Source organism: Chitinophaga sp. sic0106 (genome assembly GCF_019219075.1).
Taxonomy (GTDB): Bacteria; Bacteroidota; Bacteroidia; order Chitinophagales; family Chitinophagaceae; genus Chitinophaga.
The window spans coordinates 345,747-403,417 of record NZ_JAHUWJ010000002.1 but is presented as its reverse complement, the minus strand read 5'-3'; the positions used below and the strand labels follow the sequence as shown (position 1 = coordinate 403,417).

The 57,671-nt window shown below is 47.2% G+C and carries 47 protein-coding genes and 2 tRNA genes (2 of these 49 cut by a window edge); 21 read left to right on the top strand and 28 right to left on the bottom strand.

Annotation, left to right across the window (positions count from 1 at the left end):
• A protein-coding gene (secDF, locus tag KW844_RS04400; RefSeq protein WP_218375497.1) for a protein translocase subunit SecDF crosses the window boundary here: on the bottom strand, positions 1-1,659 show its 5' portion. The gene continues 1,503 nt to the left of window position 1, outside the view; 1,659 of the gene's 3,162 nt are visible here — the first part of the coding sequence; its start codon is at positions 1,657-1,659; the stop codon falls past the left edge of the window.
• A 217-nt stretch (positions 1,660-1,876) separates the two neighbouring features.
• Between secDF and KW844_RS04395 the strand changes: the two genes are divergently transcribed.
• The 4 genes from KW844_RS04395 (at position 1,877) to KW844_RS04380 (ending at position 5,841) form a co-directional block, all read left to right on the top strand.
• Positions 1,877-3,070 carry a serine hydrolase gene (locus tag KW844_RS04395; RefSeq protein WP_218375496.1) on the top strand — a complete coding sequence of 398 codons (1,194 nt, stop codon included), beginning with the start codon at positions 1,877-1,879 and terminating at the stop codon, positions 3,068-3,070.
• Positions 3,071-3,132: 62 nt separating this feature from the next.
• Positions 3,133-3,846, top strand: coding sequence for a DUF4397 domain-containing protein (locus KW844_RS04390; RefSeq protein ID WP_218375495.1), 714 nt, complete (start codon positions 3,133-3,135; stop codon positions 3,844-3,846).
• Between the two features lie 199 nt (positions 3,847-4,045).
• A complete protein-coding gene (locus KW844_RS04385; protein WP_255578210.1) occupies positions 4,046-5,185 on the top strand; it encodes a pyridoxal phosphate-dependent aminotransferase in 1,140 nt (379 codons plus the stop codon).
• A gap of 122 nt (positions 5,186-5,307) precedes the next feature.
• Positions 5,308-5,841 (top strand): hypothetical protein, encoded by a 534-nt coding sequence (locus KW844_RS04380; RefSeq protein ID WP_218375493.1) that lies wholly within the window; start codon positions 5,308-5,310, stop codon positions 5,839-5,841.
• A gap of 12 nt (positions 5,842-5,853) precedes the next feature.
• Here KW844_RS04380 and KW844_RS04375 read toward each other — a convergent pair whose 3' ends face one another.
• Positions 5,854-6,762 (bottom strand): M23 family metallopeptidase, encoded by a 909-nt coding sequence (locus KW844_RS04375; RefSeq protein WP_218375492.1) that lies wholly within the window; start codon positions 6,760-6,762, stop codon positions 5,854-5,856.
• Between the two features lie 96 nt (positions 6,763-6,858).
• On the opposite strand from KW844_RS04375, the gene KW844_RS04370 reads away from it, so the two are divergent.
• The gene (locus tag KW844_RS04370; RefSeq protein WP_218375491.1) at positions 6,859-8,406 is read left to right on the top strand and encodes a methylmalonyl-CoA mutase; all 1,548 of its coding nucleotides are present in this window, start codon (positions 6,859-6,861) and stop codon (positions 8,404-8,406) included.
• Positions 8,407-8,455: 49 nt separating this feature from the next.
• Entirely contained in the window at positions 8,456-9,343 is an 888-nt protein-coding gene (locus tag KW844_RS04365; protein WP_218375490.1) for a bifunctional 2-polyprenyl-6-hydroxyphenol methylase/3-demethylubiquinol 3-O-methyltransferase UbiG, read from the top strand.
• Positions 9,344-9,381: 38 nt separating this feature from the next.
• Here the strand turns inward: KW844_RS04365 and KW844_RS04360 are convergent, their stop codons facing one another.
• Together KW844_RS04360 and KW844_RS04355 are read right to left on the bottom strand one after the other, a co-directional pair.
• Entirely contained in the window at positions 9,382-9,837 is a 456-nt protein-coding gene (locus KW844_RS04360; protein ID WP_218375489.1) for a hypothetical protein, read from the bottom strand.
• 98 nt (positions 9,838-9,935) lie between these two features.
• Positions 9,936-12,107, bottom strand: a complete 2,172-nt coding sequence (locus tag KW844_RS04355) for a S46 family peptidase (protein ID WP_218375488.1) — start codon at positions 12,105-12,107, stop codon at positions 9,936-9,938.
• A gap of 131 nt (positions 12,108-12,238) precedes the next feature.
• Between KW844_RS04355 and KW844_RS04350 the strand changes: the two genes are divergently transcribed.
• Both KW844_RS04350 and KW844_RS04345 read left to right on the top strand, forming a co-directional pair.
• The gene (locus KW844_RS04350) at positions 12,239-13,321 is read left to right on the top strand and encodes a sensor histidine kinase (RefSeq protein WP_218375487.1); all 1,083 of its coding nucleotides are present in this window, start codon (positions 12,239-12,241) and stop codon (positions 13,319-13,321) included.
• Positions 13,293-13,985 (top strand): LytTR family DNA-binding domain-containing protein, encoded by a 693-nt coding sequence (locus tag KW844_RS04345; protein ID WP_218375486.1) that lies wholly within the window; start codon positions 13,293-13,295, stop codon positions 13,983-13,985. Before KW844_RS04350 ends, KW844_RS04345 begins: the two co-directional genes overlap by 29 nt.
• Positions 13,986-13,996: 11 nt before the next feature.
• On the opposite strand, the gene KW844_RS04340 is transcribed toward KW844_RS04345, so the two are convergent.
• On the bottom strand, positions 13,997-14,716 hold the full coding sequence (locus tag KW844_RS04340; RefSeq protein ID WP_218375485.1) for an intradiol ring-cleavage dioxygenase: 720 nt from the start codon (positions 14,714-14,716) through the stop codon (positions 13,997-13,999).
• A gap of 248 nt (positions 14,717-14,964) precedes the next feature.
• Complete coding sequence (locus tag KW844_RS04335) at positions 14,965-15,789, bottom strand: M57 family metalloprotease (protein ID WP_218375484.1); 825 nt, start codon at positions 15,787-15,789, stop codon at positions 14,965-14,967.
• A 593-nt stretch (positions 15,790-16,382) separates the two neighbouring features.
• Here KW844_RS04335 and KW844_RS04330 point away from each other — a divergent pair.
• On the top strand, positions 16,383-19,193 hold the full coding sequence (locus KW844_RS04330) for a S8 family peptidase (RefSeq protein ID WP_218375483.1): 2,811 nt from the start codon (positions 16,383-16,385) through the stop codon (positions 19,191-19,193).
• Positions 19,194-19,303: 110 nt separating this feature from the next.
• Here KW844_RS04330 and lpdA read toward each other — a convergent pair whose 3' ends face one another.
• The 7 genes from lpdA to KW844_RS04295 form a co-directional block, all read right to left on the bottom strand.
• Positions 19,304-20,710, bottom strand: coding sequence for a dihydrolipoyl dehydrogenase (gene lpdA / locus KW844_RS04325; protein WP_218375482.1), 1,407 nt, complete (start codon positions 20,708-20,710; stop codon positions 19,304-19,306).
• Positions 20,711-20,767: 57 nt separating this feature from the next.
• Positions 20,768-21,427: an outer membrane lipoprotein carrier protein LolA gene (locus KW844_RS04320; RefSeq protein ID WP_218375481.1), complete on the bottom strand. Its 660-nt coding sequence runs from the start codon at positions 21,425-21,427 to the stop codon at positions 20,768-20,770.
• A gap of 129 nt (positions 21,428-21,556) precedes the next feature.
• Positions 21,557-24,199: a DNA translocase FtsK gene (locus KW844_RS04315; protein ID WP_218375480.1), complete on the bottom strand. Its 2,643-nt coding sequence runs from the start codon at positions 24,197-24,199 to the stop codon at positions 21,557-21,559.
• Positions 24,200-24,220: 21 nt separating this feature from the next.
• A complete protein-coding gene (locus KW844_RS04310; protein ID WP_218375479.1) occupies positions 24,221-25,642 on the bottom strand; it encodes a S9 family peptidase in 1,422 nt (473 codons plus the stop codon).
• Positions 25,643-25,809: 167 nt separating this feature from the next.
• Positions 25,810-26,202, bottom strand: coding sequence for a DUF423 domain-containing protein (locus KW844_RS04305; protein WP_218375478.1), 393 nt, complete (start codon positions 26,200-26,202; stop codon positions 25,810-25,812).
• Positions 26,195-26,698, bottom strand: coding sequence for a shikimate kinase (locus tag KW844_RS04300; RefSeq protein WP_218375477.1), 504 nt, complete (start codon positions 26,696-26,698; stop codon positions 26,195-26,197). Before KW844_RS04300 ends, KW844_RS04305 begins: the two co-directional genes overlap by 8 nt.
• A gap of 12 nt (positions 26,699-26,710) precedes the next feature.
• Entirely contained in the window at positions 26,711-27,352 is a 642-nt protein-coding gene (locus KW844_RS04295) for a 4'-phosphopantetheinyl transferase superfamily protein (protein WP_218375476.1), read from the bottom strand.
• Positions 27,353-27,472: 120 nt separating this feature from the next.
• On the opposite strand from KW844_RS04295, the gene dcd reads away from it, so the two are divergent.
• Positions 27,473-28,009: a dCTP deaminase gene (dcd, locus tag KW844_RS04290; protein WP_218375475.1), complete on the top strand. Its 537-nt coding sequence runs from the start codon at positions 27,473-27,475 to the stop codon at positions 28,007-28,009.
• Between the two features lie 196 nt (positions 28,010-28,205).
• On the opposite strand, the gene KW844_RS04285 is transcribed toward dcd, so the two are convergent.
• Both KW844_RS04285 and KW844_RS04280 read right to left on the bottom strand, forming a co-directional pair.
• Entirely contained in the window at positions 28,206-29,309 is a 1,104-nt protein-coding gene (locus KW844_RS04285; protein ID WP_218375474.1) for an AAA family ATPase, read from the bottom strand.
• Positions 29,293-30,003 carry an RNA ligase family protein gene (locus KW844_RS04280; protein WP_218375473.1) on the bottom strand — a complete coding sequence of 237 codons (711 nt, stop codon included), beginning with the start codon at positions 30,001-30,003 and terminating at the stop codon, positions 29,293-29,295. The genes KW844_RS04285 and KW844_RS04280 overlap by 17 nt, the downstream gene beginning before the upstream one ends.
• Positions 30,004-30,221: 218 nt before the next feature.
• Here KW844_RS04280 and KW844_RS04275 point away from each other — a divergent pair, with 218 nt between their 5' ends.
• Entirely contained in the window at positions 30,222-31,973 is a 1,752-nt protein-coding gene (locus KW844_RS04275; protein WP_218375472.1) for a DUF885 domain-containing protein, read from the top strand.
• A gap of 109 nt (positions 31,974-32,082) precedes the next feature.
• Here the strand turns inward: KW844_RS04275 and KW844_RS04270 are convergent, their stop codons facing one another.
• Complete coding sequence (locus KW844_RS04270) at positions 32,083-32,934, bottom strand: DUF1080 domain-containing protein (RefSeq protein WP_218375471.1); 852 nt, start codon at positions 32,932-32,934, stop codon at positions 32,083-32,085.
• 178 nt (positions 32,935-33,112) lie between these two features.
• On the opposite strand from KW844_RS04270, the gene KW844_RS04265 reads away from it, so the two are divergent.
• The gene (locus tag KW844_RS04265; RefSeq protein WP_218375470.1) at positions 33,113-33,835 is read left to right on the top strand and encodes an SRPBCC family protein; all 723 of its coding nucleotides are present in this window, start codon (positions 33,113-33,115) and stop codon (positions 33,833-33,835) included.
• A 175-nt stretch (positions 33,836-34,010) separates the two neighbouring features.
• Here the strand turns inward: KW844_RS04265 and KW844_RS04260 are convergent, their stop codons facing one another.
• The 4 genes from KW844_RS04260 to KW844_RS04245 all read right to left on the bottom strand — a co-directional run bounded on the left by KW844_RS04260 (position 34,011) and on the right by KW844_RS04245 (position 38,064).
• Complete coding sequence (locus tag KW844_RS04260) at positions 34,011-34,313, bottom strand: YtxH domain-containing protein (RefSeq protein ID WP_218375469.1); 303 nt, start codon at positions 34,311-34,313, stop codon at positions 34,011-34,013.
• Between the two features lie 469 nt (positions 34,314-34,782).
• Positions 34,783-36,024 (bottom strand): TlpA disulfide reductase family protein, encoded by a 1,242-nt coding sequence (locus KW844_RS04255; protein ID WP_218375468.1) that lies wholly within the window; start codon positions 36,022-36,024, stop codon positions 34,783-34,785.
• An 18-nt stretch (positions 36,025-36,042) separates the two neighbouring features.
• Positions 36,043-36,729, bottom strand: coding sequence for a YggS family pyridoxal phosphate-dependent enzyme (locus tag KW844_RS04250; RefSeq protein WP_218375467.1), 687 nt, complete (start codon positions 36,727-36,729; stop codon positions 36,043-36,045).
• 195 nt (positions 36,730-36,924) lie between these two features.
• A complete protein-coding gene (locus tag KW844_RS04245) occupies positions 36,925-38,064 on the bottom strand; it encodes an acyl-CoA dehydrogenase (protein WP_073079227.1) in 1,140 nt (379 codons plus the stop codon).
• A 244-nt stretch (positions 38,065-38,308) separates the two neighbouring features.
• On the opposite strand from KW844_RS04245, the gene KW844_RS04240 reads away from it, so the two are divergent.
• On the top strand, positions 38,309-39,256 hold the full coding sequence (locus KW844_RS04240) for an arginase (protein ID WP_073079229.1): 948 nt from the start codon (positions 38,309-38,311) through the stop codon (positions 39,254-39,256).
• Between the two features lie 20 nt (positions 39,257-39,276).
• Here KW844_RS04240 and KW844_RS04235 read toward each other — a convergent pair whose 3' ends face one another.
• Positions 39,277-40,242 (bottom strand): DUF3810 domain-containing protein, encoded by a 966-nt coding sequence (locus KW844_RS04235; RefSeq protein WP_255578222.1) that lies wholly within the window; start codon positions 40,240-40,242, stop codon positions 39,277-39,279.
• Positions 40,243-40,374: 132 nt separating this feature from the next.
• Between KW844_RS04235 and KW844_RS04230 the strand changes: the two genes are divergently transcribed.
• On the top strand, positions 40,375-41,253 hold the full coding sequence (locus KW844_RS04230; RefSeq protein ID WP_218375465.1) for a fructosamine kinase family protein: 879 nt from the start codon (positions 40,375-40,377) through the stop codon (positions 41,251-41,253).
• A 3-nt stretch (positions 41,254-41,256) separates the two neighbouring features.
• Here KW844_RS04230 and KW844_RS04225 read toward each other — a convergent pair whose 3' ends face one another.
• A complete protein-coding gene (locus KW844_RS04225) occupies positions 41,257-43,677 on the bottom strand; it encodes a response regulator (RefSeq protein WP_218375464.1) in 2,421 nt (806 codons plus the stop codon).
• A gap of 242 nt (positions 43,678-43,919) precedes the next feature.
• Between KW844_RS04225 and KW844_RS04220 the strand changes: the two genes are divergently transcribed.
• The 3 genes from KW844_RS04220 to plsX are packed head-to-tail and all read left to right on the top strand — an operon-like array spanning position 43,920 to position 45,674.
• Positions 43,920-44,468 (top strand): DUF177 domain-containing protein, encoded by a 549-nt coding sequence (locus tag KW844_RS04220; RefSeq protein WP_255578209.1) that lies wholly within the window; start codon positions 43,920-43,922, stop codon positions 44,466-44,468.
• Positions 44,469-44,480: 12 nt separating this feature from the next.
• Positions 44,481-44,675 (top strand): 50S ribosomal protein L32, encoded by a 195-nt coding sequence (gene rpmF, locus KW844_RS04215; RefSeq protein WP_218375463.1) that lies wholly within the window; start codon positions 44,481-44,483, stop codon positions 44,673-44,675.
• A 48-nt stretch (positions 44,676-44,723) separates the two neighbouring features.
• Positions 44,724-45,674 carry a phosphate acyltransferase PlsX gene (plsX, locus tag KW844_RS04210; protein ID WP_218375462.1) on the top strand — a complete coding sequence of 317 codons (951 nt, stop codon included), beginning with the start codon at positions 44,724-44,726 and terminating at the stop codon, positions 45,672-45,674.
• 276 nt (positions 45,675-45,950) lie between these two features.
• Here plsX and KW844_RS04205 read toward each other — a convergent pair whose 3' ends face one another.
• Together KW844_RS04205 and mazG are read right to left on the bottom strand one after the other, a co-directional pair.
• Positions 45,951-49,760 carry a HAMP domain-containing sensor histidine kinase gene (locus tag KW844_RS04205; RefSeq protein ID WP_218375461.1) on the bottom strand — a complete coding sequence of 1,270 codons (3,810 nt, stop codon included), beginning with the start codon at positions 49,758-49,760 and terminating at the stop codon, positions 45,951-45,953.
• 18 nt (positions 49,761-49,778) lie between these two features.
• Positions 49,779-50,549 (bottom strand): nucleoside triphosphate pyrophosphohydrolase, encoded by a 771-nt coding sequence (gene mazG / locus KW844_RS04200; RefSeq protein ID WP_218375460.1) that lies wholly within the window; start codon positions 50,547-50,549, stop codon positions 49,779-49,781.
• Positions 50,550-50,747: 198 nt separating this feature from the next.
• Between mazG and KW844_RS04195 the strand changes: the two genes are divergently transcribed.
• Positions 50,748-53,018, top strand: a complete 2,271-nt coding sequence (locus tag KW844_RS04195; protein WP_218375459.1) for a Tex family protein — start codon at positions 50,748-50,750, stop codon at positions 53,016-53,018.
• Between the two features lie 71 nt (positions 53,019-53,089).
• Here KW844_RS04195 and KW844_RS04190 read toward each other — a convergent pair whose 3' ends face one another.
• From KW844_RS04190 to KW844_RS04180, 3 genes are all read right to left on the bottom strand, one after another.
• The gene (locus KW844_RS04190) at positions 53,090-53,644 is read right to left on the bottom strand and encodes a hypothetical protein (RefSeq protein ID WP_218375458.1); all 555 of its coding nucleotides are present in this window, start codon (positions 53,642-53,644) and stop codon (positions 53,090-53,092) included.
• A 97-nt stretch (positions 53,645-53,741) separates the two neighbouring features.
• Complete coding sequence (locus KW844_RS04185) at positions 53,742-54,518, bottom strand: enoyl-CoA hydratase-related protein (protein ID WP_218375457.1); 777 nt, start codon at positions 54,516-54,518, stop codon at positions 53,742-53,744.
• An 8-nt stretch (positions 54,519-54,526) separates the two neighbouring features.
• On the bottom strand, positions 54,527-55,696 hold the full coding sequence (locus tag KW844_RS04180; RefSeq protein ID WP_218375456.1) for a DUF3667 domain-containing protein: 1,170 nt from the start codon (positions 55,694-55,696) through the stop codon (positions 54,527-54,529).
• 140 nt (positions 55,697-55,836) lie between these two features.
• On the opposite strand from KW844_RS04180, the gene KW844_RS04175 reads away from it, so the two are divergent.
• The 3 genes from KW844_RS04175 to KW844_RS04165 all read left to right on the top strand — a co-directional run bounded on the left by KW844_RS04175 (position 55,837) and on the right by KW844_RS04165 (position 56,973).
• Entirely contained in the window at positions 55,837-56,670 is an 834-nt protein-coding gene (locus KW844_RS04175; RefSeq protein WP_218375455.1) for a hypothetical protein, read from the top strand.
• Between the two features lie 120 nt (positions 56,671-56,790).
• A tRNA-Gly gene (locus tag KW844_RS04170) sits at positions 56,791-56,863 on the top strand.
• 24 nt (positions 56,864-56,887) lie between these two features.
• Positions 56,888-56,973: transfer RNA gene (locus tag KW844_RS04165), tRNA-Leu, on the top strand.
• A 104-nt stretch (positions 56,974-57,077) separates the two neighbouring features.
• On the opposite strand, the gene KW844_RS04160 is transcribed toward KW844_RS04165, so the two are convergent.
• Positions 57,078-57,671 carry the 3' portion of a hypothetical protein gene (locus tag KW844_RS04160; RefSeq protein WP_218375454.1) on the bottom strand. 63 nt of this gene lie beyond the right edge of the window, so 594 of the gene's 657 nt are visible here — the last part of the coding sequence; its start codon lies off the right edge, out of view; the stop codon is at positions 57,078-57,080.

The following is a 57,671-nucleotide window of genomic DNA, read 5'->3' as shown; positions in this document are numbered from 1 at the left end:
GGATTCAGCACCGAGGGTAGGTCCTACGATCTGCTCCTGAACGATTTTAGCAGGGGCAGGCATTTTACCTGATTTCAGGATGTTTGCCAGGTCACCTGCTTCTTCCGGAGTGAAGCTACCGGTGATAGAAGAACGACCACCAGAGATTTCGCCCTGAATAGAAGGAGCGGAGTAAACGATGTTATCCAGTACTACTGCAACGTAGTTGAAGGTATAAGGATCTTTTGGATTGGCAGGAGCCAGTTCACCGGTGAGTTTTCTCCACTCGTGAGCACCCTGGTTATCCATAGTCATGCTGATTTCAGGCTGGTTGTTCTGGTCTACGTCCTGGTGAGCTTCGATTACTCGTTCGCCACCAACGCGTGGAGCAGGGTTAGCCGGATTTACTTTCAGGATGTAAACTTCCAGCGGGCCGTGTTTATCAGTTTTATTTTCCGGACCGAATGCGAAAACTGCATCTTTAGGCAGGATAGCCTGTACAGCAGGCATTGCCAGGTAACGACGGAAAGTAGCGGTATCTTTTGGCAGCATCATACCCACGGAAGGACCAGGGATGATAGAGCCGGATTGCTGATCGTAGCGAGGGAACAGTACAGCGAACAGTGGATTCTGTTTCTGTTGTTCACGCATCAGTTTTTCCTGAGAAGCCAGACCAGTGTCTGCTTTAGCTTTACCGCTGTCTTTTGCGAGGTAGTCGCTCAGGCTGCCGGTTTTAGCTGAATCAGCAGGGGCACTTGCCAGCGCAGCGGAATCTTTCACAGCTGCGGTGGTGTCTTTTGCTGCAGGAGTAGCTCCCTGTGCCAGTCTGATGGCATCGTTCATTGGGGAGAGGATGTTCTGGAGAACTTCAGGGCTGTTTTTGTAAACTTCTCTGAATTCCAGGTTGGCAGTAGCTTGCAGGTATCTGCGAACACGTTCAGCGTTGTCAACACCGGCCAGTTCTACGGAGATCAGACCTTTATTTTCGTCCAGGGAGATGTTTGGCTGGGCCACACCGAATTTATCGATACGTTTTTGCAGTACGATATAAGTGTTTTTGATAGCTGCCTTAGACTCTCTCCGGATCATATCCAGCACCTGCTGGTTAGAAGAGTTAAAGTTGATGTCTTTCTGGTATGCATTTGCGAAGATGTTCGCCAATTTGCCCTGGGGAGCAACTTCCGCATAAGTTTGTCCGAACAAAGTAACAAAGTCGGTCTGGCTGGTTTTCTTTCTTTCCTTAGCCATTTCCAGCGCTCTGTTGAAAGCCGGGTCTTTGGATTGACCGGATAAAGCGCGTACAACGTCTTCTACGCTTACTTCCAGTACTACGTTCATACCACCAACGAGGTCAAGACCGAGGTTCAGTTCTTTTTCTTTAGCCTTGTTGTAGGTTACGTTCCATGGAAACCCTGCAATCTCTTTATTGCTGGTGCTATCCACGATCTCTTGTCTTCTTTGTTTCACAAAGCCTTTCAGCGTATCGGCGTAGAAACCCTGCAATTGCGTGTTTCCAGGATACTTCGTCTCGGCGGAGGGATACTGTTTGGCGACGTCCTTTTCGGCCTGCTGCTCTATCTTCTTGTCGTAGTTCCGCACCAAAAACGTGAAGGACAATTGGTACAAAGAGATAAGGATCAGTGCGATGGCAAAAAATCTTACCAGTCCTTTAAGTTGCATACTATTTGTTTCGGGTTTATAATAAAAAAATTTTAAAGAGTTGCAAAGATAGAATTTAAATTGATATATTAAAGCCCTTTAGAAAATAGGCGCAAATTAGCTACCGGCTTGAGTTTGCTGGACTATTGGCACAGGAATTTTACAAATCTGCGATTCTGGTTTCTGATGGTTTTAATATATTTCCATTGCTTTACAGCACGTTAATACCGACAAATATATGCAAACCCTTCATTATCGCACAACAGATTATTTCCCGGAGAGTTGGTGGAGGAGAAAAAAAGGTATACTGGGAGATATCTTCAGGCGGGCAGAGCCTTTCAGGCTACAGGTGATTTATACACAAATTGACCGGGACCAGCATCAGCGTCCGCGGTTCAGGGATTTCAGGTTCCAGACCAGCCCTGATATATACTCCTACCCTGCTTCCACGGTGAAGCTGCCGGCGGCAGTACTGGCGCTGGAAAAACTGAGGGACCTGGGAATAGCCGGACTGGATAGGCATACGCCTATGTATATCAATCCTTTATCTGGGATTAACACCGGTGTTGACCAGGACTTAACGGCGGCCAGCGGACAGGCATCCATCTCTCATTATATTAAAAAAATATTTTTAATAAGTGATAACGATGCCTATAACCGGCTTTATGAATTTATTGGACAGGAAGCCTTTAACCGCCGCCTTTGGGAAAACGGTTATGCGGATATACAGATACGTCACCGACTGGGCCTGCCCCTTCATGAGGAAGCGAACAGGCACACCAACGCCATGCATTTTAAGTCGGGCAACCAGGTACTTTACCAGCAGCCGGCGGCCTATAGTAACCTCGGATTTGCCCCTCGCCACGATCTGGCAGGTAAGGCCTGGCGTACGCACAAAGGAACGCTGGAAAATGCGCCCATGGACTTTTCTATCCGCAACCGGCTCCCGCTCGTACACCTGCATGAGATCATGCGCAGTATTTTTTTTCCGGAGGCTGTAACAAATCAGCAACGCTACCGTTTAACGGATGGCGACTATTCATTTTTGTATCGTTGTATGTCGCAATACCCAACAGCGTCGGAGGACCCTGTTTATGATCAGCAACAATATCACCAGGCCTACTGCAAGTTCCTCCTGTATGGCGGAAGTCAGCAGGCGGTTATCCCCCCGGATATACGCATATTCAATAAACCGGGATGGGCATATGGATTTTTGACGGACACTGCTTATATTGCCGACTTTGGAAATAATATAGAATTCCTCCTGTCAGCCACAGTACATGTCAACCATGACGGAATATTAGGAGAAGATCAGCAGGCCTTTGAAGAAATCGGAAAACCGTTTTTGCAGGCCCTGGGGGAATTGATTTACACGATAGAACTGGAACGACCGAAGCCAACAACACCCGATCTTAGCCGCTTTCGACCATAGGGCGTGATCGGAAAAGACCAATAAAGCTAAAATTCACACATACTTTAAAAACTGAGAGCAAGATGCTAACTAAGATCAATCGTGTATGGGCTATTGTAGTGCTGATAGCCGCGACTATGGGAATGACTTCCTGTCTGAAGAACAATGTGGATACTACACCGCAGCGCCCTACATTCTGGCTGAATGTGGCCAACCTGTCTACCTATTCCGGTACCATGGATTTGTATGACAACGGTACGAAACTGACCAACACGGGTATTTCCGGCTTTTTCTCTGAAATCATCGGAGGTTACGGCGGACAGCATGCAATGAAAGTTACCGTTGCCGGCAAGGATTCCGTTCTGGCTACTGCCAGCAGTCAGCTCGACAGCCTCCACTATTATACCTATATGATCTACGGTGGCAATCCTGTGAAGGCTGCCCTGGTAGAATCTAACTTAACTAACTACAGCCCTACCTCTATCAACCTGCGTTTCTATAACCTGTCTGAAAGTGTAGGTCCGGTAGATGTATACATGGGTTCCAAGATGGTATTTCCGAACGTAGTATATTCAGATGGTTATTTCCGTCCTGACTTTACCACCTTTACCGATATTACAGAAGGTAATGTGATCACCATAAAGAAAGCAGGTACAACAGAAGTGATAGCTACCAACAACAGCCTGAAAATCAGCAGTCTGCAAACTGGCGGCGTATATACTGCCTACGTTACCGGTAATGCCGGCAGCACTGGCAACGACAAACCAAGCACCAACATCATTTACGGTGCTTACTAAGCCGTAAAAAATATTCATTCCTTTGAACGCAGAAGGGGCCGATAATCCGGCCCCTTCTGCGTTTATACAGCACCTCCCAATATCTTTCCCTGTGATTTTTCTTTTTTTTGTGTAGGTTTGTCCTGGTCAATCCGATATTAAACTTATGAATCAACTTGCAGAGAGGCTGTCCCGGATTTCCGAGCCTCAAACTATCAAAATGGCCAAGCTCGGACGTGAGCTGAAAGCCCAGGGAATAGACATTGTAGACCTTAGTATTGGAGAACCTGACTTTGATACGCCCGAGCATATCCGCGAGGCCGCCAAAAAGGCGATCGACGAAGGCTTTACCCACTATACCCCGGTAGCTGGTATCGCTGACCTGCGTCAGGCGGTTATCCACAAACTGAAGCGGGATAACGGTCTTGACTACACGCCGGAACAGATAGTGGTGTGCACCGGCGCCAAGCAATGCCTGGCCAACGCCGTACTGGCACTGGTTGACCCCGGAGATGAAGTGATCATCCCTACCCCTTATTGGGTTACCTACTCCGAGCAGGTGAAACTCTGTCAGGGTGAAGTGGTATTTGTACCTTGCAGTATCGAAAACAACTATAAAATTACGCCTGCCCAGCTGGAAGCCGCTATCACGCCGAAAACCAAGCTGTTTATGTTCTCTTCTCCCTGCAATCCTACCGGATCTGTATACTCCAAAGAAGAGCTGGCAGCGCTGGCGGAAGTATTCGAAAAATATCCACAGATCTATATCATCTCCGATGAGATCTATGAATATATTAACTACGTAGGTAAGCACGAAAGCATTGCCCAGTTTGGTGATCTGAAAAACAGAACCATCCTGATCAATGGACTCAGCAAAGGCTTTGCCATGACCGGCTGGCGTCTGGGTTACCTGGCCGCTCCACTGGACATCGCAAAAGCCTGCGACAAAATACAGAGCCAGTTTACCTCTGCTACCTGCTCTATCACGCAGCGCGCCGCAGTTACCGCCCTTACCGGCGACCTCAGTTCGGCCACTGCTATGGTAGCGGAGTTCAAAAAACGCCGCGCCTACATTCACGAAGCCCTGAAATCAATTCCAGGATTGCAGGTGAATGATCCGGAAGGAGCTTTTTATATGTTCCCGAACATCAGCGCTTTCTTTGGTAAATCCTATGAAGGTCAAACCGTCAATAATGCAGACGACCTGTGTATGTTCCTGTTGCACCGCGCTAACGTTTCTACCGTTACCGGCGCTGCCTTTGAACAACCTGACTGCATCCGTCTCTCCTACGCTACCTCCATGGACAAGCTGCAGGAAGGCGTTAAACGCATGAAAGAATGGCTGGGCAAGCTTAGCTAAGCCTGGTTTCAACCATATATCCTTTCACGTTTTTCACCAATATGGAAAACGTGGAAGGAAGGGGGAAAGGGACCGCAGGTCCCTTTCCCCCTTCCTATAATACAAAACCCGAATCACTATACATGGATACGCAAAAAATACTGTTCATCGTACTTGCACTGGGTGCAGCCTATATGATTTACAGTACCGCCAAAGACCTGATCAAAAAGAAGTCTTCCAAAGAGCCGGAGGCACCGGCATCTTCCCAAAACAACAACAGCAACAGCAATACCATATTGCCTCTACAGCTGCAAGCCTATGAAAGAATGGCCTTGTATGTAGAAAGAATTTCGCCGCAAAGCCTGATTGGCCGCATCTATCAGCAGGGCATGACCACCGTGGACATGCAGCTGGCCATGATACAGCACATCAAAGCGGAATACGATCATAACGTTACACAGCAGATATATGTAACTACCCAAACCTGGGAAGCCATTAAAACACTGAAGGAACAAACCATTTCGGTAATTAACCAGGTAGCTGGCAGTCTGCCTCAGGATGCACCGGCCATGGAACTGAACAAACAAATCCTCGAGGTATTTGCCGCAGCAGGCGCCTCTCCCAATGAGCTCGTAGCGCAGATCATTAATACAGAAGCTAAAAAGCTGATGAAATAATTACGGCAAAGGCTATCTGACACGAATCACTTCATTCATCAGGTAGCCTTTTCCATTGAAATGAATGTAGAGCGGATAGCCCAGGTACCACGGAATACCCGGTTGTTTAAAATGTACCTGTATGTGCAGATGCGGCTCCGTACTAAAGCCTGAGTTCCCGATACAGGCCAGCGGCTGGCCCGTCACTACCTCCTGCCCTTCGTGCACGATCACACTATTCATACGCAGGTGCCCCATAAATATGTAACTGTTGGGCGTTTCCAGCAAAACCTGGTTGGTATTCCTAGGACCCCGCTTCATATTGGGCGGTATATTGTCCGGGTTGTTGCCGTAAGCCCTTACTACACGGCCATCGCAAGGTGCGTACACGGTATCTCCAAAAATCTCATAATCATTTAATTTTTTAGAGAAGATACGATCGGCTCGTCCGCCGAAGTTGTTCAGTTTCACAATATCCATTGCGTACACTGCGCCACGGAGGCTGAAATGAAACAGGTTGGTAGGCAGCCCTTTTCCTCCCTGTAATACAAAGTAATTCCCTTTTTTAAATGGAAAGGTGAGGTTGATCACGTCCGGCTTTCCGGTAGTACCGGTGAAATACAGTATACTCAGCACCGTTAGTAACCCCGTAAAAAACAGGTTCAGCATTACCTTCCATCTGGCCACCGGTGGCAGTTGCTGTTTTTTATTTCGGAAGAAGATCAATCCCAGCGTTAGCAATATCAGTATCCCAAAGGCATAGCCTGCATAGATGGTGAGGTACACCCAGGTACCGAAGAGATACAGAAAAACGCCCAGGGACAAGCCAGCCAGCAGGGTGCTGTAAGAGGCTGACAGCGGGCGGCAGCCCGACTTCCAAATAAGCCGGATACTGAAAAATGATAATAGTAACGTAATTCCAAGCAGCAGGTAGATAATCATCGGCGGCGTTAACTTTACTGCAAAATATCAATATTTTTCTCCACGGCGAAGTACCATAATAATTATGTAACATTGCAATGATAGTACCAATCTACGATGGAAAAGCAAATTCAAACCGATTCGGGCATTAACATTGCGCCTGTATATACGCAGGAAGTCCCCATGCATGAACTTCCAGGAGCGTTTCCTTATACCAGGGGTATACATGCCACCATGTATCGCGATAAGCTCTGGACCATGCGCCAGTACGCCGGCTTCAGTACGGCAGAAGCCTCCAATGAACGTTATCATTACCTGCTGAGTCAGGGTGTAATGGGACTCAGCGTAGCCTTCGACCTCCCCACCCAGATCGGGTACGACTCCGACCATGCCATGTCGGAAGGAGAAGTAGGAAAAGTGGGCGTGGCCATAGATTCCCTGGAAGATATGGAGCGCCTGTTTAAAGGCATCGAGCTGGAAAAGATTTCCACTTCCATGACCATCAACGCTACCGGTTTCATACTGCTGGCGCTCTACATCGCATTGGCGAAAAAGCAGGGTGCTGATCTGAAAAAGATTTCCGGTACCATTCAAAATGATATTTTAAAAGAATACGCAGCCAGAGGCACTTTCATCTACCCTCCGAAGCCCTCTATGCGTATCATCACTGATATTTTCGATTACTGCAGCCGCGAAGTGCCTAAATGGAATACCATTTCCATTTCCGGTTACCATATCCGCGAAGCTGGTGCAAACGCTGTACAGGAGCTGGCTTTCACCCTTTCTAACGGGAAGGCCTATCTGAAAGCGGCACTGGAGAAAGGCCTTGAGATCAACGTATTTGCCAAACGCCTCTCCTTCTTCTTTAACGCGCATAACCACCTGTTTGAAGAAGTAGCGAAGTTCCGCGCCGCCAGGCGTATGTGGGCACAGATCACTACGGAGCTGGGTGCTACCGATCCAAAGGCACAGATGCTGCGTTTCCACACACAAACCGGCGGCAGCACGCTTACCGCGCAACAACCGCTTAACAATATTGTGCGTGTAGCTATTCAGACCATGGCTGCCACTATGGGTGGTACACAGTCGCTCCATACCAACGGCTACGACGAAGCCCTCTCCCTGCCTACAGAAGAAGCGGCACGCATTGCGCTGCGCACCCAGCAGATCGTAGGATATGAAAGCGGCATCCCTGACACCGTTGATCCATTGGCGGGCTCCTTCTACGTAGAAGCACTGACCAACGAAGTGGAAAGCAAAGCCTGGGAGCTGATACATAAAATTGACGCGATGGGCGGCGCTGTAAGCGCTATTGAACAAGGATTTGTGCAGGATGAGATTGCAAAAAGTGCTTACCGCTACCAGAAAGAAATTGAAAGCAACGAGAAAATCATCGTGGGCGTAAATAAATTTACCTCCACGGATAATAATCCACCAGAAGTTTTTCGCATTGATGACAGTATCAGAAAGGTACAGTCCGAGCGACTGGCGGACCTCCGCTCCCGCAGAAACAATGAGGCCGTAAACGCCCTGCTGGCACGCATCCGCGCAGCAGCGCATACCACAGAAAACTTAATGCCTATCGTAGTGGAAGCAGTAGAAGCCCTCGCTACCCTCGGTGAAATCGCCGATGCACTCCGTGCCGAATGGGGAGAATATCATTAAGGAAAAAAATATTTAATATTAAATTTGCGACACAAAATAACTGCATAACTTGATTTACCGTAATACTTGTCCGCTTTGTGGTTCTTCACAGATTCATGAAGTGTTAACTGCAAAAGACTACACTGTATCTAAAGAAACCTTTGGTATCTGGCACTGCGGTACCTGTACCGGCCGATTTACCCAGAATGTACCTGATGGCGCCAATATCGGCCGCTATTATCAGTCGCAGGAATACATCTCCCATTCTGAAACTAAAGAAGGATTAATCAATCGTTTATACCACAGCGTACGTAAGATCACGCTGCGCTCCAAGCAAAACTGGGTACGTAATGCTACCGGCATGAAAACCGGCACTGTACTGGATATTGGCAGCGGCACCGGCGCATTCCTCCATTACATGAAAACCGGCGGCTGGACGGTCACCGGCCTGGAACCAGACGAAACCGCCCGCCACAATGCTAAACAACTCTACCAGATTGAAGCGTTGCCGGTTGATCAGCTGTTTCATTTACCACATCAGCAGTACGATGCTATTACCATGTGGCATGTAATGGAACATGTGCATGAACTGCATGCCTACATCAAACAAATACGCCAGCTGGTAAAACCGGATGGCGCTATCCTGATTGCGGTACCCAACTATACTTCCCTGGACGCAGACTTCTACAAACAATACTGGGCAGCATATGATGTGCCACGTCACTTATATCACTTCTCCCCTACTTCCATGGAGCAGCTGCTGGCGCATCATGGCATTAAAGTAGTGAAGAAACATCCGATGGTGTTTGACGGTTTTTATGTGAGCCTGCTGAGTGAGAAGTATAAAACCGGGAAGAGCAGATTGCTGCAGGGTTTCATTCATGGATTGCGATCGTATAGAAGAGGATTGAAGCAGGTGGATAGGTGTAGTTCGATTGTGTATGAGTGTAAGTTATAACTATAACAGAAAGGGCTCCGAAACAGGAGCCCTTTCTGTTATAACCTATTTGCTAACCTTCTAAGCTTTCTCTGCTCTTTTCTATCATTAGCTAATCCTGTTCTTGTGCAAATGTGCGTATACAGAAACCTCGGGACTTTCTTACCAGTAGGATAAGTATCCCTAAAATAGCTATAAACGATATATTTTTGTCCCTCTTCAAATATAACACCACAGTCACTACGTCCGGTGCCGGTGAAAATCGTTAACTCCTTCTGCCCTATCTCTCCCTTAAACCTCGTCTCTACCTCCAGGATGTATTCCATTATTGGAATTTTAATTTCTTCCCGCAGCGTATCTGGTAAGTAGACAAGTTTTTTTGCTATTACCTTTCCTATGATCACAACATCTGCATGCTTAAATTCTTCCTTTACGGACAACTCATCCATACAGGAACAACAATAGCCGATCGAATAACTAAATAACAGGAATGTTATCAATATTAATTGCTTCATAGCGATTATTTTATGCGTAATTCTTATCCAGATAAAAACCTAAAAATGACAATGGCTCCTGTACAGGAGCCATTGTTTATATCTTATAAAGATGGAGATCAATTCACCAATTTCATCTCATCCACCAATCTCGTACATCCTGCAAACTTATCCACGATAAACAGCACATACCTGATATCTACCATAATATTTCTACAGATAGAAGGATCATAGTTAATGTCACTCATCGTACCTTCCCAGGTGCGGTCAAAGTTAAGTCCGATCAGCTGGCCGTACGCATTGAGTGCAGGGCTGCCGGAGTTACCGCCGGTAGTATGGTTGGAGGCAATGAAGCATACCGGCATACGACCGTTCACGCCATATTTACCGTAGTCTTTTTTCTTATAGAGTTCAATCAGTTTTGCCGGTACATCAAATTCATAATCTCCTGGAATGTATTTTTCCATTACACCATCCAGCCAGGTATAGTAGTCATATTCTACTGCATCTTTAGGGCTGTAGCCATCTACTTTACCGTAGGTTACACGCAGGGTGCTGTTAGCGTCCGGATAGAAGTTTTTCTTTCCTTCGAATACGTCCATCTGTGCTTTCATGTAGGTACGCTGACGTTTGTTGATGTCCAGTTGCAGCGCGTTGAGTTGAGGCGCTACCTGTTTGGCAAATCCTTCGCGGAGGAAGATGGCCAGCTGTACTGCCGGATCATTCACTGCCTGTTGCATCATCTGGTCGAATGGTAATTGCGCCAGGGCATTTACTTTATCGAAGCCGGTAAATGCAGAGGTGGCGTATACGTAATCGGCCAGTTTACGACTGTCGCCATTATACTTTTTCCAGGTAGCATTGAATTTTGCATCGCGGAAGTTTTCCGGCACTTTGTTTACGTAAATATCCATCAGGCTGATGAACACGTCTTTATCCACTCCGGCGTTGAAGTTGGCGTAAAATGCTTTCATCGCATCCTGGAAAGCGGTGCGTGCTTTCGTGTATTCGTCGGCATTACCTTTTTGCGCTGCTGCATTGTCGGTATATTCCAGGAATTTATCAATGGCAGTATATATTTCCGCGTTCTTAGTGAGTTCACTGTAGTAATCGCGGGCCTGTGCGTATGGATTGATCTGTATGTAGAGCGCATTGAGGGTATCCAGTACGCCGGCATACTGTTGTTTCAGTGCCGGGTTGGCATTCATGAGTTTGTTATACTCCGCCTCATAGCGCTGTTTTTTACCGATACCATCGGTTTTTTTGATGCCCAGCATCTCGCCCTGCCATTTTTTCCAATAGTTGGCAGTAGAAGCAAATTTAGCCGCATACTGAATTTTGATCTGCTCGTTTTTGCGCATATAGCCATCAATTACTTTGAGGGCAGCATCGCGCATTTCCACTTTAGCGAAATCCAGGACCTCTACAGTCTGTTTTACCGCTTCGGAAGGCAGGTACTCCATCGTACGGCCAGGAAAGCCCATTACCATGGTAAAATCGTCTTTTTTCACGCCTTTCATGGAGATAGGCAGGAAGTATTTAGGCTTTAAAGGCACATTGTCTTTGGAGTATTCCGCTGGCTTACCGTCTTTACCGGCATAAATGCGGAACATGCTGAAATCGCCGGTATGACGTGGCCATACCCAGTTATCTGTATCTGAGCCGAACTTACCAATGGAAGACGGCGGGGTACCTACCAGGCGTACATCCTTATAGGTTTCGGTTACGAACAGGTAGTATTTATTGCCTTCGAAGAAAGGCTTGATCATCACATCCTGCCAGGATTCGCGCTTGGCCGACTTCCTGATCTCCGCCAGCTGTTGGTCGATGGCTGATTGTCTTTCCGTTTCGGACATCGCTTTGGTAACACCGGCGGTCACCTGTTTGGTGATATCGTCGATCCGGACGATGAAGGTAGCGGTGAGTCCGGCATTAGGCAGTTCTTCGGCGAATGTTTTGGCCCAGAAGCCATTTTCCAGATAATTATTTTCCAGTGAAGAATGCTTCTGGATGGAGCCATAGCCGCAATGGTGGTTGGTCAAAATGAGCCCTTGGGAAGATATTACTTCCGCTGTGCAAAAACCACCGAAACTAACAATGGCATCTTTGAGACTGCCTTTATTGATATTGTAGATATCTGAGGCGTTGATTTTCATACCCATACCCTTCATCTCCTTCTCATTGAGATTAGAGAGCAACTGCGGTAACCACATACCCTCAGTAGCATGAACGTGCTGCGATAGTACGATGAGTACCAACAGCAGACTCGACTTCACTGATTTTAACAACATATCTGATATTCTTTTAATAAAGCTGGCAATTTACATCATTCATCGACATAATCTCCCAGTTTGAAGAGTTATTGGCAGATAATTGGCCAGATTGGCCCAAATTTCAATAGCGTATTTAAATTCTGTCGTGCATGATTCGCTTAAAATCTTCTGTCGTTCTGGCTCACCTGACCGGGTGGTTAATCCTGGTATGCCTGTCGCTGTTTTTCATCAGCGGGCAGGCGGATGATGACCGCGCCTGGCAAGTGCTCTTCTCTCCGGAGTTTTTTGTTTTCATCTTCACCTATTCTTCTCTGTTTTATTTTCATACCAACTTCCTGTTTCCTCAATTATTCTTTCGCAAGCATCATGTGCTATATTTTTTATCGTTGCTTTTATTACTGCTGATGGTAAACCTCATGCAGCCGTTTGACCACCTGTTCCGGCGCTTCACAGGACCGCATATGCCCATGCCTCCGGGGCCGCCACCTCCTATGCCGCATATACCCGGGCACTTTCATTCGGATTACTTCAGCCTGTTTTTATTTATGCTCACCATTGCATTAAGTGTGGCTATTGAAACCACACACCGGTGGCGGCAAACAGAGAAGCGGGCCTTGTACGCCGAAACCCGGAAAACGCAGGCCGAGCTATCGTTTCTGAAAGCACAGATCAACCCGCATTTCCTGTTTAACACGTTGAATAATATTTATTCTCTCGCCATTACACATAGTGAGTTTGCAGGCCCCAGCATTATGAAACTCTCCAATATGCTACGGTATGTGACGGAGGAAAATAAAAATTATGTATTGCTGCAGGGCGAAATTGCCTGTCTGCACGACTATATTGACTTACAACGCCTGCGCCTTAGTAAACAAACTTCCGTTGGCTTCTCCGTGTCAGGAGAAGCCAGCTTTAAGTGCATTGCGCCGCTGGTGTTACTACCTTTTATTGAAAACGCGTTTAAATATGGCATCAGCAATCATGAGTCCAGCGCCATTAATATCACGTTGAACATTGAAGACGATGCCGTGCACTTCGACTGCATCAACAGGATCTTCCGGATAGGTCAGCCGGAGAACCGCACCGGCATTGGCATTTCAAATACTATTCAACGGCTGGATCATTTATACCCGGAACGTTATTCATTGCTTACTGAAGAAAAAGATGGCTTTTACCATGTTTCATTAAAACTGAGGGGATTGTATGGAGATAAAATTCATAGCGATAGATGATGAGCCACCAGCTTTAGCTATCATCAATAAGTATGCAGGGCAATATAAAGACCTGCGGCTGGTAAAAACCTTTGACGATGCTATTACTGCCGCTACGTGGCTGCGCCATTACCCCGTGGATCTCATCTTCCTGGATATACAAATGCCGGACCTCAATGGCATAGAGCTGGCCAGGATTATAGGAAAGGGTCCGAAAATCATATTTACCACCGCCTACAAACAATATGCTTACGATGGGTTTGAACTCAATGCAGTTGACTATCTCCTAAAACCTTTTAGTATGGAAAGGTTTGAAAAGGCAATAGAAAAAGTATTTGCGCTTAGCAGTCAGCAGCAGGAACTACCCGCCGAAAACTACCTGGTAGTACACTCCTCCTACCAGGTAGTACGGATCCGGCTTGATCGCATCCGCTATATAGAAAGCAGAAAAGATTACCTGCAAATACATTTGCACGATGGCCCGCCTGTATGGACATTGATGACGATGAAGAAAGTGGTAGAATGTTTACCGGCAGAGCAGTTCAGCCGGATACACCGGAGTTATGTGGTGCCGGTCAACGGTGTAAGATCAGTGAGTAACAGGCGGGTAAAACTAAACTGCGGAATCATTTTGCCGGTGGGCGATAGTTACCATGAGTTTTTGAAAGCATGGAAACAACCTTAAAGGTTGTTTTCTCAGCCACTGATGCGGATAGTATGTACCAGGTCATAACCACCCGTTGCATTTACTGTAACTGCTGCCAGCTCAGCATACAGAGAGTCTGCAAACACCATATCTGCACTGTTTCTGGCAACAGCCGTATTCTGACCATGTGCCGCATATAAATCCGTTTTATATACCAGTGCATTGATATCATCCGGGAAGGCTATCTGTGTGGTTACTTTCAGCGTATCGCTGACGTACACCTGTGCATGAATATGGGTAATTCTTCCGGTATACCAGCCGGGGTAGATGGTGGCAAATTTCACCTGGCCGTTAGCATCCGTTGTCTGGATACCGCGGCAAAATGTGGCGGCTTCATTGTTTTGTGTACCCAGGTAGCCGTTGTTCGTATAACCAGAGTAGTAACCATCTTTATCACAATGCCATACATCCACGCGGGCGTTTGCCAACGGGAGGCAGTTGTTATTTACATTCAGTACATTGATAGTAACGTAAAGGGGAATACCGGTTTTACCTTCGGTGATATCCACATGGGTGATGGTGCTGTTACGACTTGCGTACAGTGGATATGGGCCGTCTGTTTCTTCGGGAGATTTGGCACAGGCGCTGTTGTTGCTGTTTGAATCGTCGTCGGTGCTGGCACTGCTTTTCTTACAGGCGCTGATCACGATAGGCATTGCTGCTGCACTTACCAGCAGGTTTTTTAAGAATTTCTTCCTGGATTGTTCCATATGGTTTTATTTTCTCCAAATATTTCCAATACGCTTCAAAAAATAAAATTAAGTCGATAAACAGGTGCGAAGTATCGGCAGAGAAAATAAAGGGAGGCGCAGCACTTCTTGTGCTCGACAGATTTACACCCAAAATAAGATATGGGGTAAACCCTGGCTGCACCTCCCGGGAAGTTTTACCGCAATTATTTTTTGCGGGGAACGCCAGGCTTGCGGCCCGGCGTTAAGTGGATTAAGAAGTTAATACCTTATTGATACAGGTATTTCAATGCAATAATATCATTTGAATTGAAGGTACGGTTGCCACCATTGGAGCAAGCCAGCATCCAGGAGTTAGGATCAGCGGCTGATGGTGTACCAGGAATCAGGATGGCACCTACACCGGCAGAACCTTCGTTTGAGGCACTTCCTCCGCAGCTGTAAGCGCGGTTCATGTAGTCGGTATGACGCATACCCAGGCAGTGGCCAATTTCATGCTGAATAACAGAACCTACATACAGCACATTTGGATTGCTGCCATATGCATACTGGTTAGTGTTCATCAGGATCTGACTGTACGGATTACCACTGGCAGTTGGGAAGCCTGCGGAACCTAAGGTAATGTAACCACCGCTTGGACCTTCATTGAAGCCCTGGATGGTAATGTTAGCTGTACCGGAGGTAACGCGCTGGAAGGTAAGGCGCAGTCCCAGTCGGTTATAGCGGGCAATTGCGGTATCAGTACCAGCGATAAAGGCAGTTCCTAAACCAGAAACTTTAATTTTAATAACACGTGGCAGTCCGGTCACCAGCCGGGTAGTACGATACTGTTCTGTTTGTGCCACCTGTAAGGTAGGACCGCTAACTTTCTGTTTCAGCTGATCGTGGGAAAGGAAAATATCCCCTTCCACAATCACGCCGCCGTCGGCGCTGTGAACATCATTTGTAGAAAAGCCATAGGCTTTGATTTGCGCTAACACATCTTCAGATACTTCTTGCGGTTTAGCATCTTCGTTTGTGTTGCTTTTTTGACAGGATACAACGGCTACAATAGCCATGAGGGCAAATAAAACACTAAGTGTTTGTTTTTTCATAGACTCAGATTTTGGGTTTTTAGAATAAAAAAATATCTACAAGTGTTTTCTTTTTTACATAGCAGTGCTATTGTGACCCGTTAGGTGTCATTCAGCTGGAACCAGCGCTGCGCACGGATTCCGTCACCACGGTAGCATAGGAAGCGAAAGACTATCTTCCCTGCTGCTGCGTGAATAGCGTATATCGTTATGTAACTAACATTGATGGTAACTCGGTGATTGCTATAGCTTTTAATGTATACTTGTTGCTGGCAAGTACAGGCTCTCAGTTTTTCTCATAGCAAAACTACAGCTCACGAGGAGGCTTCCATAAACGGCAGTTTTCTTAATGATTGGTGATGATTTACAACGCCGGTGCTAACCGGTAGTATTCAGATTTGCTCTTCAGATTAACTAACTAATTATTGTGCGATTTAGCTCAGATTTTGTTGAAGTTTTTCATTTACAACTTACGTATCCAATATTACAACTTTCGTTTTATTTAAAAAAAACATTTTGCAAAACTCTTTAGAAAAAAATTGGATCAAACAATTTAATGCAGTAGATTAGAAAGGCCATTGCCATTCAAAACGCAATATTTCGCCTTGTCCCGCATGAACCACTATCTGCCCAAACTCATTCTGCTATTCACTTTGCTGTTTTTCTGCCGCAACATTTCCGCGCAGCAGTTGTTATCTGCAGACAGTGTGCGGTACCGCTACGGTTTACAACCGATTGCTGCAACATCTACCGAAACAACCACCGGTAACTGGCTGGTAATATTTAAAAAGTCAGTAGCGCCGCAGCGGCTCGAAGCCTATGGTCTCCGCAAAATCATTCATAGTAAAGCTTACATTATTCAGCAGCAAATCCCTGAAAATGAACTATCAAAACAACTCGTGTTTCAGGGCCCTGCCAACTACAACTGGAAAGCCAGTGAAGCACTGTTGCAGCAGCTGGAAAAAACCGGTAAAAATGATAGTATTACTGTTAGAGTAAGTATAAAAAATGAACTGCCTGCAGTGCCCTTTATCACTATTATTAGTTTACGGAGAGATTATAATATTGCAATGGTGAAACTGCCCGTAAAGCAATGGGATGTGTTCATCGCAGATACGCTGATCACCTTTGCTGACATGCCCAGAAAGGCTTTAACAGAAATGATCCTGAACGGGGCTAACCCATACGTGAACCGTATCAACATTGCGCAGGAAAAATTTCCCGGTATCGACGGAAAAAGTATAGCCGTTAGCGTTAAGGAAGATAAATTTGATACTACCGACCTCGACTACGCCGGCCGTATCATCTATAACCCCAACGCCTCTACGAATGTAACCTCCCATGCCACTACTATGGCCACCATCATTGCGGGAGCAGGCAATACCGGCGCACTCGGCCTGGGAGCCGCGCCAGCAGCGGGACTCAGCAGTTCCAATTTCAACATAACGCTGCTGCCCGACACGGCCACCTACTACCGCCAGTATAACATCTCCCTGCAAAACCACTCCTATGGTACTGAAATAGAAAATTTTTACGGCCCCGATGCGGCTGCCTATGATAAACAAATCTATGAAGCAGACACCCTGCAACATGTATTTTCTGCCGGCAACATCGGTGGCCAACCGGCCAACTCCGGCATCTATCAGGGATTGATATACGCCAACCTCACCGGCAACGTAAAACAGGCCAAAAACCTGCTGGTGGTGGGTGGCACAGATGCCGCCGGTAATTTCATTTCCCTGTCCAGCCACGGCCCCGCATTCGACGGACGCATCAAACCGGAACTTTCCGCCTTCGGGCAGGATGGTACCTCCGGCGCCGCTGCTACCATCACCGGCATCAGCACCCTGTTGCAGGACTACTGGAAACAACAAACGTTTACGCCCCTGCCGGCCGCATTGCTCAAGGTTATTTTGCTCAACAGCGCCAGCAGAGCCACCGGCACAGGGCCCAATTATAAATCGGGCTATGGCAGCGCCAACGCTCTCCACGCACTGCAAACGCTGAAAGACAAACGCTACGGCAAAGGCAGCGCCACCAGCAACAGCAGCACCAGCATCGACCTGAACATACCAGATAATATACAGGAGCTGAAAGTAACCCTTTACTGGAACGATGTACCGGCAACTGTTAACGCGACCAAAGCCCTCGTCAACGACCTCGATTTACGTGTAACCGGCACCGATGGTAATTTATATCTCCCCTGGATATTAAACCCTGCCCCGGACTCCCTGGCACTGCCAGCTAAACGCGGCAGAGACACACTGAATAATATTGAACAGGTAACCATTACCAACCCCGCCGCAGGCACAGCACATATTAACATCAGCGCCAGCCAGCTGCGCAGCGCACAAACCTGGTACTATGCCTACGAAATGGTGCCAAAGTCTACTTTCGCCTGGCATAACCCCGACGCACAAACGATTTTCGAGGCTAATACCAACGCAGACCTCTACTGGGAAAGCACATTTACCGGCAATGGTAACCTGCAATATAGCCTGGATAGCGGCACAACATGGGAACCCATCGTATCCGACTACCCGCTCAGCACCGGCTACATTGGCTTGTTCCTGCCGGATGCATTCAGTAAAGCAATGCTGCGCTTCCAGCTGCCGGATACGAGCTTTACCAGTCCCGCCTTCATCATTTCCCCGAAAGTGAGCATACAAACAGGTTTCAATTGCGCCGACAGCGCTTTCATATTCTGGGATCACCTTCCAGGAGCCACCATGTATAACATTTATAACATGGGAAAAACACAGCTGCAGCCTTACCGGCAAACGGCCGACACCTTTTTATTTATCGGCAAGTCGCAACTCAGCTCCAGCAATTTCGCAGTAGGCCCCGTGAGTGCCGCCGGCTGGGAAGGGTACCGCAGCTATACGGTCGATTTCACCACCCAGGGGGTGGACTGCTATGTAAAAAGCCTGATTGCCGATAAAACCACTGAAAACATTGTACAGCTATCCCTCTACCTTGGTAGCACCTACCAGCTGAAGGAGATCATCTGGCAGCGTTATAACGGAAAGTCCTGGGAAAACCTGCAAACCACGCCTATTACCAGCTCCCTGCTGTATTACTATACCGACCCTAATACCTGGGAAGGGCTGATGTACTACCGCGTACAACTAAACACCCTTGATGGCAGGGCGTTTTACTCGGATATTTCCACCGTGCAGATTTTCAAAACTGATAACATCATGGTATTCCCGAACCCGGTGGTGAATACGCTGGGCATCATGGACCCGGTGGTAAGGGAGCGGCAGGTGGTGATTACCGATATGAGCGGGCGCGAAAGAATGCGGGTAACGATTACAGATAGTCTGGCAGGAATTGGTGTATCGCAGCTGCCGGCGGGCGTGTATAACTGTACTATATATTTTAACGGGCAGCGGATATATAACAGGAAGTTCGTGAAGCAGTAGCGCCGCAAAGCAACCGATTAAGATGGCAAAATACCATAAAAAAAGCCCTCGCGGATGCGAGGGCTTATTCATCTATATGCTTAATTAAAGTAATTCTTGATGAATGTCGGTTACAGGTGAATTGCTTCGCCGTAAGCTACTTCGATAGCGTCTTTTACTGACTCGCTCATAGTTGGGTGCGGGTGGATAGAGTCCAGCACTTCCTGGTAAGTAGTTTCCAGTTTACGTGCCACCACTGTTTCAGCGATGATTTCAGTAACGTTAGCACCGATCATGTGCGTACCCAGCCACTCGCCGTATTTGGCGTCGAAGATTACTTTTACGAAACCTTCTGTAGCGCCGGCTGCTGTTGCTTTTCCGGATGCAGAGAATGGGAATTTACCCACTTTCACTTCGTAACCAGCTTCACGTGCTGCTTTCTCGGTATAACCTACAGAAGCAACTTCAGGTGCGCAATAAGTACAGCCTGGGATGTTCATGTAGTCGATGGTGGCAGGTTTGTGAGCGTATTTTTTCTCGTTGTAAGCCAGTGCTTCCACGCAAACGATCGCTTCTTTAGATGCTACGTGTGCCAGTGCCTGACCAGGAACCATGTCGCCGATAGCGTAAACGCCAGGAACGTTGGTTTGATAGTAACCATCTACTACAACGCGACCTTTATCAGTTTTAATGCCCAGTTGTTCCAGACCGATGTTTTCGATGTTGGCAGCGATACCAACAGCGCTCAGCACCACGTCTGCTTCCAGGGAGATTTCACCGGTAGCGGTTTTAACTTTCGCTTTAACACCGTTGCCAGTAGCTTCTACTGCTTCAACGGAAGCGTTGGTCATAATTTCGATACCTTTCTTCTTGTAGATTTTTTCCAGTTCTTTGGAGATATCTTCGTCTTCTACCGGAACGATGCGAGGCATGAATTCAACGATAGTTACTTTAGTACCGAGGGTAGCGTAGAAATAAGCGAATTCTACACCGATAGCGCCAGAACCTACAACGATCATGGATTTAGGCTGTGTAGGCAGGGCGAGTGCTTCGCGGTAGCCGATCACATTTTTACCATCGATTTTCAGGTTAGGCAGTTCGCGTGCACGGGCACCAGTTGCCAGGATGATGTGTTTTGCATCATGTACGGTAGCTTTACCATCTTTATCGGTAACTTCTACCTGGCCTTTGGATTTCAGTTTTCCATTGCCCATGAGCACATCAATCTTGTTCTTTTTCATCAGGAACTGTACGCCCCTGCTCATTTTATCAGCAACGCCACGACTACGTTTGATTACTGCCGGGAAGTCCACCTGTGCGTCAGCAACGGTGATACCATAGTCCTTGGAATGCTGCATATATTCCAATACCTGCGCAGATTTCAGTAATGCCTTAGTAGGAATACAGCCCCAGTTTAAACAGATACCACCCAGGTTCTCTCTTTCCACGATAGCGGTCTTAAATCCCAGCTGTGAAGCACGGATAGCAGCCACATATCCGCCGGGCCCACTACCAATTACGATAACGTCGTATGCCATATTGTTTAATTTTTATAAAACTTGCCAAAGGTAGAAATTAATTGTTGAATTCCACAATTATCGCAGATCTACCACTTCCACACCCGGATATTTTTTAGGGTCAAAGAGGAATGTTGCGTCTGTTACAGCCGCATTTGGCGTAAAGTTGGTGATTTCGTAAGTATAACGGTTGCCGTTTTTCTCGAAAACCTTCATTTTCGCGATATTCTGGGCTTTTTTATCCACTGACACGATCACCTTGAAGATGTTCTTGGATTTGTCGGTAGGCGTCATTTCAACGTTCTGCAGCACCTTTCCCTTCTCGGTAGTTTCCGGAGTAAGGCGGTACAGGAAGTCTTTATCATAAAAATTGGTAAACAGCTTGGCAGGAGTAATAGCGCCGCTGCTCTGATCCACGTTATTAATAGTAACCTCGTTCACATCTTTCGCATAGGTCCAGGAAGTTTTGTTATCGCTGATAATCTCCTGCCCATCCATGGTTACCTTGTATTTGGAACCTTTCATATAAACGGTGCCTTTCTTGGAATCAGCCACACTGTTGTTGGCACCTTCCACTTTCAGCACAAAATTAGCGACTACGGACTTCAGGGTTTTGAACCTGGAGCTTACTCCATCCAGTACGGTTTTAGCTTTGGGATCGCTCGCCTGTTTGGTTTGCGCCATACCGCTGAAAGTGATGCCACTCAGTAACAATCCTGTAAATATTAATTTCTTCATCGTAGTTCTTTTTTAATTTACCCCCGTATAGTCAAAAGCTATGCCGGCAGGGGTGGTTGTGTCGTTTGAGGGTTCAAAATTCGTATAATTCTGCGAAAAGCGACCTCATATTTGATTTTTTGGTAATGATTATAACAAATCATTAAGAATTTCCTGTAGTTCGGAGTCGGTTTTCACCAGCACTTCCCTGGCCTTACTGCCCATATTAGGCCCTACGATACCGGCTGCTTCCAGCTGGTCCATGAGTCGCCCTGCCCTGTTATACCCCAGTTTCATTCGGCGTTGCAGCAAAGACGTAGATCCCTGCTGGGTTTGCACAATCACTTGGGCAGCCTCTTCAAACAGCGGGTCACGATCGCTCAGGCTGAGCTCGCGGCCTTCCGGATCTTTGTCATCTACATATTCAGGCAGCAGAAAAGCGTCAGGATAGCCTTTCTGGTTGCCGATGAACTCTGCCACACTTTCCACTTCCGGCGTATCTACGAAGGCACACTGCAACCTTACCAGCTCCCCGTTAAAGGATACGAGCATATCCCCCTGTCCTATCAGCTGCTCGGCGCCACCGATGTCCAGGATAGTGCGGGAGTCGATTTTAGACGATACTTTAAAGGCTATACGCGCCGGGAAGTTGGCCTTGATGGTACCGGTGATAATGTTTACGGACGGGCGCTGGGTAGCAATGATCAGGTGGATACCTACGGCACGCGCCAGCTGCGCCAGTCGCGCAATCGGCATTTCCACCTCTTTACCGGCCGTCATGATCAGATCCGCGAACTCATCCACCACCAGCACGATAAACGGCAGGTAGCGGTGTCCTTTCTGCGGGTTCAGGCGGCGCTGGGTGAACTTGCTGTTATATTCGCGGATATTGCGGGTGCCGGCTTCCTTAAGCAGGTCGTAGCGCAAATCCATTTCTATGCACAAGGCATTGAGGGTATGAATTACTTTCTTGGTATCTGTAATAATGGCATCATCTTCTCCCGGTAATTTGGCCAGAAAATGCTTCTCAATGAGTTTATAGAGGGAGAGCTCCACCTTTTTCGGGTCCACCAGTACAAACTTCAGCTGGGAAGGATGTTTTTTGTACAGCAGGGAAACAAGCAGGGTATTGATACCTACGGATTTACCCTGACCTGTGGCACCAGCCATGAGCAGGTGAGGCATCTTGGCTAGGTCGGCAATGAAGTTTTCATTATCGATCTTTTTACCGATGGCAATCGGCAGGTCCATGGTGCTGTTCTGGAATTTTTCGGAGGCCAGCAGGGCTTTCAGCGATACAATTGATTTCTTCACGTTAGGCACCTCAATACCAATAGTACCCTTGCCCGGTATAGGAGCAATGATACGGATACCCAGTGCTGACAGGCTTAGCGCAATATCGTCTTCCAGGTTTTTTATCCGGGAGATACGAACGCCCGCTGCGGGCACTATTTCGTATAGGGTCACCGTTGGCCCCACCGTAGCGCTGATTTTCTGAATAGAAATATCGTAGTTCTTCAGCGTATCGATGATCTGGTTCTTGTTCTTTTCCAGTTCGGTGGTGTCCTGCACAATTACTTTGTCGGCATTGTGATTTTCCAGGAGGTCGAGTCCCGGGAAGCGATAGTTACTCAGGTCCAGCGATGGGTCATACGGATCTACCGGCACGGCTTCCCTCACCGGCACTATATCTTCTCCTTCATCTTCGTCGTCGTTATAGGTAGGCTTGATTTCAAACGCTACTTCTTCTGTATTATTTTTCTTTCTGGATGCTGGTTCCTGCGGCAGTGGCAGGTCCTGGGCTTTTTCTACCGATTCATCGATGAGGAGCATCGGTCCGGCAGCTTCGAGTTCTTCTTCCGTGTAGTCCTCATCATCTTCCAAAGTCATATGCTCCGGCATTGATAACGGTACTGCCGGTGCATGATGGGCCGGAATCACGGTGATATCATCTTTTTCTACCAATTGCATAGGTGGCAGGTCTTCCTCCTCTTCCTCTTCACCTGGCGGTATCACCATCACGCCTGTATTATCTTTCAGGCCATTACTTTTTTCCCGGGGAGATGTTACGGGTTGTTCCGCAGCAGGGACAATGGGGCTCACAGCGGCCGCAGGGACAGGCACAGGCTTTGGTGGTTTAGGCTTACTTTCCGGCCATTTGAAATCGAAGTTGAATTTCCAGATCAGCCAGGAGAAGCCCAGCACCAGCAGCAGCAGGGCAGTTCCGGTTTTGCCTACAAACCCGGAGGTCCATTTGGTGAGTGCATTTCCTACGGCTCCGCCGAATGGAAATTCCGCACCAAAAGAGAGGAACGACATCGACATACTGATGAACAGCAGGCCGAATAAAATATATTTCACGTTACGCCATACACGAAACACGCGGCGGCCAACGATAAAATTTACACCGATGATAAAAAAGAAATAGCAAAACAGATAGGATGCAATCCCAAAGCCATTGTAAAAGAAACCATGGGAAACAAAGGCACCCAGGCGACCCAGGAGGTTATCTACGCTTACATCTCCAAAGAATAATTCACGGGTAGAATAGCGGTTAACTTTATCAAAATCATCTTCCCAACTGAAAATATAGGAAGTGAATGCGATAAAACAATAGACGGACAGCAGCAAAAAGAACGCCCCCATTACTTTATGGGTACGCTCATCCTTCACCAGCTCCTTTACTTTTACTTCTGCCTCTTTATCTTTCTTCAGCACTTCAGGGTTGGGGGCAGGAGCGGCTTTGGCTTTTTTGCTCTCCGGTTTTTCGGTTTTCAGTTTATTCTTGGACATAATTTCTATCAAAAGTTGTGACTACCTGCCCACCGGCGGCAACTGCAATATCCAGTGCGCGATGAATTCCGGTACCAGGGGGTCAATGGTTTGCTCCAGTGTTATGTACTCCTTGTCTGTACATGTATTACAGGACTGGAACAGGTGGTTTAATCCGGCAAATTTGCGAACAGTCACCATTATATTTCCATTCTCTGTCAATCCCCGTTCCAATGCATTCAAGTTGGGCTCTGCCAGTACCTGCTGATCATTTGCACCGTTGACTGCCATGAACGGACAACGGATTTCCCTCAGATAGGTTACTGGTTTATAATGTAATATAGATAACATTTCCGGACTAACGACGCCTTCCGCAGCAAATTGTTGCTTGTCTACCGATTGCTTTACGGCCGCAGGAAGCTGATCATATATGGCTTCCAGGGCTCTGGTACCTGCCGCATTGGTTTCTGCCACTGTTTTACCAGTCATGAGTGCATCCCGATACGGTTTCATCAGCGCCGCGTCTTCTGCAATTTCCTTATCTGACAGGCCCGCCGCCCTTGCCGCGATGATTTGCTGTTGCGCTGATAACTCGCTTCCGGTAACACCCATCCCCGCCATCGATACCACAAAGGCCATTGCAGGATTATTGGCCGCCAGGATCTGGGCTGATAAAGCCCCTTCTCCAAATCCGAGTACGCCAATACTATGCGGATCAATATCTATACGCGTTTTCAGGTATCTTACTGCTGCGGCCGCATCTCTGGCTGTGCCAAAAATATCGGTCGTATCTGTGTTACCACCACTTCCTCCAACACCACGTTTATCGAAGCGCAGGCTGGCAATACCATTCTGCGCAAAATAATCGGCCATTACCAGAAACATTTTATGACGGGCAGTTTCATTATCCCTGTTTTTTGCACCCGCACCAGGTATCATCACTACCACCGGAAAATTATTGGCGAAGTTAGCCGGTCTTACAAATGTTCCTGCCAGCCTTACGCTATCCGCATCATTCTGAAAAGACACTTCTTCCGTACGGTAAGCGAATGGTGGCTTAGGTTCCTGTGGTCGCGGATATACCAGTTCCGCGGTGTTAATTACTTTATGAGTTAACGTAACATCCTGATTAATATTTCCCCAGATAAATTTTCCGGAGATAGAATCTTTGCGGGGACTAACTTTACCGATAAATACGAGGTCGATTTCCCGAAGGCGGAGAAAGAGAAGGCCTGCATTCAGGCTGACGGAGTCAAAGGCTTTAAATTCAGTTACGCGGTCAGGAAAGCCAATACTACCGGTTAGTTTACCGCCATAGGTGGTGAGGTTAATCGTTGTACGGAGCTTCTCATTGTTGGCACTTACTACACCATACCAGTTACCCATTATTTTGTCTGCCTCCTGGGCAGTTGCAGACTGGGCTATCACCAGTACCATCATCCACACTAATAAAAGTCTTTGCATCTTGAATATTTTCTATGACAGGCGTTTGATTTTTTTCTCGCAAAGCAGCATAAGGGGCATAAGCAGCAAAGGCCTTTTGTTGTTTTGCGTTTTTTGCGAATAGCGCAGGGCCGCAGGCCCTGCGCTATTCGCAATCAGGGGATGACAAAGCATCCCCTGATTGCGAATTATGATTTAATCTTCAGTACAGAAAGTAACAGCAGCACCCAACCTACGATAAAGAATACGCCACCGATAGGCGTGATAATACCCAGTTTAGAAAGCCCTACTGTTTCAGTAGCTTTCATCATGGTAAGCAGGTACAGCGAGCCGGAGAACAGGAAGATCCCGATAATAAAGCATCTGCCTGCCCACAGCATTTGTGTGCCGGGAGCCTGTGCAAAAAGGATACCGGTTACCAGCAGTGCAAATACGTGATAGAATTGATAGGTAACGCCCGTCTGAAAGGTGCCTACTGTTTCGGGAGGTACCAGCTCTTTCAGCTTATGTGCGCCAAATGCGCCCAACACGACTGCCAGGGCTCCCAACGCCGCTGCCCAAACTAAAAAACTCTTATGCATGGTCTATATTTTTGGTAAATGTTTCCAGGGAAATATCGTCGGAAGCGATGATATGCATGGACTGCTGATAAAAGGGCAACCGCTCGGCCAGCTTTCTTTCTACGAATACTGCCAGCTCTTCATCATCCAGGTCCTGGATCAGCGGGCGCTTAGCCTTTTTCCTGGATAACCGTTCCACCATGGTAGGTACCGATGGATTGATCCAGATGGTGATACCACGCTCGTTCATGAAATCCATGTTGTTTTCAAAACAAGGCGTGCCGCCACCGCAGGAGATCAGGAATTTATCCTGCCTGGACAGCTCGCGCAACAACATACTCTCCTTCTCCCGGAAGTAATCTTCCCCTTTGGCAGCAAAGATATCGCTAATGGCCATTTCCTCTGTTTCCACGATCACGTCGTCGAGATCATAGAAAGGCAGGCCCCAGACATCTGCAAGCTGTTTACCCCAATAGGATTTTCCGGCTCCCATAAAACCGAGTAAGAATATTTTCATATTACGGTACAGTTATGAATTAGTTTGACTTTCAGCCACCGGATGTGTCCATGCCAGGCATAGGTCGTCTTCCAATATATATTGCAAATATAATTGCGTATTTGTATCCGGCTTCACAAAATTGGCGGTAATAAATCCGGCCGGCATAAATGGGAATGGCTGTAAGCGCATGTTCTCCCGAAAGTCAACACTGCCGAGGCCATACCATTTGAACATGGCCTCTTTCGCACTCCAGCAGATAGTTTGGTGCTTCAGCGTATTCACAGGGTCAATGAACGCCTGCTCTGCGGGCGACAGGAACTTCGGCGCCACCTTCCCGATCTTGGGCTGAACGCCTTCAATATCAATCCCCACAGCACCTTTGCGGCTCACGATGGCAGCGGCATAGTCGCCACAATGCGAAATGGAAAAATGAAAGCTGCCACAATGTAATACCGGTTTGCGTGTATCGGCCACCACTACTTCCTGCAGGGGAAAATCAGGAAACAGGGTGATGAGGAGCAAACGGCCGGCATAGTGCTGTAAGCGCTTATGCGGGTGGTGTATGGCCCTGCTAATGGTTATTTGCTCCTGGAAGAAGGCTTCTTGTTCACTAATTTTCCACAACCCAAGCCTGGTGTCCGGATCAATTTGTATGGTACGTATTAATGGCATATCTTGCCAAATTAATAGAAAAAAGGTGAATAAAAGCGCAATCCCTGCCGGTATTAGCTTTTCTTTAACCGCTTTTTACACCAATCCGAATTACTAATAGCTAAAGCAAACACCTATCACATGATTTTGTCAGACAAACGCATCTTGGAGGAAATTGAGAAAGGCACGATCGTGATTTCTCCTTACGACAGGAAGTACCTGGGCACCAATTCCTACGACGTACACCTGGGCAAATACCTCGCTACCTACAAGAACCGCGTATTGGATGCACGCCAGCACAATGAAATTGAGCATTTTGAGATTCCTGAAGAAGGCTTTGTGCTGCAACCTGGCACCCTCTACCTGGGTGTAACCGATGAATACACTGAAACACACGCCCACGTGCCTTTCCTGGAAGGTAAATCCAGCACCGGCCGTTTGGGTATTGATATTCATGCTACCGCCGGCAAAGGGGATGTAGGCTTCTGCAACACCTGGACGCTGGAAATCTCCTGTGCACAGCCGGTACGGGTATATGCGGGCATGCCGATTGGCCAGCTGATCTACTTTGTAGTGGAAGGCGATGTCGAAACATTCTATAACAAGAAAGGGAATGCGAAGTATAACGGTCGCACGATCAAGCCGGTAGAGAGTATGATGTGGAAGAATGAGTTTTAATATCTTAATGATATAATGAAAAGCGGTTGCATATGGTATGCAACCGCTTTTTTTGTTTTTATGACACCTTCGGTGTCATGATAGAGAGTTCCGCGCTGCGCGCGGTAACTGCCAGTAGTCAAGCGGATTATCTTTCATGCTGCGTGTGGCGCAGCAGCCCCACACTGGCGTTTAATCGTGAGCCGAAGGCACACGGTTAAACAATAAAATTCACTACATGTGCTTCCGTTTGCCCCGGCACTTCCAGCTTACGCACCAGCTGATGCAGCGCCTTTTCAGGAATGGCATATTTCCTTTGGGCATTCTGCTTAAACAACTTTTCCGCCGGAACCTCCACGTATACAATCGTCACGTGGGCATTATAGGTCATGCAGAGGCTCACCAGCTGCTGCCGCATTTGCCGGGTGATATTGGTGGCATTCCACACAAAGTTTTTCCCTGCACGCAGGTAGCCCCTCGCCTGCTCTTTGGCTTCCTGGATAATAGTTCCGTTGGCACTCTTATCTGTTGGGTCTACCCTTTTTTCCCTGCGTAGGTTATCGGGAGATACCATTGCCCACTCTTTATAATTGCGCTGTACATAGGTATCCTTGCCGGCACCTGGCAGGCCACTCATCAGTATCACCTCACTCCCGGAAACCGGGAATGGTACATAGTCCGGAGCCACCTCTTCTTTCAACAGGTAATTCATTTTAGCCGCGGCAGTTTCAAATGCTTTTGGCTGGCCCCAGCATTGCTGCTCGCGGGCCAGTGCCTCAAAGCAATCGATGCGGTAGAGCAGCTCTTCCTGATCATGACAAATGCGGCCCAGCACATCCGCACGTGCAAGCGTGGCCAGCATGGCTGTATCTACATCCAGGCTGGCGCTGATCAGGGCTTTTACCGGATCTGGCTTATCAAATACCCAGAGTGGCAGGCCATGGTAGCGTACCAGCCAGGATATCTGCTCACGGATGGCGAATGGCGTGGGTATCTCCTCGAACAGGATATTCCTGGCCGTCATGGCGCCGCGGCGGGCATGGCCTGGGGATACGATGGAGCCATCGTCCAGCGTTTCGGTAGTGCTGAACTTTTCTACATCGTGAAGCAGGGCGGCGGCCCAGAGTGCTTCCTGCTGCTGTGGCGGTAGTTGCTGCCAGGCCGGCAGCTGCCCGAGTGCTTCCACTACCATACGGGTGTGGGTGGCCACATCCCCTTCCGCGTGGTGGACGGGGCTTTGCGGCACACCATCCATACGACTGATCCAATACCAGGTATCGTGCAGGTGTGCCCAGGATTTATTTTTATCGATGGTCCACATAGTTACCTCCTTCGTGATTCAGCCTGGCCCTGCGCCAGTGGCGGGTCCAGTGCTGATCGGTTTTTACGTGTCCTTTTCTTACATATTTAAACACGTTATTAGCAAATTCATTTACCGGATAGCCGTTAGCGTTACGACTCACCAGGCCTTCCATGGTAGTGGGGTTACCGGTAACGGTATCGTATGGATCAAAGCTCCCGCGGCCCTGTGTCAGTTCCAGCGTGTGCTTTTCAAACGCCTGTCGTGTAGCCGGTGGCGTTACTACGGCTACTACCGGTACGGTGGGCAGGTCGAGCATACGGGCATAGAACACCGTTTCCTCCCAGCTAAACCATCTGTCGTGCTCGCGGATACCAAACACATAAAAGTGATGATCCAGGTTCCTGTATTCAATACTATGTACTGCATACAGGTTTTCCAGGAAGATTTCAAGGTCACCGAGGTCGTGCCGCACCTGGTTCCAGTAAGTGCGGATGGAGGCTGTCCATGCCGAGGTGGTGGGTGCTGCATGTGAGCGCGCAAACACACCATGGCGGGAAAGACAGTTATTTTCTCCATCCAGTTTCTCCGTATGAATGATTTGGGGGATCTGCGTGAGCACATCCCAATAGTTATATTGAATACGATCGTCGCTGGTGGTACCGGGAGAAAACGGGTAATGCCAGGTACGGCCGTACTTTTGTGAAATCGCCATGATTGGATGATTGGAGTAAACAATAAGATCACAGGCCGTTTCCGGGGAAACGACTAAGGCTGGAAAATTAATATGCCTGCGATATTACATGGCTCAAGGTTTTGCTATTTATATTTTAAATGCGGTGCAAAAATACAGAAAAAAACCATCCATGTATAACATCCCCTGCCGCATCGGCCAAAAATAGTATCTTACAGGACAACGTTTAACATACTGCAATGAGAAACATCTTACTATGCGCAGCTGCAGCGGCATCCCTCGCTGCCTGCAACAACGGCAACAGCACGGGTAAAGGGACCGGCGTGGATAGTGCCGTCAACCAGGCATTTGCTACCTATCAGCAACATTTTATTGATGACCTCTGGAAAGAGAATCCGGGCTGGGCTACGAGCGTGGGATTTCATAAATACGACAGTGTGCTCATCGTACGCAATGAGGCCGCCACACAGGCTTCGCTGGCCTTCAGTGCCCGCCACCTCGATTCGTTGAAATCCTATAACCTGGACCAGCTCACCGACGCTAATAAAATCGATTATCATTTGATGGAGGATTATCTCAACTCCAATGTATGGTCGATCAAAGAACTGAAATCAAATGAATGGGACCCTTCTGAGTTCAATATCAGCGGCGGTTTCGCTACTATATTAAATGAAAACTATGCACCGCTGGAAAGCAGATTACGTAGTTTTTATGCGCGATTAATAAATGTTCCGGCTTATTACGAAGCTGCCAAAGCACAGGTGAAAGACCCTGTACCGGAATTGCAACAACTGGCAGTGATGCAGAATAACGGCGGTGCTTCCGTGTTTGATAAAGACTTTGTTGACTCTCTTAAAAACACCAGTTTTTCCGCCGAAGAAAAGAAAGCAATGGAGGCCAGCGCACAAGCCGCAGCTGCTGCCATGCGTGATTATGCCAAATGGCTCAGCGCCCTGAAACCTGCTAGCCCACGCAGTTTCCGCCTCGGCAAAACGCTGTATGACCAGAAGTTCCGGTATACAGTACAATCGTCCTACACTGCTGCACAGATTTACGACAGCGCCATCGTGCGTAAAAAATATGTGCATGGCGAAATGACAAAGATCAGCCGTGAACTCTGGCCGAAATATTTTGGTACTGCCCCAATGCCGGCTGATTCACTGGAATTGATCGGCCGTATGATTGATACCTTAAGTGTACAACATGTAAAACCGGAAGAATTCCAGTCTGCCATAGAAAAACAGATCCCTGAACTGGTGCAGTTCATTAAGGAAAAGGACCTGCTGTATCTTGATCCAAGCAAACCGCTGGTGGTGCGTAAAGAGCCCGCATATATGGCTGGCGTAGCCGGAGCTTCCATCAGTGCGCCTGGCCCTTATGACAAAGGCGGTAACACGTACTATAATGTAGGCAGTCTGGAAGGCTGGCCTGCAGCACAGGCAGAAAGCTACCTCCGTGAATATAACCATTACATCATGCAGATCCTGGATATCCACGAAGCGATTCCTGGCCACTATACACAACTGGTGTATTCCAATCAGTCGCCAAGTCTGATCAAATCTATCATGGGCAATGGTGCCATGATTGAAGGCTGGGCAGTGTATACCGAGCAAATGATGCTGGAAAGCGGCTATGGCAATAATGCGCCTGAGATGTGGCTGATGTGGTATAAATGGAACCTTCGTACGGTTTGCAATACCATCCTGGATTACAGCGTGCATGTAAATAACATGAGTAAGGAAGATGCGCTGCACCTGCTTACCAAAGAGGCCTTCCAGCAACAGGCGGAGGCAGAGGGCAAATGGCGCAGGGTAACTGTTTCCAGCGTACAGCTTACTTATTATTATACCGGATATAAGGAGATAATAGACCTGCGTGAAGCATATAAAAGGAAAATGGGCAACGAGTACAAACTGAAAACTTTCAATGAGAAGTTTCTGAGTTATGGTAGTGCGCCTGTGATGTATATCAGGCAGCTGATGTTACAATAATTATTTGGTCGATGCCTTCGGCATCGACTGGAGAGCCCCGTGCAGCGCACGGGGCTGCAACAAAAAGGCCGGAACTATTGGTTCCGGCCTTTTTGTGCTTACAGGGATATTATTTATTGAATTTACGTTGTTGCAGTAATTCAATCACGCGCGCCAGTTTTTTCGGATCGTGTACATATGGTGAAAGGTCGAACAGCTCTACTTTTCTGAATGCTACGGGATGACTTTCACTTTGCAGCGAGATAGAACCTGCTGTTAAAAGTTTACCATCCACTTTCACTTTTGGATCGTAGTTACTTACGTTGCCGCCGCCGATTTGCGGTTTATTATAGGTTATCACGGTATCAATGCCGGCGATGTGGTGAATTACCGAATCACCCAACACCAATGCCTCTGCGTGTACCCATTGGTCGCCTGCGTAAGTTTTAGACACGGAACTGATACAATGGTCTTTGATCAGTTTCTTGTTCATGACCACGTTGGTACCGGGTGTACACAGATTCCCCGTGGTGCGCGGATCGGTACCATTACCTCCCAGCAGTTGCTCTTCCAGGGAGATAGGGAAGTCCTGATCTTTACCCATGGTGCTGGCAGGCTGACCATGCAGCATGATACCGCTGTTGCGGTAAGCCCAGCCGGGGCCGCCTTTTACCTGGTCGCCGGTGAAATGATAATCCACTACAATCAGATATGCGCTATAAGGTTTTTTATAGAAGATGTGGCCGTATTGTTCGTCAAATTCCTTGTACTGGTCATAGCTGACCGTGAGTTCACCGTTTACAACACGGAAGGTATTGCCAACATTATCATTGAGGTCATGCCCTTTGATCTTTACATCCCAGCCTTTGAGATCCTTGCCATTAAACATTTTCACCCATTTATTAGGTGCAATGTCCTTTTCAGTTTGGGCATAGCCGCTGACAGCGGAAAAAAGCAATAACGTGGTAATAAAATTTTTCATCTGTTCATAGTTTGTAATGGGTAAGATAGAAAAATTCCGGCTGACGTAGTGTGTAATATTTTGCGCAACGTACCCATCTTTCCACAAAAGATAGAAATTATGATATATCTAGTGTAATGCTTATCAAAATGTTAAATAATTGCAAGGTTTTGGTGGAGGTAATTTCAAACTATGCTTTATGATGAAAAATAACCAGTTGAATGGTCAGGCTCAGCCAGAAGCAGGACTACTATACAATAGTTCAAGTATTATTAATGTTAGTCCGGAAGGTCGTTTGGTGTCTATATTTTCAGGTGCGTGGCTATTGGGCTCCGCGATTAGCCGGGTCGATAAGAAACCGGTGAAGAGCTTGCTGAAACTGATTGGAGCGGGTTATTTACTGTACAGAGGAATATCGGGCAACAGCCTGTTTAACGGACTGACAGGAAAGCGTCAGCCGGACAAACATACCAGAGCGGTGAACATTCGTACGACGATTATGATTGACAATCCACGGGAGGAGGTGTATTATTTCTGGCGTCAGTTGAGTAATCTGCCGGTGTTTATGCGGCACTTGCAAACGGTGGAGGAGCATGATCCTCTGCATTCACATTGGGTGGTGAAAGGGCCGGGCGGCATCGGCACTTTGGAATGGGATGCTGAAATTGTGAAGGAATATCCGGGAGAGTTTCTGGGATGGAGATCATTACCCGGAAGCAGCATTGCTACAGCTGGCAGGGTTACTTTTATGGATATCCCCGGCGGGGGCACGGCAGTGGATGTAATGCTGACCTATAGGGCGCCTGCGGGCTACCTGGGCAGCGGGCTTGCATGGCTGTTGAATCCTGCCTTTGAGAACATGATCGTGAATGATATTAAGCGTTTTAAATATTTTATGGAAACCGGTGAAACGGCAAGTTAGACCTGTCATTTCATGTATAAAAGCAAACGACTGATGCAAGGTGCATCAGTCGTTTTTTATTTACCTATGAGGGTAGATTGTTTTGTATGATTTCAATCACACCTTCAGTGTGATAGTGGAGGGGCCGCGCTGCGCGCGGTGGGCTTACGCTGCGCTGTGGGTTCAGATCCCGTTCTTATGATAAAGCCTCTTTCTTGAAATTATGGTAAGTATTCTTGGTTTCATTGATGAGCCTGAGTACTTTTTCACGAACATCATCGCTGAGGCCTGAAACCTCTTTTCCAAATACATCTTTCAGTTCATCGAGGTCACCGGCACCTTTACCTACGAGCTTATTTACTTTACGGCGCCATTTTCCGGCGGTGTATTTGATTTTGCCGCGAGTTCCTTCGCCACTGTCCGGGGCTGTTAATACACCTATAATTAAGCCGGCGGTAAGCCCGGCCAATGCTCCTGCTAAAAATTTCGTAGTAGACATAAACACTGGTTTTTATGGTTTAACAAATCATCACAGCACTTAGTTCAACAGTGCTGCACATGCAAATTTTCAAATATTAGGCCAAGAATGGCCCAATAGACTACATAGGCTGAATTAGTGATTCAATCAACATTAAAAACCGTTAAAATATATTTTTATTAAACCAGTAAGAACGTTTGCTCGTTGACGTTATACCTTTCGCCTGTGTATGGCATGATTAAAAGTTCTACAGCTCTCAGTTCAGTAACGGGAATTCATCGTCCAAAAAATATCAAATAATACAGCCGGAACAATATCAACGTTTTGACATCGTTCCGGCTATGTGGATAAGATAAGCGAGTAGATAATGGAATTTATAAAGTCAAACGGAGCAGTAAAATAATCAGGATTTTTTGTTTTTCAAAACTTTTTGAAAGAAACGAAAATAATAAATTAATTTAAAAAGTCCCGGCTCCGTTATCACCCGCTCCTACTCTGCTAATAATTTATCAATCAATCGGTTGAAATTGTATTTGAATTCTTCGTAATGTTCGCCGGTACCCGGACCGTTGAACCCGGTATGCACCTCACTTACGTTGCCTTTCTTGTCCACAAAAATTGTGGTAGGGAACCCTTTGATACCGGTGAGCTGTGGGAGCGTTTTAGCGGCCTTTTCCGGGTCACCTGGTGTAACGCCGGTAATCAGTACCGGATACTGCACATCGAAGCGTTTCAGGAAGCCGGAGAGGCTGTTTTTTGATTTTTGGAAGTCGTTGGTCCGTTCATAAGCGAGTCCAAGCACTTCTACACCACGGTCTTTGTTCTTTTTGTACCAATCGCTCAGGTAGCCGGTTTCATCCATGCAGTTAGGACACCAGGAGCCCATCAGTGTAATCACGACTACTTTATTTTTGAAGCGTTCATCCTTCAAACTCACCAGCTGGCTGTCCAGGTTCGGGAATGAAAAGGTAAGCGGGCCTGCACCGGGCTTAACAGTGGCCAGGGTGGTCTCATCCTGCAGTTTGGCGGAGTCGTCGCGGTAGGCGGTCCAGGACTCTTTACCATCACCAATCCCGGCAAAGAAGGTACCTTCTGTGATACTGTCGCCTCGAAGCAGCGCTGTAAAAAGGTAGGCATGGGAGCCGTCGAAGGTGGAGAGTTTAAGAGTATCCTTGTTCAGGACGCCATCCAGGAAGCGGTAGTCGCCCGTGGTCGTCAGGAACGTGCCTACAACGCGGTTGCCGGCTTCCTGTCGGAATTCGCCAATAGCATAGGAGGAATCATTTTTATCCTTACCTACAAACCAGGTGGACCAGCGGCCGGAGATTTTTCCTTCCGGGGCGGCTGATACCGGGAATCTTTCGGGTGTATCTGCGGTGGCGGTGAATGGAATGCTGACATCTTTATCTGCCAGGTGGCGGGCCCAGGCCCCCTCCAGCTTTCCCCCTTCCATTAATACGGCTTTGAAGTCCGAATCAAAGAAAGGCATCCTGATGAATACAGAGTCCCCCTGCTGCTTTACCTGATCTACCAGCAGGCGATCGTTTGCATTGAGGATGTACATTACTTTCTGACCGGCGGTGTCTTTCACTTCAAAGTTGAAGAGGATATCCGCCCCATCAGCGCGGTGCAGTTTAGCCTGCCACGTACCATTTTTCAATTCCTTTACGGCTGCCGTTTTACATGCGGCGAGGGATAGTCCTGCCATCAGGCAGATCCATAATTTCTTCATAGCAAAAACCTTAAGTAGTTATTTGTTGTAGTTTCTTTCTCCAAACAGCAGGCTGCCAATCCGTATCATAGTACTGCCTTCTTCGAGGGCAATATGATAGTCGGCGCTCATGCCGGTGGAGCGTTCTCTAAAGTTGTCCTGTTCGCTGAAATATTTATGCTTCACCGTATCGAAGATAGCTTTTACCTGCTGAAATTCTTTACGGATCTGTTGCTGATCATCGGTATTGGTGGCCATCGCCATAAGACCTGCGATACGCACGCCACCAAAGGTTTGCTGCTGCTGCTTCCAGGCATCCAGCAATTCATATAATTCGGTGGTATCCATACCGAATTTGGTTTCTTCTGCTGCAATGTGCAGTTGCAGCAGGCAGTTGATTGTTCTGTTATGCTTTAGCGCCTGTTTGTTGATTTCCACGAGGAGCCTGAAGCTGTCCACCGCATGGATGGTATGCACAAACGGGGCGATATATTTTACTTTGTTGGATTGGAGGTGACCAATAAAATGCCATTCGATATCGGCCGGGAGAACGGCTGCTTTGTCGGCCAGCTCCTGCACATAGTTTTCACCAAAGATGCGTTGGCCTTCCTGATAGAGCGCTTCAATATCTTCTGCGGGCTTGGTTTTCGAAACAGCTACCAGTCTTGCGTTGTAGGGTACCAATTCTGCGAGTACCTGTTTGTATGCGGTCAGATTAATTGCCATATGGCAAAAATAGGGAAAGTTTTGGTGGCGCCTTCGGCGCTTGTGCGGATCTTTGCTCACAAGGCAGCATAAGAATGCGTCAGCAGCCAATATTGTGTTTTGCTCACAAGGGAGCAAAGGATTGGATTCCGTTATAAATGCAAAGCCCCGGACAGATGCCGGGGCCTTGCATTCGATTTTTTCTGTATTCTTCAACTATGATAAAATAGATCTGGCAATAACGATGCGTTGTACTTCGGAAGTGCCTTCGTAGATCTGGGTAATTTTAGCGTCGCGCATCAGGCGTTCTACGTGGTATTCTTTTACGTAACCGTAGCCACCGTGTACCTGTACAGCTTCGGTGGTCACCCACATGGCCGTTTCAGAAGCGAATACTTTGGCCATGGAACCGCTGAGTGTGTAGTCGAGGTGGTGATCCTTTTCCCAGGCGGCCTTCAGGCAGAGCAGGCGACTGGCTTCAATTTTAGTGGCCATATCAGCCAGTTTGAACTGAATGGCCTGGTGCTGGCTGATCTCTTTACCGAAAGCTTTTCTTTCTTTGGAGTATTTGAGTGCCAGTTCATAAGCGCCGCTGGCGATACCGAGTGCCTGGGAGGCAATACCGATACGGCCTCCGGAGAGGGTTTTCATGGCGAATTTGAAACCGAAACCATCTTCCCCGATGCGGTTTTCCTTCGGCACTTTCACGTCCTGGAACATGATGCTGTGTGTATCACTGCCACGGATACCCAGTTTATTTTCCTTAGGTCCTATGGATACGCCGGGGCTATCCTTCTCCACAATAAAAGCATTGATACCCTTGCTACCCTTTTCCGGGTGCGTTTGGGCAATCACCAGGTAGGTACTGGCGGAATTACCGTTGGTAATCCAGTTTTTAGTACCATTCAGGAGATAATAATCTCCCTTATCTTCAGCGGTAGTACGCTGGGAGGTAGCATCAGAACCAGCTTCCGGCTCACTGAGCAGGAAGGCACCGATCACTTCTCCTTTGGCCAGCGGTACCAGATATTTTTGTTTCTGTTCCTCGGAGCCGAATGTTTCCAGTCCCCAGCAAACCAGGGAATTGTTTACACTCATTACCACAGAGGCAGAGGCATCGACTTTAGAAATTTCTTCCATGGCAATTACATAGGAAATGGTGTCCAGTCCGGCACCGCCGTATTTAGGACTCACCATCATCCCAAGAAAGCCCAGTTCTCCCAGCATTTTAATCTGTTCTTTAGGGAAAATCTGTTTTTCATCTCTTTCTATTACTCCCGGCAAAAGCTCATTCACTGCGAAGTCGCGTGCTGCTTTGCGTATCATGAGATGTTCTTCTGTGAGCTGATAATCCATTAATTGTTGTTGTTTTAGTGTGATAGACACAAATTATCCATAAATCAGGAGCTAAAAAAATGCATGGCGGAAAATTCAAACTTGTATACCATATGCAGAAATTTATTGAACAAATCGCTGTAATAATGCAGGGGTTGTTGGATATAGTCTATTTTAAACGATTTGTTTTAAAGGCGGCAAATGTCAGCTGCTTTGCCTGTTCAGGTAAAATCCATTAGCTTGCCAACTGGCATATTCCCTTTTTATGAAGAATATCAAAATAATAGAAGTAAAATCTGAGATAGGTGCAGGAACGCGCGGTGCGAGTTTAGGCGTGGATGCCATCAAAATTGCCGCCCTGGATTTCATGAGCAACTTCTTTGTTCACTTTCCTACAGAAGCCATAGAAACTGAGAACAAACTGCTGTTTGAACCCATTGAATCCCCTTACGCCAAAAGAATTAAAGGTACGCTGGCCATGTATGAGCGTATCAGTAAGAGTGTATGCGAAACCGTTAAGGCCAACTGGTTCCCCGTGGTGCTTTCCGGTGATCACAGCACTGCCGGTGCTACTATCGCGGGACTAAAACTGGCACATCCCAAATCCAAGCTGGGAGTGATCTGGATTGATGCCCATGCCGACCTGCATACCCCTTATACCACGCCTTCAGGCAACATGCACGGTATGCCGCTGGCTACCGCCATTGCAGAAGATAACATCGATTGTAAGGTGCATGAAATTGATGAGCAGACGTCTAACATGTGGAAAGCCCTTAAAAACATAGGTAAAATAGCACCTAAGGTTTTACCGGAAGACATTGTATTCATTTCGCTGCGCGACTACGAAAAGGAGGAAGACTACCTGATCAAACAGTACGGCATGAAGGTGTTTACCACCAGTGAAGTACGGCGTAAAGGACCTGAAGCCATCTCCAGGTCAGTGTTTCGCTACCTGAGTGATTGTGACTACATCTATGTTTCGTTTGACGTGGATAGTCTGGATTCCTCTATATCAAAAGGCACAGGCACGCCGGTGAGCAATGGACTGAGAGAACGTGAAGCAGAGGACCTGATCAGTAAGTTTATGCAACACCGTAAGATCTGTTGTTTTGAGATTACGGAGGTGAATCCGACGCTGGATCGTGAGAACCTGATGGCGGAGATTGCGTTCAATATTTTGCAGCGGAGTGTGAATGTGCTGATGATGAATTAGCCGGTGAATTACCTTATCATTTAATTTATCCGGTAGTACGCCATGAGCCAGCCAGTAACATCACTATAGGAGCGGATTCCACGGCGCTGTTTATTCGCTTTAAGGTATTGATCATAAAACATGGCGCTATATTCATCTGCCTTGCCTTCATATTTGCTGTAAAACTCCACTATGAACCGGTAATCTTCCTTTATACCGGGTACGGTTCTCTCCCATACATTCTTTGCCAGCGTGGAATCGCGGTGGCCGAGCTGGCGCACGCTATATAGAAACATTTCCAGGTTGGCGGCATAACGGAAACGGTTATCCGCAGCGTTGGAGGCGGTAAGGTAGCCTACGAAGTTGGCATCTTCTTCCGGTGCGTAACCAAGCTGGTGGGCGATTTCGTGACAGGTGATAAAAGGCTGGAGCACCGGTGGGGCTTCCGTATTTACCTGTGCTTCGTTGGTCCAGGGGTTCAGGTAGCCGGTAACACCGAGGTAATTGAGCCAGTTGCCAAACAGGGCGGGCTTAATACTAGGGCGCTTATACCGGAAGGCGGGCCAGCGGGTGGCGGCGGTATCATATGCTTGTATGGCTCTTTTGAATACAGGTACGGTGCTGGGGTCCGACATGATAACATTAAGCGTATCACCGGTGAGGGCTTTTTCCCGGTTTACCAGTTGCAGGAGTGTGTCTGACAGCTGGTAGAGCTGTTGGGTGTCGTAGTCGCCTGTAATGAGCCCGGTATCGCGCTGTAGCGGCTTTCGGTCGTAGTTAAGCCCCCATAGTACCAGGAAGGCGAGGTATAAGCCCAGGAGGGCGTGGATGCCTTTCAGGAGGTGGTAACCTGCATCTGCCCATGCCAGCTGGATGAGTTTATAACATAGTTTTAACAAATAAAATATTCCTGTTATAATCCAGGCGACATAAATTACGTCGCCAACACTGAAGGGCACTATACCTGTGATTTGTCTAAAAGCTGCGCTGGTCCACTTATACCACATATGAAAGTAAAATTCTTCGAAGCGGTAACTCCAGGCCATTAATCCTTTTAACAACAGTATAGCCGCAAGTGTTAGTACAATACGGAGAACCTTTATTCTAAACTTGGTTTTTAATTCCATACAATAAGGATCATGATAGATGAATCTTTACAAATATTGCTTGGCGGAGCTATATCTGAAAAACTGCAACTAAAAGTACACATTAATGAGGCAAAAAGCATCAATGGCGGGGATATTAATAAAACATTCCGTATAGGCACTAACGAAGGATATTTCTTTTTGAAGTTAAATAATGCAGCGTTGTATCCGGACCTGTTTCAGCAGGAGTATGCCGGGTTGACGGAGTTGCGCAATGCGCAGGCCCTTACTGTGCCTAAGCCGCTGGCTTATGGCGAGACGGCGGGTAAAACTTTTTTGTTACTTGAAAATATTAATAAGGGCACGGCGATCGGGGATTTCTGGGAGAATTTTGCGGCGGGACTGAGTAAGCAGCATTTGCGTACCAATCCACATTTTGGTTATATGAGTCCCAACTACATAGGCACTTTAAAACAATATAACACTCCTTATAACAGCTGGCCGGTATTTTACGCTTTTAACAGGCTGATGCCGCTCACAAAACTGGCGTATGACAGGGGCATCATAGAAGCGGGTACTGTAAAGCAGGTAGAGCGTTTATGCAAGCAGTTGCCACAGATTTTTCCTGCGGAGAAGCCGGCTTTATTGCATGGCGACTTATGGTCCGGCAATTTCATGATCGGACCGGAGGGGCGGGCATGTGTGTATGACCCGTCGGTATATTACGGGCACAGGGAGGTGGATCTGGCGATGACCAGGTTATTTGGTGGGTTCGACACCCGGTTTTACTATGCCTATCAATCTATCTATCCTTTAGCGCCGGGCTGGCAGCAGCGGATCGGGGTATGTCAGCTCTATCCTTTGCTGGTGCATACGATTTTGTTTGGTGGCAGTTATTATAGTAGTGTCAGGGAGGTGTTGGCTGCTTACTGATGTTTACCGGAGGCCATTGGCTTCAATGAATCTGCGCATTTTTTCATATTCTTCATTTACTACAGGGTAGTATTTATTCATTTCGGCTACTATTTCGTTGTATAGTCTGGTAATTTCTGTTTTACGCTGGTCCTGATCGGTCACAAGCAGGCCTTCCAGTACCTGAATTTTTTCGGTGATCCAGGTGAGGCCTACCATGGCGAAGTTAGGCTTGAGTTTATGCAGGTTAAACTTCATGGTGGTCCAGTCGTCCTTTGCCAGCAGGTCGCCTATTTTACCGATTTCATCGCGGATAATGCGGATAAAGATTTCGAAGAGGTCGGCGGCATAGGATATATTATTTTCATACAGTCCGTTGAGGAACTGTACATTCAGGTCGGGATTAAAATCATAGCCGCTTATATTCTGCACTTCTTCCATTATTAATTCTGTTTCGTCTTCGTTTAGATATTTATTGAACACCTGTAATAGCTGATCCGGTGTATATGGTTTGATGAGTATGTCGGTTATGCCGGCTGCGCGGGCCATGTTGGCGGTACTTTCCATGGCAACGGCGGTAGTGGCGATAACGGGTGTTGCTACGTTGGGCAGGTCTTCGTTGGCTCTTATTTTCTGGGCCAGTTCGAGTCCGTTCATGCCGGGGATTCGGATATCCATGAGTATGAGGTCGTACTGTCGTGATTCCAGGAAATAGGAAGCATCGGGTCCGTTGGTAGCAACGTTATAATTGATTTTGTATTTCTGCAACAGGCTCATGATGTAGCGGAGGTTCATCTGGTTATCTTCCACTACCAGGATCCTGGCGTTTTCGAATGTTCGTTGTTTGAGTACGGTACCGGGTTTGCGGCTGCCGGCTGCCAGTGGTTTACCGGTATCGATGAAGGGGAGTTTGAAGCAGAATACCGTTTGAAATCCGGTCATTTCTTCTACTGCGATGGTACCTCCCTGCAGTTCTACCAGTTGTTTGGCGATGGCCAGTCCCAGCCCTGTGCCTCCGTATTGTTCACGTATATCTCCTTCTGCCTGTTTATAGTTCAGAAAAATATGTTCCAGTTTATCTTTCCTGATGCCTATACCGGTATCGCATATACGAAAGCTGATCCATGATTTATGATTAAGCCAGCTTTCCTGATGGATGCGGATAGCTATTTCTCCTTCCGTTGTGAACTTCTCTGCATTACCTAACAAATTGAGTAGTATTTGGTTCAGGAGCATATTATCTCCAATGAGCCAGGTATTGATGGCAGGATCGAGTTCGGTGGTAATTTTTACGGGTCGGCGGCCTAGTTTCAGTTCAAAGGTATGTCGCAGGGATTGTATCAGTTCCCTCAGATTGAATTCCCGTTGATTTACCTGGAATTCCCCTGCTTCGATGCGGGAAATATCGAGAATATCACTGACAATACCCAGCAGTATGCCGGAGGAGTGTTTCAGGAGGTTAATATATTCCTTTTGCTGGGCATCGAGGTTGGTTTCTTCCAGGAGGTGTGCCATCCCGATGATAGCGTTGAGGGGGGTACGGATTTCGTGGCTCATGCTGGCGAGGAATTCCTTTTGGGCCTGCCGGGCTTCTTCGGCGGATCGGCGGGCGTTTTCGAGGTCCTGTTGCAGCAGTTTCTGGCGGGTGATATCCATGTGAACAGCGGCGCCGCCAATGATCTGACCGGCCTGGTCATACACGTTGGTGGAGCTGCACACGACCCATTTGCGGGAGCCGTCTTTGAGTACTACTTCCAGGTCGTACAGGAGTGGTACGTTATGATCGAGCCTTCGTTTGCGAAGGGCTTTGGCGTAGAGTTTCTTTTCGGCGGGCACGAATACTTCCGTGAGGTTTTTGCCGATGAGTTCTTCTTCCCTGTAGCCTGACAGGCGGCAGAAGCTTTCATAAACGCGGGTGATATTGCCTTCCAGGTCTGTTTCGCACATGGCGGCATTGAGATTATTGAGGACGGTGCGGAACTTCTGTTCATTGAGGCGGATAGCTTCCTGCACGCTGTTGCGGCGGGTAACATCCACTATCTGCCAGATGCAGCCTACGAATCGGTCGCCCTGAAATACCGGCAGGTGGGTTACTTCTCTGAACTGGCCGTTCAGGAAGGGTAGTTCCCATCCGAACCAGGGTTTTTTATCTTTCCGGAGAATCCGGAGCTGTTTATGGAAAGCTGCCGGGTTGGCCAGCATGGGAGTCAGTGCGGTGATCATGCCGGTATAAGAGTCCCCAATCTGGATGAGGTTGCCGGTATGTTGCTGCAGGATATCATTGATCCAGATGCAGCGGTACTGTTCGTTAGTCACCAGTATTCCCGCGTTATTATGCTGGAGCCAGGCGGTGATGGGCATGGAAAATAAGTCGGCGGCGCCGTTGTTGACGTTACCGGCTACGGGAGCACTGTTTTTCTTTGCTTCTTTTCCTATGGACTTCATCGTTTGATGGAATAGGGGGACTAAGGGTTTTCAATATTTACTGACAATGCGAAAATGGCGCTGGAATACTGGTAGAAAAGATTACCTTTGTAATTCGCGCTGGTCCGCAGGGACAGCAATATGGTTGATATTTTATTACTATATAAATATATATTAAATATAATATCAATAGTGAACAAATTTAGGAAATTTTTGCAATTGCAAATATTTAATTACCTTTGCATCCCTCTAAAAGTGAGGATATGGATATGAAACCACACCGCGATTTTGAAATAGCCTTTGTAGGATTAAAACCCGGGGTGCACACATTTCAGTACGAGGTGGATGAGAGTTTCTTTGAGAACTACGATGGTCCGAGGGACTTTAGTAATTGCAAAGCGACGGTGAATTTGAATCTTGACAAGAAGAGCAACTTCTTCATGTTGAAGTTTGAGATAGGTGGCACTGCTACTGTTAATTGTGACAGATGTGGAGAGCCTTTTGAACTACAGCTCTGGGATGATTTCAACCATGTGGTAAAACTGGTGGACAATCCAGAGGAAATGAACGAGTCGGAGGAAGATCCGGATGTATCGTATATATCGAGGACGGAATCACATTTGAATGTGTCTGATCTGATTTATGAGTTTATACATTTGAGCATTCCGATGCAGCACATTCACCCGGATACTGCCGATGGCAAGAGCGGGTGCAATCCAAAGGTGATAGAAATGCTGGAACGTATGAACCAGCAGGCAAAAGAAAACGATAACCCAATCTGGAAAGGGTTGGATAAATTTAAGGACAATTAAAAATTAAATAAAATGCCAAATCCTAAACGCAGACATTCTCAGCAAAGATCAGCAAAGAGAAGAACGCATTATAAGGCGGTAGCGGATACATTAAGCACAGACAGCGCAACCGGAGAAGTGCACCTGAGACACCGTGCTCATTGGGTAGAAAACAAACTGTACTACAAAGGAAAAGTAGTGTTGGAAAAACAGGGCGCTGCTAAATAATAATTTTTACTAATTTTACCCGAGCTAACAAGAACAAACTTGAGTTACATGAGAATCGGGCTTGATATGATGGGTGGCGACTTCGCTCCCACAGAAGCAGTAAAAGGAGTAAAATTATATTTAGATACAGTTGCATCTGATGTGCATCTCGTATTGATTGGAGATGAGCAACAGCTCACGCCACTTCTTGCTGATGCACAGCTGGACCAATCAAAATATTCAGTTGTTCATTCATCTCAGGTTATTGGGATGAATGAACACCCTACCAAGGCACTGAAAGAGAAGCCCCAAGCTTCTATCTCAATTGGTTTCCATCTTTTAAAGAATGAAAAGGTAGATGCTTTCATCAGCGCTGGTAATACCGGAGCGATGATGGTAGGTACCTATTATTCTATTAAAGGCATTGAAGGGGTGCAACGTCCTACGATTTCTACTCTTGTTCCCCGCGAAGACGGCTCATACGGAGTGCTGCTCGATGTGGGTATCAACGCCGACTGCAAACCAGAAAACCTGGCACAATTTGCCATCCTAGGCTCCCTATATTCCCAGAACATCCTGAATGTTCCCAACCCTAAAGTTGGATTACTGAATATTGGGGAAGAAGAAGGAAAGGGCAACTTGCTCGCTCAGGCCACTTATCCGCTATTAAAAGAAAACAAACAAATCAATTTCGTCGGAAATATCGAAGGTAGAGATATCTTCAGCAATAAAGCCGATGTAATTGTTTGTGAAGGCTTCACCGGAAATATCATTCTTAAAATGGCCGAGTCAATCCATGAAATCACGCACAGACGTGGTATCAATGACGAGTACATTAGTAAGTTTGATTCCGAGACCTACGGTGGTACCCCGGTTCTGGGTGTTTCCAAACCTGTAATTATCGGTCATGGTATTTCTCAGGCACTCGCCTTTAAAAACATGATTCTGCTCGCACAGCAGATGCTACAATCTAAACTGTTGGAAAAGATTACTGCCAGCTTTAGTACTAAAGAAGCGTAATCCTGCTCATAACTTATTCAGAAAGCCTTCGCTTGCGCGAAGGCTTTCTTGTTTTTATCCCTTTTTCACCAGTGCCTTCGGCACTGGTGAAAAAGGGATGTGGGCGCGGGGTGCGCCCACATCCCTTTGCAATTTATGAGCGCATAAGGCATGTGTTATTGAATGAACGGTGAATCATTGGAGAATGTAGCAACACAGGCGCTGACATCTCCCTAAATTATTACCACAGTACAACGGAACAATACTATAACACAAGGCTGACATCTCCCTGAATTATTACGCCTCATACAGTGTCATTTTTACGTAAAACGTAGTGCCCTCATTTAACTTGGTTTCAAACCAGATTTCACCGCGCATCTGCTCCACAATATTCTTGCACATCGCCAGCCCCAGACCGGTACCGGAGGATTTGGTGGTGAAATTAGGCACAAATATTTTCGACTGGACTTCCGGACTAATACCATCCCCGTTATCCGCCACGCTGACGATCACATAGCGATCATCCGTGCGCTGGAAACGCACCATTACTCTCCCCTCCCGCCCTTCCGGGATCGCCTGTGTAGCATTTTGCAGCAAGTTGGTGAACAGGCGGTTCATCTGGGTTTTATCAGCATATACATAATAATCCGTGGATGGTTCCTGGTAGATCACCGTACAATGCTCATGGCCCTGGTATAAGCCGGTGAGGGAATGCAGGACCTCATTGACCTGCACCACTTCATTGGAAGGCTCACCTATACGGGCAAACGCAGAGAAATCCGACGCAATGTTGGCCAGGTGTTCAATCTGCTCTACGAGGGTGTTGGCCACATTTTTCGACAGCTCCTTTACATTAGGCCGGTCATCAGCAATGGCGCGTTGCAGGTACTGAATGCTCAGCTTCATGGGCGTTAGCGGATTCTTGATCTCATGCGCCACCTGCCTTGCCATCTCCCTCCAGGCTCCCTCACGCTCACTCTTAGCCAATCTTGCCGCACTCACTTCCAGTTTCCTTACCATCTTATTATATTCTTTTACCAACGCCCCAATTTCATCATCCTTATCCCAGTCAATTTCATCATTTCGCTGGCCCAGGTTAACGTGACGCAGCTTTTCAGTGACGAGCGAGAAAGAACGTGTAATCGAATTCGTTATCAGCAGGGCGATAATACCCGCGATCAGGAAGATGAAAGCATTGAAAGTAATCAGCGCCACCAGGAAGCTGGAGATCTGCTGCTTTAACTCCGTTTGCGTGGCAAAGTAGGGAACGTTCAGATAAGCAAAAACTTCTCCTGCATCATTTCTTAAAGGAACATATCCGGAAAGAAAAGCCATTGTACCAATTTGCTCATACTGGATAAACTGTATCAGCTGCTCATTGTATAGCTGATAATAGCCCAGGGGATTCATTTTCCGGGAAATCAGCCCCTTCTCCACCATCAATGGCTGGGTAGTGATTTGCAGATTCCCGTCACGGTCATAAACGTTGAGGTCCATCGCACGATCATCCGCAATGTTGGCCAGCGAATTACTCAACTGCACCAATAAATGCGAATCGTATATATCGCCCACCTGGTCGTGTGTTTCCTGGTTATCAAACACTTTTTCCACGTCGGTGGCTACCTCTCCCATGGCTTTGCTCAGCTTTTCCTTATTCTGTAATTCCGAGCGGTAAATAAAAAACTTGATTGTGGTTAAACCCAGGATCACGAAGGAAAATACGACGATGAAAATGATGGTGCCATGGACTTTTCTGCGGATACTGATTTTCACCAATGTACGCAGATTGCTGATGCGCATACGTGCTTTGATCAGCAGGTCAAATACTTTATAGATAACGATGATCAGCAGGAAAAGGCAGAACATGCAGGCAAACAAAGCAATGAATTCTGTAAACGACCTGCTCTCCTTTACCACCAGCACTACCTTATCGGCTGTAGCCTTGTACACCAGCTCCGAATGCCCCCTTACCCAGCGTAACGCCACATCTGTGGCCGGCAGATCGGATGCGTACAAACGTATAGGGAACGGAAAATCGTTGAAGTTACTTACCAGAATACCTTTATCATAAACGGCATAGGAATACGCAGAAGCGTTTTCCCTGGTGGCATCTGATACATCGCCTTCTACCAGGAGTTCCGGATAAATTCTGTCGGAAGCGGATACTTTAGGGGTGATCACGTAGAGCAACCAACCTACACCTGCGTGATCTACCGGACTATAAAATTCCTTCTTCCCGATATAACTATATTGTTTAAAACTCTTTTCGTAATAATAAAGATCGTTACCTCCCTGCAGTACCGGTGCGGCTTCCGGATCATACAACATCCGTCTGTTAAAGGATATCAGGGAGATGGTATCGGAAGCATAGATGGGGTCCCCGTTTTCATCGTAAGGATAAAAGGTGATATTGAACCTGCTCAGGTAGCCCTGGAAGTATTTCTGCAGTAAATCATTTTCCAGTTCCGACTTATGCGGCACCGATTCCCGGTGGTCGAAGAAACTTTGCAGGTATTCGTCGCGCTCCATTTTTTTGCCGACATCGTTGAGCAGAATTTCCAGGTAAGGGTCCTTCTGTTTCGAGAGATTTTTGGCAATATTGAGGCGGGTAGACACTTCTTTCTGATTGTTATAGTACACGATGGTACCTGAAGTGGTAACTGTGAGCAGGAACAGCCAGAAGAGGAAAGGTACGGTGGCTACGGTGCTTTCGAACCTGTCGGCAATGAAGTCGAGCAACACGATATACAACAGCAGCCATATCACCATGGTGACGGTGAAAGGCACGTCGGGATTATGCAGCCGGAAAAGAATCCAGAGTATACCTACTGCTGCCAGCCATATGTATTTGGTACGGTAGCGGAAGTTGGTGAGCTCATTGAGCAGGTAGTTGATGATCTGCGAAAAAAACAAAAAGCTGAATGAGATAAAACCCAGTACCACAAAGCCTATGACGCTGTATTCATTCAGACTGAAAAAGTTGGTTACATCAAAAGAGATGCGGGAATCGATTACCAGACTCTGGATGAGGTCAGCCAGAAATTGCTCTACGATGTATAGCAGGAGGCTCGCTACGATGATGACCAGGCTTTGCATCCAGCGTTTTTTAATCACTGGCGGGTTGATGGTTTTCACGTGTTCGCGGAAGAACACAATGAGCCAGAACACGAGGATGACGTTGATGGCCAGGTCGCCCAGGGAGCGGAATATTTCATCTTTTGCGTAGATGCTCGGATCGAAGATATTGAGGCTACGCATGTTAAACGGAAACGCATATACGTAGCTAAGCACGCGAAGTCCAAACACCACTACAAACAGTACCAGAAAGGCGTATAGCGGATTGGAATTTTTTGCCAGCTGGGTCACAAACAGGTTCAGGAATATGAGCACACAGATACTTCCGAGCACCCGGAATATTACGCTGAACAGGTTGGGAGGCCTGCTGTGGAAGGTTTTGTTATAGTCGAGATAAAAGAGCGTTTTATTACTACTGTTTACTACCGGCAATACTATATGCTCATTGGACATGTAGTTATGCGGGAAGATATGGATCTGATATTCTGCACCCAGCGCGGGTTTATCAAAAAAGTGATTAACGAGATAATGGTTTTGCAGGGCATATTCCATGCGTACGGGGATCAGCCCTACTACTCTGCGGGTATGCCCTTCGGGTGCCCTGATGTTTCTGACAACGACGTCGTAATAGCCATTTTTCAACTTCAGGAAATACTCACCACTGCGCCATTGTGCGGGGAGGTCGTCCAGCTGTACGAGGTTGGTACTCCAGAAGGCCAGCCACGCCCCCTCGACTACGGAGGAATCGTACGCAAACACATGGAAATCGCGTTTGCTCAGCTTTTCCACTGCTTTTTCCGTATAAGAGCGGGAGAACAGTGCATTTACGGTAGAAGTATCCAGCAGGAAGGCATTGAAATCTTTTTCTCTTTCGCGTATACTTTTTTCCAGGCTGTGTTGTACGCCTTGCGGAGAGGAGTAGTACGACCAGTAGTTGCTGAACAGGAAAGCGAAGGTAAACAGCCATGCCGCTACGATCAGCAGGTAGCCATGCCGCAGGAAAAATAAGCGTATTTCTTTAGCGTCGATCAATGGGAGTATAGTTTGGGCTTATGCTTTTTCTTGCGCTTTGACTTCGTTCCAGAGCGCATCCATTTCCGTCAGGGACATGTCGTTGAGTTGTTTGCCTTGTTGAAGGGCCATCGTTTCCATTTCCTGGAAGCGGCGCTGAAACTTTTTATTCGTGCGTTCCAGGGCATTTTCTGCGTCCACCTTCAGGAAGCGGGAATAGTTGACCAGTGAGAACATCACATCTCCGAATTCGGCTTCGATATGATCCTGGTTACCGGCACCGATGGCTTCTTCCAGTTCTGCGAGTTCTTCTTTTATTTTATCCATTACCTGGCTGTTATTTTCCCATTCGAAGCCGGTTTGTTTGGCTTTTTCCTGGATACGCATGGCTTTAACCAATGCGGGCAAGGCTTTGGGCACACCTCCGAGGACAGATTTTTTCCCCTCTTTGAGTTTCAGTTTCTCCCAGTTTTGTTTTACCTCTTCTTCATCTTCGACTTTAACATCACCATAGATATGCGGGTGCCGGTGAATAAGTTTTTCACAGACGCCGTTAATGACGTCGTTGATATCGAATTGTTGTTGTTCTGCACCTATTTTAGCATAGAAAACCATGTGGAGCATGAGGTCGCCCAGTTCTTCCTTAATGGCCTGCCAGTTTTCGTCTGTGATAGCATCTGCGAGTTCATAGGTTTCTTCTATGGTCAGCTGCCGGAGGGTTTGAATGGTTTGTTTTTTATCCCAGGGGCATTTTTCCCGCAGATCGTCCATGATCTTCAAAAGTCTGTCGAAAGTAGCGTTGTTTTCCATATGCCGTAAAAGTAGTTAAAAATGTGCATCAGGGAGGGCTGAGACAGCAATATCCATGCTAAAAACTGTTAATTTCTTTTTCTTGGGAAAAAGGCCTTTTTAATTACATTTGCGAGCTACAATTAAGCGATTGTTTTTTTTGCTACAGTCATGCGACAAGTACCTGTAGTATTGAAATACATCCCAAAATGAATTAACATGAATTCGAAACACATTGCACTGATTTCATCCGAATTAGGTATCTCGGCCAGGCAGGCGGAGAACACTATGAACCTGTTATCTGAAGGATCAACGGTACCATTCATTTCACGTTACCGAAAAGAGGTAACGGGGAGTCTGGATGAGGTGCAGATTGGCCGGATAGAGGACTTACAGAAGCGCTACAAAGAGGTGGATGAGCGTCGTGATTTTATTATCAAGACGATCACAGAACAGGAAAAAATGACCCCTGAGCTGTTGGGAAAAATTGAATCTACCTGGGTACTGGCTGAGCTGGAGGACATTTATCTGCCTTACAAACCGAAACGTAAAACCCGTGCCACTGTGGCGATTGAAAAAGGACTGGAGCCGCTGGCCCATTTACTTTTTGATCAGCAGGATGGTGATGTGTCGGCAGCAGAGCAATTCCTGAATGAGCAGGTAGCCACTTCTGACGAGGCGCTGAAGGGTGCGAGGGATATTATTGCGGAGTGGATCAATGAAAATGCCGAGTGCAGGGACAAGCTGCGTAAGCTTTTCACCCATACCGGCAAGCTGACATCCAAAGTGGTGGAAGGCAAAGAGGAAGAGGGCAATAAATACAAGGATTATTTTGAGTTTGCTGAAGATTTAAAGGAGATGCCATCCCATCGGGTGCTGGCGATCCTCCGTGCTGAATCTGAAGGTATATTATTCAGTTCCATTGCGCCTGTTGAGGAAGATGCCATGGACATCCTGAGCAAGCAGTTTGTTACCGGAAAAGGTGCTGCTGCTGAGCAGGTAGGAAAAGCGGCCGCTGATGCTTACAAGCGTTTGTTGCGTCCTTCCCTGGAAAATGAATTCCGTGCGGGAGCCAAAGACAAAGCGGATGCAGAGGCGATTGATGTATTTGCCGAGAACCTGCGCCAGTTGCTGCTGGCGGCACCACTGGGGCCTAAAGCAGTTATTGCCATTGACCCGGGTTACAGAACCGGTTGTAAAGTGGTAGCGTTGGATAACCAGGGCAACATGCTGGATCATGATGTGATTTTCCCGCTGGAAAAGAACTATAAGAGAGATGATGCCGAGGCGCTGCTCCAGAAATGGGTGAAAAAGTATGATACTGCTGCCATTGCAGTGGGTAATGGTACCGCAGGCCGTGAGACAGAAGAATTTGTGAAAAAACTGGATTTTGGCCAGAAAATCAACGTTTTCATGGTAAATGAAAGCGGTGCATCTGTTTATTCTGCTTCTGAGGTAGCTCGTGAAGAGTTCCCGGATCAGGATGTAACGGTGCGTGGTGCTGTTTCCATTGGCCGCAGGCTGATAGATCCGTTGGCGGAACTGGTGAAGATTGATCCTAAGTCCATCGGGGTAGGTCAGTATCAGCATGATGTCAACCAGTCGCATTTGAAACAGAGTCTTGACCGTGTGGTGGTTAGCTGCGTAAACAACGTGGGTGTGAACCTGAACACCGCTTCCAAGCACCTGCTGGCTTACATTTCCGGCTTGGGACCTTCCCTGGCCGACAACATCGTTAAATACAGAAAAGAAAACGGCGCTTTCAAAAACCGCAAGGAGCTGAAGAAAGTGCACCGTTTGGGCGATAAGGCTTTTGAGCAGTGCGCGGGCTTCCTGCGTATTGAAAATGGTGACAATCCGCTGGATAACAGCGCCGTGCATCCTGAGCGTTATCCGCTTGTAGAGGAAATTGCGAGCAGGCAGCAACTGAAGGTGCAGGATTTGATGGGTAAGGAAGATCTGCGCAAGCAAATTAACCTGAAGGACTTCATCAAGGAAGATGTGGGTATGGTAACGCTGGAAGACATCCTGAAGGAGCTGGCTAAGCCTAGCCGTGACCCTCGTGATGAGATCAGCATTTTCGAGTATGCCGAGGGTATTCACAAGATTGAAGATGTGAAGCCGGGCATGGTATTACCAGGTGTGGTTACCAACATCACTGCGTTTGGTGCGTTTGTGGATATTGGGGTTAAACAGGATGGTTTGGTGCATATATCCCACCTTTCCAACAAGTTCATCAGCAACCCTAATGAGGCGGTAAAACTGAACCAGAAGGTACAGGTAACGGTACTGGAGGTGGATGCGATGCGCAAGCGTATTTCGTTGTCGATGAAAGACAATGAAAAAGGCGGCGGTGGCAGCAGCCAGGGACATCAGGGACACCAGGGCGGTGGCCAGCGGAAGGAAAGGAAAGACAAGCCTGCGCAGAAGGAGGCGCCGCTGAACGACTTCCAGGCGAAGCTGGCAGCGTTGAAGAATAAGTTCAATTAATCGTCTTTTTTATAATAAAGCCCCCTTTTCCGGCATTTCTGTGGAAAAGGGGGCTTTTTGTATGTGGTAAGTTAAGGTTGGGAGCGTTTGAATTTGGTCATCCAGGTACGTAGTTGTTTGGGGTAATGGGTATCTCCTTTTTCGCTGAAGATGTGGAGTTTATGGTGTACTGCCAATCCCACGTAGATGATATCGTCGTCCATATCAACGGCGATGGCAGCGGCGTCTGACTGTCGCCCGCCGGGTTGGTAGCCTTCATCGAACAGGACGTTATCTTCGATTTCGAGTGGCGGGGTGACTTTAAATCTTTCAAGGAATTCCTCGTGGTTTTTGGGTCCGAGGAGTTTGGCCATTCTGGATTTAAGTGGCTCTTTATTGAGGAGGTCTGCGTCTTCCGGGTATTGTCCTTCCATGGTGGCGAAGGAGGTCCAGGAGCTGACGATTTCGGCGTGTATGGTATCTGATACCGTTTTCATGGTATCTAATTCCGGTGGGGTGAGGTCATCAGCCAGCACGATGGCGCGCACCTGTTGCACGCGGCTGTTACAGGCTTGTTGGGTAACGATTCCGCAGAGGCCTATTGTCAGGAGCAACAGCCGAACGGTAAGAGGATGTTCGTTTTGCATAAGTTGATAGTTTCCAATGCCAAACAGGTACCACCATCCGGTTTGGCAAGGTCTAGAGGGTTAACAACTCAAATAATAAAAAGTTTAATAATATTAGTTAGTGGCCTTTGAATTCGGGGGCACGTTTTTCCATGAAAGCCTGCATCCCTTCTTTCTGGTCTTCGGAGGCGAAGAGGAGGTAGAAGTTTTTGCGTTCGAATTGCAGGCCTTCGTCGAGGGTGGAGTCGAATGCTTTGAGAACAGCTTCTTTGGCCATTTTGATGGCAATGGGGCTCATGGAGGCTACTTCGGAGGCTAGTTTGATAGCTTCGGCCAGGAATAGTTCCGTGGGCACTATGCGGTTGATGAGGCCTGCCTGATGGGCTTCGCGGGCGGTAATGAATCGCCCGGTGAGCACCATTTCCATGGCGAGGGCTTTGCCGACGGCGCGGGTAAGGCGTTGGGTACCGCCGGCACCGGGGATCACGCCCAGTTTAATTTCCGGCTGACCGAAGCGGGCCGTTTCGCTGGCCACGATCATATCACAGAGCATGGTGAGTTCGCAGCCGCCGCCGAGGGCGAAGCCGCTTACTGCTGCGATAATCGGTTTCTTTATTTTTTTGATGGTATCCCAGGTGCTGAACTGGTCGATATTATACATATCGATGGCGGTTTTGCCGGCCATTTGTTTGATATCGGCGCCGGCGGCGAATGCTTTTTCGTTGCCGGAGAGCACGATGGCGCGTACCTGGTCGTCGGCATCCAGTTGTTTGAGTGCATCACGGAGTTCCCCCATCAGTTCGAGGTTCAGGGCGTTTAGCTCTTTGGGTCTGTTAAGCTGGATGTGGGCCACGTAGGGGGCCACTTGCTGGTGTATGATAATGAATTGAGGCATTTGTAAACTTACAAAATTAATGCAACAAGGAAACCCAATACCATCATCATTACCGCAAATACCATCATCACGTAAGATATCCAGAGTACACTGGCTTTCCAGATACTGCGCTTCCATGACTGGCCGTAGTTGTTGTACAATGCTATTACCAGGTAACCGAATATAATCCAGTTTGCCCAGGTAATACCATTTGCCCCCGGGAATATGGACATGATGATTACAGCCAGCAGGTAGAGAATAAACATGAATGAATGGAAGTGCAGCGCAAAGATGGCGAAATCTGCATATACCCATTTTTTCTGTTTCCGGTACAGCCATTTCATCAGGAGTGCTGCCAGTGGCAACAGCAGGAACATGACTTTGGGTGCGTTATGTTTGAAGTAATCCCACATTAGTTCCCTGACTGCTGCCTGATTAGGGAGTCTGCCTTTTATGAAATCTGTTACAAATAAAGCCCGGCGCTTCATATTTGCGACGTATCTATTATCGCGTTCACCTGGCGGGAGTTGTGCCTGTTCATCGTCGTAGACTTTTGTTTTAGTACCCGCGAGGGAAATTGCTTCGCTTCCGTGGCCATGACCCGCTGTGGTGGCTGGGTGGGCCATTGCTGTATCGGAGGAGTCTGAATCATGCGTTTGTGCCAGGACCGGCTGTTCCGGTACTTTTGTTTTTTCTTTAGGGAGCATTGAATCTCTCCCTAAAATATTATGACTGGTATCATTGGCAAGTGCAGGATGATAACGATAACCGTTCACGGTATCTCCTTCGGCTACAACGCGTAGTGTATCTGCCTTTTGTGCGGTTGTTTGTTTTTTCAGTTTAGGTGGATCATCCTCGATATCGATTGACTTATCCCAGTTTTTCGCCATAAAGCCGAAGGCTGTCAGGAAGAATACGAAGGACACGAACACGTATAGTTTAATTGGGTTTACGTAGCGTACCCTTCTACCAGCCATATATTCCCTTGTCAGGAATCCGGGGCGGATCATGAGATATTTGAGTGTGATCAGGAACTGGCTGTCGTAGTGAAAGATATCAGCTACAAAATGTTTCACCAGGTGTCCGAAGGTTTCGTGCTGTACGGTATTTTCCTGGCCGCAATGGGTACAGTATCTTTCTGGCACTTCGTATCCACAGTTCAGACAGTGTTTGTCTTCACGTAAGGGTTGAGTTCTCACAAGCGATTTAGATTATTGGCGGGCTAAAGATATAAAATTAATTGGCATATGGCCAAAGCGGGAGGAAAATCAAACATCTGAAAAATTTTAAATTGAATTTTACGTTTAATTTGCAGACGCAAAAGCGTAGTAACCTATTCATGAAGAGATCAATTGCAATTTTATTAGGCTTTCTGGGCATTGCCTCCACAGCCAGCAGTCAGTATTATTTCCAGGACATTGTGAATACGCAGCGTACCGTTGCTACTATGGCGGTGCTGAAGCAGCAGAAGGTAACGGCGCAGATGGTGCAGACGTTTGATCCGGGGATGCAGCCGGACAAGGATTTCAGGTGTGTTCGGCTGGTGAGTCCGACTGGGCATCAGTTACGCTCTGTTACTAACAGTAGTGCCACAGGTTATGAGGTGCTGGTGAGCACTTTTTCATCGAAGGGGATGCTTACCAAAACGGTGGACAGTACGAATGCGAGCATTACGATTACCCAGTACCGTTATGATGAGGGGGGCAAGCTGGTGTTGGTGAGCAGCAGTTCACAGGCGACGTCGAGTAAGTTAAAGTTTGAGGAAACGCGTAGTTATGTCTATGATACTGCTGGCAGGCTGCAGCGGATGGTGCGGAGGAAGAGTGCGACCAATGATTCGCTGGTGGTGGCTTTCAAGACGGATAGTGCGGGGCATGTGATTGAGGAGCAGCCGGCGCTGGGCAAGCGGACGTATTTTAACTATGACGCCAATGGTCAGCTGACGGACATATACAGTTATAACGCAGTGAGAAAGCGTATGTTGCCGGACTATATGTTTGAATATGAGGGTGGGTTGTTAAAGAAGATGACGTCGGTAAATGTGGCTAGCGGGGAGTATACTATCTGGGAGTACAGCTATCAGGCGAGTGGGTTACCTGACCGTGAAAGCTGCTATGGCAAAGGGAAGGAGCTGTTAGGGATGGTGAAGTACAATTATACTTTTAATCAGTAATGCATAAAAATCTTTGAATCATTTGAAAAAAAATTTGTAAATTCAAAAAGATTCCTATCTTTGCAATCCCAACGAAAAACGCCATGAGCGGGGATTGAAGGGAAAAAGTTCTTTTTAAAAGCGGAAGTAGCTCATTTGGTAGAGCACGACCTTGCCAAGGTCGGGGTGGCCGGTTCGAGCCCGGTCTTCCGCTCAAAATCCTCTTGGAGGATTTGATACCCTGGTGGTGGAATTGGTAGACACGCGGGACTTAAAATCCCGTTCGCAGTAATGCGAGTGTGGGTTCAACTCCCATCTGGGGTACATAAAACCGTCATAAATACTTGAAAGACAGTATCTTATGGCGGTTTTTTTTATTCTCCAACTTTTCGAGCTTTCTTCTCATTTTTTACACATTATTTTCATTTTTAGCCACTTACGTGTTCAACTCCCATCTGGCTCAAATCCTCTGCCAGCCGAAATAAACTGAGAAAGAATAAATTTTGTCCTGCAAATGAATAGCAATACTCTTTTCTGTCTTCTTCTTTAATCTGCGAGAAGTCCGTCCAATCAGCTTTTACAGTGTCTTCAATTTTTTTATCACAGGAATGACATTCGTGGCTAATGGTTAATTCATCGTTTAGCCCTTCCAGTGATACTGTCATATCGAAGCCACAGTCCGAGCATTTTTGCGCAGGCATATCATAACGTCTTCCATCAGCATCCACTAGTACTCTGGGCAAATGACCCTTTAAACATTCAAAAACAAATAAAATTGGATGATCTTCCATATCGAAGAAATAGGTGCAGAAGCGCAAGGGTAAGCCACAGACGTCACATGTGATATGCTTTGGTATCCGGAACTTGTCAATCAGCAAATCCTTCATTTCATCGCTGTCCATCATTTCTTGTACTACCAGGTGCTTAATATTTGCCCTTTGAATTGCAATCGTTTTGTGCAGATCGAATTCAAGATCCCTATTATTAGATTCACCTGATATTCCTTGCAACAAGGTAATCGT

Coding starts and splice junctions, on each gene's coding strand:
- KW844_RS04395 (WP_218375496.1), top strand. CDS start 1,877: ATGCAAACCCTTCATTATCGCACAACAGATTATTTCCCGGAGAGTTGG.
- KW844_RS04390 (WP_218375495.1), top strand. CDS start 3,133: ATGCTAACTAAGATCAATCGTGTATGGGCTATTGTAGTGCTGATAGCC.
- KW844_RS04385 (WP_255578210.1), top strand. CDS start 4,046: ATGGCCAAGCTCGGACGTGAGCTGAAAGCCCAGGGAATAGACATTGTA.
- KW844_RS04380 (WP_218375493.1), top strand. CDS start 5,308: ATGGATACGCAAAAAATACTGTTCATCGTACTTGCACTGGGTGCAGCC.
- KW844_RS04375 (WP_218375492.1), bottom strand. CDS start 6,762: ATGATTATCTACCTGCTGCTTGGAATTACGTTACTATTATCATTTTTC.
- KW844_RS04370 (WP_218375491.1), top strand. CDS start 6,859: ATGGAAAAGCAAATTCAAACCGATTCGGGCATTAACATTGCGCCTGTA.
- KW844_RS04360 (WP_218375489.1), bottom strand. CDS start 9,837: ATGAAGCAATTAATATTGATAACATTCCTGTTATTTAGTTATTCGATC.
- KW844_RS04355 (WP_218375488.1), bottom strand. CDS start 12,107: ATGTTGTTAAAATCAGTGAAGTCGAGTCTGCTGTTGGTACTCATCGTA.
- KW844_RS04350 (WP_218375487.1), top strand. CDS start 12,239: ATGATTCGCTTAAAATCTTCTGTCGTTCTGGCTCACCTGACCGGGTGG.
- KW844_RS04345 (WP_218375486.1), top strand. CDS start 13,293: ATGGAGATAAAATTCATAGCGATAGATGATGAGCCACCAGCTTTAGCT.
- KW844_RS04340 (WP_218375485.1), bottom strand. CDS start 14,716: ATGGAACAATCCAGGAAGAAATTCTTAAAAAACCTGCTGGTAAGTGCA.
- KW844_RS04335 (WP_218375484.1), bottom strand. CDS start 15,789: ATGAAAAAACAAACACTTAGTGTTTTATTTGCCCTCATGGCTATTGTA.
- KW844_RS04330 (WP_218375483.1), top strand. CDS start 16,383: ATGAACCACTATCTGCCCAAACTCATTCTGCTATTCACTTTGCTGTTT.
- lpdA (WP_218375482.1), bottom strand. CDS start 20,710: ATGGCATACGACGTTATCGTAATTGGTAGTGGGCCCGGCGGATATGTG.
- KW844_RS04320 (WP_218375481.1), bottom strand. CDS start 21,427: ATGAAGAAATTAATATTTACAGGATTGTTACTGAGTGGCATCACTTTC.
- KW844_RS04315 (WP_218375480.1), bottom strand. CDS start 24,199: ATGTCCAAGAATAAACTGAAAACCGAAAAACCGGAGAGCAAAAAAGCC.
- KW844_RS04310 (WP_218375479.1), bottom strand. CDS start 25,642: ATGCAAAGACTTTTATTAGTGTGGATGATGGTACTGGTGATAGCCCAG.
- KW844_RS04305 (WP_218375478.1), bottom strand. CDS start 26,202: ATGCATAAGAGTTTTTTAGTTTGGGCAGCGGCGTTGGGAGCCCTGGCA.
- KW844_RS04300 (WP_218375477.1), bottom strand. CDS start 26,698: ATGAAAATATTCTTACTCGGTTTTATGGGAGCCGGAAAATCCTATTGG.
- KW844_RS04295 (WP_218375476.1), bottom strand. CDS start 27,352: ATGCCATTAATACGTACCATACAAATTGATCCGGACACCAGGCTTGGG.
- dcd (WP_218375475.1), top strand. CDS start 27,473: ATGATTTTGTCAGACAAACGCATCTTGGAGGAAATTGAGAAAGGCACG.
- KW844_RS04285 (WP_218375474.1), bottom strand. CDS start 29,309: ATGTGGACCATCGATAAAAATAAATCCTGGGCACACCTGCACGATACC.
- KW844_RS04280 (WP_218375473.1), bottom strand. CDS start 30,003: ATGGCGATTTCACAAAAGTACGGCCGTACCTGGCATTACCCGTTTTCT.
- KW844_RS04275 (WP_218375472.1), top strand. CDS start 30,222: ATGAGAAACATCTTACTATGCGCAGCTGCAGCGGCATCCCTCGCTGCC.
- KW844_RS04270 (WP_218375471.1), bottom strand. CDS start 32,934: ATGAAAAATTTTATTACCACGTTATTGCTTTTTTCCGCTGTCAGCGGC.
- KW844_RS04265 (WP_218375470.1), top strand. CDS start 33,113: ATGATGAAAAATAACCAGTTGAATGGTCAGGCTCAGCCAGAAGCAGGA.
- KW844_RS04260 (WP_218375469.1), bottom strand. CDS start 34,313: ATGTCTACTACGAAATTTTTAGCAGGAGCATTGGCCGGGCTTACCGCC.
- KW844_RS04255 (WP_218375468.1), bottom strand. CDS start 36,024: ATGAAGAAATTATGGATCTGCCTGATGGCAGGACTATCCCTCGCCGCA.
- KW844_RS04250 (WP_218375467.1), bottom strand. CDS start 36,729: ATGGCAATTAATCTGACCGCATACAAACAGGTACTCGCAGAATTGGTA.
- KW844_RS04245 (WP_073079227.1), bottom strand. CDS start 38,064: ATGGATTATCAGCTCACAGAAGAACATCTCATGATACGCAAAGCAGCA.
- KW844_RS04240 (WP_073079229.1), top strand. CDS start 38,309: ATGAAGAATATCAAAATAATAGAAGTAAAATCTGAGATAGGTGCAGGA.
- KW844_RS04235 (WP_255578222.1), bottom strand. CDS start 40,242: ATGTGGTATAAGTGGACCAGCGCAGCTTTTAGACAAATCACAGGTATA.
- KW844_RS04230 (WP_218375465.1), top strand. CDS start 40,375: ATGATAGATGAATCTTTACAAATATTGCTTGGCGGAGCTATATCTGAA.
- KW844_RS04225 (WP_218375464.1), bottom strand. CDS start 43,677: ATGAAGTCCATAGGAAAAGAAGCAAAGAAAAACAGTGCTCCCGTAGCC.
- KW844_RS04220 (WP_255578209.1), top strand. CDS start 43,920: ATGGATATGAAACCACACCGCGATTTTGAAATAGCCTTTGTAGGATTA.
- rpmF (WP_218375463.1), top strand. CDS start 44,481: ATGCCAAATCCTAAACGCAGACATTCTCAGCAAAGATCAGCAAAGAGA.
- plsX (WP_218375462.1), top strand. CDS start 44,724: ATGAGAATCGGGCTTGATATGATGGGTGGCGACTTCGCTCCCACAGAA.
- mazG (WP_218375460.1), bottom strand. CDS start 50,549: ATGGAAAACAACGCTACTTTCGACAGACTTTTGAAGATCATGGACGAT.
- KW844_RS04195 (WP_218375459.1), top strand. CDS start 50,748: ATGAATTCGAAACACATTGCACTGATTTCATCCGAATTAGGTATCTCG.
- KW844_RS04190 (WP_218375458.1), bottom strand. CDS start 53,644: ATGCAAAACGAACATCCTCTTACCGTTCGGCTGTTGCTCCTGACAATA.
- KW844_RS04185 (WP_218375457.1), bottom strand. CDS start 54,518: ATGCCTCAATTCATTATCATACACCAGCAAGTGGCCCCCTACGTGGCC.
- KW844_RS04175 (WP_218375455.1), top strand. CDS start 55,837: ATGAAGAGATCAATTGCAATTTTATTAGGCTTTCTGGGCATTGCCTCC.